Here is a 57,671-nt window from a genome sequence, read left to right on the forward strand (position 1 = left end):
TCCTTCATGGGATTTGATACGATCGACGATGATATGTGACGTGAAGGCCAAAACGACCTTCGTATCCGGATGAGCCGCCTGAATAGCGGCAACAGTCCGGTCAATATTCGCGGCGCGGCTGTCCTTATACGTCGTACCGAAACTGAGGACTAAAATGGCATCTTTGTTTTCGGCATTCTTCATCGCTTCATTGGTATACGTGCGCACGCCGATCGCAGCAGCTTCCTTCAGTGCCGGCGTAGCGTCCTTTACTTCCGTATTCAGCGAATATCCGGCATAAGCCGGCACGCCCGTAAAAGCGCCGAACGAGGTAATTGCCAGGGAAAGCAGGAAAAGTCTTTTCATATTTTTTTTGAACATACTGATCACTCCTTAAAAAACACTTGTTATTTTTGTCGGGATGACGGCAGCAATGCCGTTTGACCCGTTCTTGAACGATATTCTTCCAGCGTTACTGCAAAAACGGTTTCCAATCGTTCCTGCGTCAGAACGGCCGCAGCAGTACCGGCCGCCCGGATTTGTCCTTCAGCCATGACGACGACGTTTTCGGCAAAGGCCATGGCCTGATTCAGATCATGAAGGACGACGACGACGGTAAGTCCCAATTGCCGATGCAATGAACGCAGCAGTTTCATTACGTCCAGCTGGTGGCGGATATCCAGATACGTGGTCGGCTCGTCAAGGAGCAATATTCTCGGTTCTTGCGCCAGCGTCATCGCCAACCAGGCGCGCTGTTGTTCTCCGCCCGAAAGGGTTGTCACCATTCGGTCGGCCAAGACGGCCACGCCGGTTCGTTGCAAAGCCGCCTCGACGGCACGCTCGTCGGCGGCGGCACTGCGCAGAAACGACGTGCGCGCAAAGCGTCCCAGACGCACCAGCGAACGCGTCGTGCAGCCTTGCGGCGCTTGATGGTACTGCGTCAGGACGGCTACCATGCGACCGATCTCCCGGCGCCGATACGTATGGATATTCTTGCCGTAAAGAAATACGGAACCGCCTGTATAGCGAAGATTCCGATACAACGCTTTTAAAAGCGTGCTCTTACCGCAGCCGTTGGGACCGATAATGGCGGTGAAAGAGCCGTCTTCAATAGTTAGCGAAATGTTGTCGAGAATTTTTTTACCGGCAATCGTATATGTCAGATTTTCCGCTCTGACAGCTGCCGCCTTGTTCATAATTCACGCCTCAGAAGAAACAAAAAAAACGGTGCGCCCAGACAAGCCATGATGATACCGACAGGCAGTTCGACGGGCGCGACAATGACGCGGGCCGCCGTATCGCTGAGCATCACGACGGCAGCGCCCAAGACGGCCGCTGCCGGCAAAAGCAGACGATAGTCATTGCCGATAAGGAGACGGGCCATATGAGGTACAATAAGGCCGACAAAGCCGAGAAGGCCGGCAACACTGACGGCGGCTGCCGCCAGCAGTGCGGCGACGGCGGTCAGATATAGCCGCACGGATTCGACGGAAAGGCCGACGGCCTTGGCCATATCATCTCCCAATTGCAAGACATTCAGACAACGGGCGCCCAGGAGAGCCAGCACCAGACCGGCGGCCGTGTACGGTGTGACGATCAGGACATCGTTCCAACCGACGGCAGCCAATCCGCCGACCATCCAGACCAAAGCGCCGTGAACGCGGTCGCTGAAAAAGATGAGGATACCGGCAATGACGGCGCCTAAAAGTGCCGATACGGCAACGCCTGCCAGAATCATACGCAGCGGCTGTATGCCGTGACGCCAAGCAAGGATATAGACGACAACCGCCGCCGTCATGGCGCCGCAAAAAGCGACGGGAGTCAATAAGGCCGTCATGGCGGGATATAGAATGATAATGACAATACCGGCGGCGCCGGCACCGGAAGAAACACCGATAAGATGCGGATCGGCCAGCGGATTGCGCATGATTGCCTGTAAAATGGCCCCGGACAAAGCCAGATCGACACCGACCAGCGCGCCCGTAATGGCCCGGGGCAGGCGAATATTCCAAATAATCTGATCGACCGTGCCGTTCGTATGGTGCAGCAGTGACCAAAAAATCTGATCAGCGGGAATCTTCGCCGCTCCCTGTGTAACCGACAGCAACAAACCTGACGCCGCCAAACAGGAAAAGACGAAAAGCACCGTAACGGCCCGCAACTTCACAGAACCACCTCAGGCCAGACGGCATGAGCCATAAAAGCCAGGGCTTGCGGATAATCCAAGCCGGGATTAATGAGGAAGAGGTTCTCCGGCAATACATATACGCGGCCCTTTCGTACGGCAGAAAGACTCTGCCAGGCGTCCGTATCGTTGATATACTGCTGCAGCCTTGCGTCCACATTATTTCCTTTTCCCATCGTCGTGATAAAAATCACATCCGGATCCGCTTCAACCAACGTCTCCATGCTATAGGGAACACGGTCTCCATCGGTCGTTTGCGCGGCTGCGGCGGCAATATTCTCGAATCCCAGCAACTCGGCCGTACTGCCGGCTATCGTACGAGGCAACTCAAGAGTAACATTTTTGGCCGTCGCATGCAGAATAGCCGCCTTTTTGCCGTGGCCGTCCACCTTGCCGCAGATAGCGTCGATCTTCGCCGCCATAGCCGCCAACTGTTCCTGTCCTTCCTTCTCCTTACCGTAAATGCGGGCAATACAGGTCATATTCCGCTTTACGTCATCATAGCTTTTTGTCGATAAAAGCAATACGGGAATACCGTTGGCTCTGAATACCCCGGCAATCTTGTCATGTTGGCCTTTAACGGCAATGATCAGATCCGGCTGCAAAGCGACCGTCTTCTCCGTGCTGACCTGATAGACGGGACCGACTTCGGCTGCCGCTTTATACTTTTCCGGAATAAGCGTATCATCGGAATTGAGAGAAACCCTGCCGACAACGTCGCCGTCAACGGCAGCCGCAAAATGGAGCAGCGATCCCGACAGAACGACGACACGCTGCGGTTTCTCCTGCAGCACGACGGTCTGTCCGGCATCATCGGTAATTGCAGCGTACGCGTTTCCGGTCCCCTTTTCGGCCGATTGCCCCGTCTGACCGCAACCGGCGCTAAACAAAAGAACGGTCAGACAGACGGAAATACAGAGGATTTTTTTTAAATGCCCCATCTTATTTTTCCTCCTAGAACGTATATTTTACACCTGCCAGCCAATACCGCCCTGCCGCCGGATAATGCGGATACAGATCATACCCTGCATTGCCGATATTATGAACATTCATATAAATGGTCTTATTCTTGCCGGCTTCATAACTGACATGGCCGTCCCACCGCAAATAAGAACCTGCCGCATAGTACGTATCGTCTCGACCGCTTCCCGCCGTCAACGTCACCCCGGCGCGCCATTTGTCACGATGATAGGAGAGACTGCCGTGATAGCCGTTCGGACTGCTGTTGGCCGGATCAATAACCATTCCTTTGCCGTCGTTATTATCAATCTTTGTCTTGATAAAGGAATAACCCAATTCATATTCCCAGTCTTCGTTGATCTTTTTTTGCAAGGTAATTTCCAGTCCCCGTTTATCTTCTTCGTTCAGATTTCGAACCATGGCAAACGCATCCGTACGATCCCAACGAATGGCATTATCCAAATGGCTGTGAAAAAGGCTGAAACGGAAGAGTGATTTCCGATCATAGGCATAGTCAAATCCGACCGTTTGCAAATAACCTGTTTCCGGCAACAAGTTTTCATTGCCAAGGGATGTCTTTTTATCCGTTTTCAAGTAGTAATACAGGTCATTTAGACGGGGCGCCGTATAAACGCGGCTCCAGTCAGCATAAATATTGAGATTATCGTTCGGCCTGTATTGGAGAGAAGCTTTAGGCGTCTGGTGGAAACCGAAGGTGCTGTTTTCATCAAAACGAATTCCCGGCGTAAAGAAAAGCTTGCCGAAGACCATGTCGTCTTCCAGATAAACGGCCCGATTCGTTCGCTTGCGATCATAATAATTGGCATTTTCATTCGTTCCGGCGTCTTCCGTCCATTCCAACCCTGCCGTCACATAATGATGCTCGTTCATCCAGGCCGTTTCTGCCTGCACCCCCTGCGTCCGCGTATGGAAAGAACCGCTCCAGAAGGTTTTCATATAATCATTGAAATAGCGTATAAACCCCGGTGTATCACTGTTTTCATGAAAACGGTAGGTCACACTGTAATCATTCATCAGCCGTTGCAGCGGTTTTTCTTCCTTAACGGCAAAGCCGGTATCATTACCGAAAAAAGATACAGCGTGGCCGTCATACGTCTTATGGAGAACCGTAACGGTCAGGGAATCGCCTTTTCCCAACTGCTGATCGATACGGCCTGTAAAAGAATCGCTGGAATAATCGCCTCTCCCCTTGCCTGCCCCTATCGCATCGGGAAAACGATAGTAGCTGCGATGATCAAGCGCTCCGGTCAGATACCAGCTCGTCTTGCCGACGCTGCCTTCATTGACGAGACCGTAATGGTGCATGCCCCAGGAGCCGCTGTTCACGTCGACAGTTGTGCGGTTCTTTTTCCCTTTCTTCGTGATGATGTTAATCGTCCCGCCGACAGCGCCGCTGCCATACCGCAATGAACCGCTTTTTACCACTTCGATCCGCTCGATCATGTCCGGTCCCGGCAAGGTTGCCAGATCCACCGAACCGCGTCCGTACGGCGATCCCTGAGCATTACCGATATTCTGCCCGTCGACCAGAACGGCGACGCGGTCGCTGCCATGAAGACGGATGTACCCTGACGTTCCCGGTACCATTTCATTCATGGTAACGCCATTTACCTGTTCCAAAATGTCGGCAACGGTATGATACTGATTGGCGTCAAATTCCTTTTCCGTCACAACGGTCTTGGCGGCCTCCGGCAGCTTCGCGCCGCCGTAGGCGCTGCCGCCGGTTCCGTAAGCCCTGACCAGAACCGGCGCCGTCGACACATGTACAATATGATCGTCACCTTCGTCAGCAGCAACGGAACAAAAAGAAATGCCGAAGGTACAACAAAGCATCGTTCCAACCAATGTACAGACTTTCAAAAACGGTCCCCTCCTAAAACAGCTGTTTGAAAAAAGCATAAAAAAAGCCGTGAGTAAAAAACCTCACGGCAACACTTATATTGCATCGTAAATCCAATCTCCTTCCCATCGCTCGCAGGTCTGTCGGTGATTATCCGTCAGGCAGTTCTTCTGGCTCGGATTCATCGCCTAACTGCGCCTTCCCATACGAACGTCGTACAGTGGCACCCATGCAGCCGGCTCTTCCTTACAGCGGCGGGACCGCGCCGGTTTTACACCGGACTTATCTATTGAGTCTTGCGACACCTGATTTGCTGTATGTATTTGTTTTTTTACTATACACTGTCCGTTATTCTTTGTCAACGACGCCGTCTTCCGCCGTGTATTGCAAAAACCGCCCCAGCAGCGTACTGCGTCCCTGCTGTTTCAAGGCCGAGTAAGCGATCGGTCTGGCGGCGGCCGGGAAAAGACGTTCCAGCGCCGACAGGTTTTTGTTTCTGTCCGACTGATTCAGCTTATCCGCCTTCGTCCCGACGATCTGCAGTACAACACCGCCGGCATGCAACCATTCATAGGCATCCCGGTCAATCTGCAGACCGGGATGGCGCAAGTCGACAAGCAGGCAGAGAAGCTTCAGTTTTTTCGATTCCCGAATATACTCGCCGATAAACCGACTCCAACGTTCCCTGTCGGAACCGCTTGTCCTGGCAAAACCGTAGCCGGGCAAATCGACGAGATAAAAAGGATAGCGCCATGATTCTTCGCCTTCTTTGCAGCGCAGGACGGCACTGAAAAAATTAACGGTCCGCGTTTTGCCGGGAGCGCCGCTGACCTTGGCCAGACCGCGCTGATTACAAAGAGCGTTGATCAGACTCGATTTGCCTACATTGGACCGGCCCAAAAAGGCGATTTCCGGCAACTGCTCGACGGGATACTGCTCTTTGCGGACTGCCGAAACGACATACCGGGGATTGATGATCGCCAGATCAAGTTTGTCGTTCATGATCGCACCAACGCTTCGTGCAGAACTTCATCCATGTGCCGGACAAAGACGAAATCGACGTCATCTTTCACGGACTGTGGCACGTGAATCATATCCCGCTTGTTTTCTTCCGGCAGCAGGATCCTTTTAATCCCCGCCCGATGGGCGGCAATAACCTTTTCCTTAATCCCGCCGACAGGCAGCACCGTGCCGCGCAGCGTAATCTCACCGGTCATCGCCAGATCATGGCGCACCGCTTTTCCGGTCAACGCGGACGCAATAGCCGTCGCCATCGTGATTCCCGCCGAAGGGCCGTCCTTGGGAATCGCCCCTTCCGGCAGATGGATGTGGATATCCGTGTTCGCGTAAAAGTCCTCATCCAAACCGAGTTCACCGGCACGACGGCGAATATACGTCATGCCAGCCGCCGCCGATTCTTTCATGACGTCACCGAGCTGACCGGTCAGTTTCAACGACCCCTTCCCCTTGATTGCAACGGCTTCCGTTTCCAGTATCTCACCGCCTACCTGCGTCCAGGCCATACCGGTCACGATGCCGACTTCATCACGTCTGCCGATTTTCGTTTCCGTATACTTGGCAGGGCCGAGCAATTTCTCCAGATTTCGTACGGTAACGGTCAATTTCTTTTCTTCATCAAGCAAGACCGATTTGCCTATTTTGCGACAAACGGAACCTATCGTCTTTTCCAGCAAACGAACACCTGATTCCCGCGTATAGTCGCGAATAAGGCGCTGCAAAACGGCATCGGAAAATTTCGCCTGAGCGGCGGTAACGCCGTTCTCCTTTTGCTGCTTCGGTACCAGATAGCGTTTGGCTATCTGCAATTTCTCATCCTCCGTATAGCTGGAAAATTGGATAACTTCCATGCGGTCCAGCAACGGACGCGGAATCGTCGACAGACTGTTGGCCGTCGTGATCCAGAAAACCTTGGAAAGATCAAAGGGAATTTCGATGAAATGATCGCTAAAAGTATTGTTCTGCTCCGGATCAAGAACCTCCAAAAGAGCCGCTGACGGATCGCCGCGCAGATCCGATGTCATCTTGTCGATTTCGTCGAGAAGGAAGACAGGATTCTTCGTTCCCGCCTGCTTCATGCCGTTAATGATCCGTCCCGGCAAAGCGCCGATATAGGTTCGGCGATGGCCGCGAATTTCAGCCTCGTCACGGACGCCGCCAAGGGAAATCCGGACATACCGGCGATTCATGGAACGGGCAATCGATTTGGCAATACTGGTTTTTCCCGTCCCCGGCGGCCCGACGAAACAGAGAATGGGGCCTTTCAGGCTCTTTGTCAGTTGTTTGACGGCCAAGTATTCGATAATGCGATCCTTAACCTCTTCCAACCCGTAATGATCTTCGTCCAAGACGATCTGCGCTTCTTTCAGATCAAGACGATCCTTCGTCTCCTTCTTCCACGGCAACGCCAGAGCCCAATCGAGATAGGTCTTGATAATCGCCGACTCGGCCATCATGGGCGGCATTGATTCGAGCCGATCTACTTCTTTCAGCAGCGCTTCTTCAACGGCTTTCGCCAGTTTCATTTTGCGTATTTTTTCCCGCAATTCCTCAGCTTCCGTATCCTTGTCGACTTTATCGCCCAATTCTTTATGAATGACCTTGATCTTTTCACGAAGATAGTATTCCTTCTGCTGCTTTTCCATCGATCCTCTGACTTCGGCGTTAAGGCGTCCTTCCAGTTCGGAGATATCTATTTCCGTTTCCAGAATCGTCGCCGTCCGGCGCAGTCGTTCCGTAAGCGAAACTGTCTCCAAGATCTGCTGCTTGATGAGCAGCCGTACCGGCAGCTGCGATACGATAAAATCGGCCCGTTCTCCAGGCGCTTCGATAGATCTGACTTTTTCCGCCAGCTCATCCCGTTCCTTCGTATTTTCAGCCCATTCTCCGAAACGCTTCATCATAATGCGTTCCATCGCTTCATCTTCCAACGATGACGTACTGTATTCTTCCAATTCTTCACCGGCAGCTTCCAGGTATTTCTTCTTTTCGGAAAAACCGTTGATCGCCACACGACTGATCCCCTCAACCAGGAGGCGTACCATACCGCCGGGAAGACGCAGCATCTGTTGTATTTTGACTAATGTGCCGACGTGATAAATATCATCATAACCGGGATTTTCCGTTTCACTGTCGAGTTGGGCCGCCATCAACAAAAGCCGGTCATGCTCCATGGCATACTCTACGGCTGCCAATGATTTATCACGGCCGATATCGACATGACTGAGGAGTTTCGGATAAACAACCAGGCCGCGCAAAGAAACCAACGGCAAGGCTAGTACTGTTTCTCCATTCATTTCATTCACCTTCTTTTATACGATATAAAATAAAACTCATTTCCTGCAGTGAGAAAATGAGCCTTATCAGAGTTTATCATTGATCCTTCAACACGAGCTGAGGACTTTTGTGTTCTGTTACGCTTTCTTTTGTAACGATACATTCCTTGACATCTTTGCGCGAAGGCGCATCATACATAACGTCGAGCATGACTCGTTCAATAATGGAGCGCAGGCCCCGAGCACCCGTATTACGACATAAGGCCTCTTTGGCAATAGCCTGTAACGCCTCCGCCGTAAAGGTCAGCTGTACATCATCCATGCCGAGCATCTTCTGATATTGTTTTACCAATGCATTTTTCGGCTCCGTCAGAATATGCACCATGGCCTCTTCGTCCAAAGGCTCCAGCGTAACCAAGACCGGAAGACGGCCGACAAGCTCCGGAATCAGGCCGAACTTCTGCAAATCCGTAGGAATAATATCTTGCAGCACCTTTTCCAGTGAATCATCATTTTTGGAATGAATATCGGCGCCGAACCCCAAATTTTTATCAGATGTTCTGTTTAAAATCGTCTTGTCGATGCCGGCAAAGGCGCCGCCGCAGATAAAGAGGATATTAGTCGTATCAATTTGAATCATTTCCTGGTTCGGATGCTTCCGTCCTCCTTGAGGCGGAACACTGGCAACAGTGCCTTCAAGAATTTTCAGCAAAGCCTGCTGCACGCCTTCGCCGGAAACGTCGCGTGTAATTGACGGATTTTCCGATTTACGGGAAATTTTATCGATTTCGTCGATGTAAATGATTCCCCGTTCCGCTTTGGCAATGTCAAAGTCCGCCGCTTGGATCAGCTTCAGCAGACAGTTTTCGACATCTTCACCGACGTAGCCGGCTTCCGTCAGGCTCGTCGCATCGGCAATGGCGAAAGGAACATCCAAAAGACTGGCCAAGGTTTGTGCCAGCAGTGTTTTGCCGCTTCCCGTAGGACCGACCATAACGATATTCGATTTTTGCAATTCCACGTCGTCATCGGAAACGGTATTGCTTTGGAGCCGTTTGTAATGATTATAAACGGCAACGGACAGCGTCTTTTTTGCCGCTTCCTGCCCGATGACGTAGTCATCGAGCGTTGCTTTTATTTCATGCGGCGTCGGCAGTTCTTTCAGTTCGAAATCTTCGACCTGTTCTTCGGCCTCTTCTTCTTCCAAAATATGCTGCGCGACATGGATGCACTCATCGCAAATATAAATTCCGGGGCCGGCTATCAAACGTTTGACTTCGCTCTGAGGCCGACCGCAGAAACTGCAGCGCGGTTCATCTATTTTCTCTTTTGCCAATTCTGCAAGTCCTCCTGTAGTGATTAATCGTCAGTTTCAGCTTCACGAGGACGGGTGAGAATTTCATCGACTAAGCCGTAGGCTTTCGCATCTTCACTGGTCATGAAGTTATCCCGTTCCGTGTCTTTTTCGATCACGTCCAGGGGCTGGCCCGTGTGATGCGACAAGAGTCCGTTCAATTCCTTGCGCATGCGGAGAATTTCCCGCGCGTGGATTTCAATTTCCGTTGCCTGTCCCTGTACACCGCCCAAAGGCTGATGAATCATGATCTGCGAATGAGGCAGCGCAAAACGCTTTCCCTTCGTTCCCGCCGTCAGCAGGACAGAAGCCATGCTGGCGGCAGACCCGACGCAGATCGTCGACACATCGGGCTTGATGTACTGCATCGTATCATAAATAGCCATACCGGCAGTAACGACACCGCCGGGGCTGTTAATATATAAATGGATATCCTTATCGGGATTGTCAGCTTCCAGGAAAAGAAGCTGTGCAATAACGACATTGGCCACCGTATCGTCGATGGGACCGCCGAGAAAGATAATGCGATCTTTCAAAAGGCGGGAGTAAATATCATAACTCCGTTCGCCCTGTGACGACTGTTCGACAACAATGGGAACGTACTGCATTTTCATCATCAGACACCTCTGCTTTTACGCTTCCGGTTTATCTTCGCTCTGTTCCGTTTCTTCTTTCGGCGCATTCGTATCGACGGCATTGCTCAAAATGAAGCTGGCAGCCTTCTTGCGACCGACAGACTGAACGAGCATGGGAACGCGTTTTTCTTTTAAAATAATTTTGTAAACTTCCTTCGGATCGGCACCGAAATTCTGTGCCATCGTGAAGATCTCAGCCTGCAGATCTATGTCATTGACTTCGATTTTTTCCTTCTTGGCAATTGCTTCCAATACCAAATCCATCCTGACATTGTCTTTTGCAGCATCTTTATACTGATTGCGCAGGCCTTCCATATCCTGTTTTGTATAGTTGAGATAATCGTCGAGATTCATCTTCTGTGTTTCCAATTTCAAGGAGAATTCTTCGATCATCTGATTGATCTTGGTTTCGATCATAGCTTCCGGAATCTCAACGGTAGCACCGTCAATAGCCTTTTTCAGCACTTCCGAATTGAAGGCTTCCAGATTTTTGAACGTCAACTGCCGTTCAAGGCGTTTGCGCAGATCGTCTTTCAGTTGATCGACAGATTCAAATTTACCGGCTTCTTTCGCAAATTCATCGTTAATAACGGGGAGTTCGCTCCGTTTTACGTCGTGGATCATCACGGCAAAAACAGCGTCTTTACCGGCGAGGTCCTGTTCAAAATAATCATCGGGGAAGGTGACCTTGACGTCTTTACTTTCTCCCGCCTTGCAGCCGATAAGCTGCTCTTCAAAACCGGGGATAAAGCTGTTGGAACCGATCTGAAGCGGATATGCCTTGCCTTCGCCGCCTTCAAAGGCTTCACCGTCAACGGTACCCTTGAAGTCGATAACGGCGAAATCATCTTTCGCTATCGCCGTCCCTTCCGGAGCCACGACGAGCTTGGAATGCTGTTTCTGGAGATTGGCCAATTCTCTGGCAACGTCTTCATCAGATACGACAACCGGTTCTTTAGCCGCTTCAAGACCTTTATATTCGCCTAATTCGACTGCCGGTTTCTTCGTGAATGTAGCTTCAAAGACGACATCTTTGGTGCTGTCATCGCTGATGACCTTGATATCGGGATCGGTTACGGGAACCAAGTCCTTCTCACGAAGTGCATCACTATACGCTTTGGACGCGATAACTTCAAAAATTTCGTCTTTCACGGCATCTTTGCCGAGGAAGTTTTCCAAGACCTTGCGCGGCGCCTTACCTTTACGGAAGCCGGGAATATTGACGCGATTGGCTAAATTGCTGCATGCCGATTTGGCGCCTTTGGCAGCATCTGCTGCCGGCACTTCAATGTGCAGGGTCACTACGTGCTGGTCTACTTCGTTTACAGTTACATTCATGCTGAATATGTCCTCCTTATGGATGTAAAATCCCTATATATTCTCTGCAAAACATTATACTACGCCCTACATAATATCATAAAAAAACACATTGACAAGAAAACAAGCTGCACCGGCGCCATACAGGAGCGCTCAGGTGATGTGCCCCGTTCCGCAAAAGACAAAGACAGACACCAAACGGTGTTTTCCCTTTCTCCGTTTCCGTTTATTTCTCTTGCCAAGGCAGGCGGAAAAAGCTATACTAAATCTATACAAAAACTGTATAAAAAGGAGTGTCGCCATGAAAAAATATGATCTCATCGTTATCGGTACAGGTGCGGCCAATATCGTTACCGACGCCGCTCTGCGCCAAGGCTTGTCCATTGCAATTATTGAACGGGGCCGTTTTGGCGGCACCTGTCTGAACCGCGGCTGTATTCCGACTAAGATTCTCGTCACGGCAGCCAACTATATCCGTGAAATACGCGAAGCCCGCAGACTGGGCGTCATGACAGATAACGTCCGTTTCGATTGGGCTGCCGTTACCGCCCGTCTCCGAACGAAAATCGACAGAGAAAGTCGTCTTGTCAAAGAATATTACGGCTCCATGGATGCCGTCGACCTCTATGAAGGCACCGCCGTTTTTACGGGAATGAGGACACTGCGCATCGATCTGAATGACGGCGGTCAGGAGGTCATTTCCGCCGACAAGATGGTAATCGGCACCGGCGCCAAAACGAACGTGCCCGACCTGCCCGGACTGGAAGAAGCCGGTTACATCACCTCGGAATCGCTGTTCGGCAGCGGCTATCCGCAGCAGCCGTACCAAAGTCTGATTATTGTCGGCGGCGGTCCCATTGGCTGTGAATTCGCCCACGTCTTCGATGCCGCCGGCACCAAGGTCACGCTGATCCAGCACAATGTCCGCCTTTTACCGAAGGAAGACGAAGCCGTCTCGGCGCACTTGTTGAAGCAATTTATGGATTATGGCATTACTGTCCGCCTGAATCAGAACACGCTCTCTGTGCGTAAAGAAAAAGAACGGAAGGTCCTCACGTTCCGCAACCGCACGACCGGTGAAGAAGGGGAGGTCGCGGCGGAAGAAATACTGATCGCCCCCGGCATCATGCCGACCATTGATCTGTTGCAGCCGGCCATTTCCGGTATTGCCGTTGACAAACGCGGCTATATTTTGACCAATGAATTTCTCGAAACGTCGGCCGACCGCATTTGGGCGCTTGGCGATATCAACGGCCTCGCGCCGTTTCGCCATAAAGCCAATCATGAAGCTGAGGTAATAGCGCACAACATCTTCTCCGACACGCCGCCCGAAGCGTGGCGCTGGGCCCGCTATGACGTCGTCCCTGCCGTTACCTACACCTATCCTGAAGCGGCCCACATCGGCCTCACGGAGGTCCAGGCCGAAAAAGCAGGGCTGCCGGTGACAACGGCGATGAACCACTATTCCGCTTCGGCAAAAGGATATGCGTTAGGCTATACGCCGGACGAAGCTGACGACGGCTTCGTCAAACTCGTCATCAATAAGGAAACGTCTGAAATCCTGGGCGTTCATATCATCGGACACGAGGCGTCCCTCCTGATCCAGCCGTTCATCAATCTCCTGAGCTGCGGCCATCAGACGTTAACAGTCGTGCATGAAGAAATCGCGTCTCCGACTGCCGCAATGCTTCGCGCCCGGGGCTTGACCCGTGAGTTGGACCCGAAATCCGTTTTAACTGTCGGCGAAACGATAACGCCGCATCCGTCGCTTTCTGAAGTAACGATGTGGACTCGCTATTATTACGAAGGAAAATAACCTGTTTTTCATCAAAAAAAAGACCGGACACGGTGTGTCCGGTCTTTTCCCTTTTCTGCTCATTTACTGATTACGGCAAGAATATCACCGGTCTTCACGCTGTCACCGACTTGGACGCGCAATTCATGAACAGTGCCGCCGTCAACGGCGGTAATATCATTCTGCATCTTCATGGCTTCCAAGACGACGAGAACGTCGCCGCGTTGAACGGTACCGCCGGCCTCCGTCCTGATCGCCGATATTTTGCCCGGCATCGGCGCTTTTATCAATACGGCGCCTGCCGGCATTTCTTTCGGCAACTGCGGCGCAGCAGGCTGTACCTGAGGAGCGGGAGCCGGAGCTGCCGGCCGAACCGGCGGAACCGAAGACTGCTGAACCGGTTGAATCGTTTCACGCGGCGCCGCGCCCATTTCTTCTACTTCGACTTCATACGCTTGACCGTTGACGGTAACTTTAAATTTTTTCATTTCCATCCTCCTGGAGTAGTTTCGAATTGAATTTATCTGACACCGGCCAATCGCCCGGCCATAACCCAATGTTCGTTGGCAATAGTTGTTTTCTTTCTGATGCCGCGAACGGCTGCCGGCGAATACCCGCAGGCTGTAACGGCGGCCATAATCGCCGCAATGATTTCCGGCTCAAGCGCCGCTTCGTCATGCTGACACGAAGCGATCTGAGGCGACAAAGCCGTACTGCCCTCATCGCGATGGACAGCGGCCTGGCCGGTACGGTCAGCGTCACTTGCTGCCGGAAGGGAAACCTCCGCCGCCGATTCGACCGCCGCCGCATCAGCCGACGGCACCTCGTCCGCCGCCGGAAGCCTTGCCGCCTGTGCTTCCAAAAGCACGACACGCCGCTGCAACGTCCGGATTTGCTCCGACATGCGACGGGCATAATGGCCGAAAGCCAATGCCATTGCGATCAACAGGATGATGAGGACAGTATCTATCGATATATCAGCCATTTCTTCTCCTCCTCTTACAACGGAATATTACCGTGTTTTTTCGCCGGTCGTTCTTCCCGTTTACTGAAGAGCATTGCCAAAGCATCGATCACGCGTCGCCGCGTTTCTTTCGGCTCAATGACGCAATCGACATAACCGTGCTCGGCAGCCTTGTACGGCGTGGAAAACTCTTCAACATATTCCTGCTTCTTTTTATCCTTTTCCGGATCCCGTTTAAAAATGATATTTGCCGCGCCGTCAGGCCCCATGACGGCGATTTCCGCCGTCGGCCATGCATAGACCATATCGGCGCCCAGCTGACGGCAACACATGGCGATATACGCGCCGCCGTAGGCTTTACGGACAACGACCGTAACCTTCGGAACCGTCGCTTCACAATAAGCATACAGCATTTTTGCGCCGTGACGGATAATACCGCCGAATTCCTGCGTCGTCCCCGGAAGAAAGCCGGGAACGTCGACAAACGTAACCAGCGGAATATTAAAGCTGTCACAGCAACGGATAAAACGAGCTGCTTTCGCAGACGCATTGATATCGAGACAACCGGCCAGGAATTTCGGCTGATTGGCAATGATACCTACCGTCTGCCCGTCAAAACGGGCGAAACAGGTAATGATATTCTGCGCATACCCTTCCATAACCTGATATACGGTACCGTCATCGACACAGGAACGAATGATTTCAAGCATATCGTAAGGCATATTGTCATTGTCGGGAATGATCGAGTTCAGGGCCTCGTCCTCACGAGCCGGATCATCGTTCGTTTCGACCAACGGCACTTCTTCCATATTATTGCTCGGCAAATAACTCAACAACACTTTGATCTTGTCGATACAATCAACTTCATCTTCACAGGCAAAATGCGCCACACCGGAAACGGTATGATGCGTCATGGCGCCGCCGAGCGTTTCCGCCGTAACCTCTTCGGCCGTAACCGACTTGATAACAGCAGGGCCTGTGATGAACATATTGCTCGTATTTTTTACCATAAAGATGAAATCCGTCAACGCCGGACTGTACACGGCGCCGCCGGCACAAGGTCCCATAATGACGGAAATCTGCGGTATAACCCCGGAAGCAGCCGTATTATTCATAAAAATACGACCGAACCCGGAAAGAGCATCGACGCCTTCTTGGATACGAGCGCCGCCGGAATCGTTGATACCGATAACGGGGGCCCCCATCTTCAAAGCCATTTCCTGTACCTGACAAATTTTGTGGGCGTGCATTTCTCCTAAAGAACCGCCTTCGACAGTAAAATCCTCGGCATACGCAAAAACCAAGCGGCCGTCTACGGTACCGTATCCGGTCACGACTCCGTCGCCGGGAAGCTCTTTTTCCTGCATATCGAAGTTTGTACAGCGATGACGGATAAACTGACTGATTTCCGTGAAGCTGTCAACATCAAACAATCGCTGCAACCGCTCCCGCGCCGTCATCTTTCCCTTTTCATGCTGCTTGTCGATCTTGTCCTGGCCGCCGCCCATTTCAACAGTCTTCAATTTGCGGCGAAGTAATTCTATTTTTTCTTGAACCGTAGCCATCTTGCACCTCCATAATCGGTTACATACGTTCATACAGTATACACACATATCGTATTTTATTATTATAATACATTTTTGTCTATCGAAAAAGGCCGCCTCCGTTGAAGAACGACAGTCTCCGGCCCGACTACCTTGCTCTTGTTACGGATCATACTTGATTGTCAAATGCAATAGGCAGTATTTACGTTCGGACAACTGACGGGTAAATGAGCATCTGTTAATGTAAAATGAGAGTCCCCAACGATACCTGCACCCTCTTTTTATCAGCTCCCCAACCACTTAAAAAGACAATTTTTTATACTTGTCTGTTTAATGCTCTTCATATGATGCTTAGCAATACGCCATAATAAGCAGTTTGACTCTCCGCTTTCAGATCAGGAGGAATCATCGCATAAAGGGCTTCTGCGCCTTGTAAGGTCCTGCCTGAAAATCGTTCATCATCCAAAGATCCAACAGCCGGTATGGCTCCGAATGCCAGGATCTGTTCTTTTCGTTTTTCCCTGGAACTGATAACGACGACCTCACGATCGTGCGTACCGGTAGTTTAACTAAGGGCAAACTCATGTTTCCTAAAGAACCGGTAACAACAATTCGCATTAATATAGGTATCTTTCTCTTTTATTACACACTGAGCAAGTCCCGTTTTTACGCTATTTATTGTCGCGGCAGTTATACGTAAAAACGGTCTCAGTCATTGATTTGAAATGACTTAAGACCGTTGTTTTACTACTCTTCATCCCAATCGTCAGGAATCTCCCCATTATGATAGACGTCCTGAACATCATCAAGATCTTCGAGAGCATCTATCAGATTTTCCAATTTACGTCCCCCTTCTTCATCAAGGGCGATCGTATTATCGGGAACCATGGTAATCTGGGCATGTTCGGTTTCAATATGATTATCAGCCAACGCTTTTTCTACGGCATCGAAAACTTCGGGAGCGGTCTGAATTTCAAAGGAATCTTCTTCAGCCTTCACATCGTCAGCGCCGGCTTCGAGCGCAATTTCCATCAACCGGTCTTCATCGGCCTGATCACCGGCAACGATGAAAACACCCTGGTTTTTGAACATCCAGGCGACACAACCCGTTTCGCCAAGGTTGCCGCCATGCTTTGAAAAAAGATGGCGCACTTCGGCGGCGGCGCGGTTGCGGTTGTCTGTCAACACATTGACCGTAACGGCAACACCGGCGGGACCATACCCTTCATAAATAATTTCTTCGTAGCTCTGTCCTTCCGAAGCGCCGGCGCCTTTTTGAATGGCCCGCTTGATGTTTTCCTTCGGAATATTGTTTTCTTTCGCCTTTTGCAACGCCAGCTTTAGGCGCATATTCCCCGTAGGATCCGCGCCGCCCATGCGAACGGCAATCGTAATTTCACGGCCGATCTTCGTCGTAATCTTACCGCGAATCGCATCGTTTTTGCCCTTCTTACGTTTGATATTTGCCCACTTTGAATGTCCGGACATAAATTCTGCCTCCCTTTTTATTGCCACCATTCTTCGCCGGCCAGCCGATCCAAGATGATCGCCGCTGCCGAGCGGACTGAAAGGTGATTGTAATCGCCTGCACCGTAAATCGGTTCCAGAATAAAATCAAATTTTTCCATCATTTCTTTCGTCATGCCGTAGCCGGTACCGAATAACAGCAAAATCGGTTTGTCTTCTTTTTCACGGCGCCAGCGCAATTCCCGATACGAAATCGTATTGGCATACGTGCGCGCATCTGTCGTAACAACGTAAGGACGCTGCCCTTCCGCTGCGGTGACGGCGGCGACGGCTGCCGCCACGTCGGGCTGAACGGAGACGATATCGAAGGCTGCGGTGCGATAAGAATTATATTTCTTACCGACAGGGCCGCGCCAAAAATCGAGTATCTTGTGAACCATATCGAGTTGTCCCGCCACATGGTGAATAATGAAATACTGCTTTACACCGTACGTCCTGGACGAACGGGCAAGATCGTGAAGATCATAATTCGTTATGGCCGTAGCAACGACACGAAAGTTCTTATCATATATGGGATAATGTACCAACCCTACGTATAGCGGTGCTTTCATCGTTTCTTTCCCTCGCCTTGCTGCAGAAATTCCAGATATTGCCTGTCGCTGTCAGACAGACAGGCCTGCGCCAAGAGATCCGGACGTTCCCGAAGAGTCCTTTCCAGCATCTGCTCGCGCCGCCATTTTTCTATTCTGGCATGATCGCCGCTGCGCACCACATCCGGTACCGCCATCTCACGAAAAACGGCGGGTTTCGTATACTGCGGCTGTTCCAACAGCGATGCGGCGAAAGAATCGGCAGCGGCGCTGCCGGCAGCACCGAGCACGCCGGGAATCATGCGGGCAACGGCATCGACAACGGCCATCGCAGGAATTTCCCCGCCAGTCAGGATGAAATCGCCGAGAGAAACGGTTTCGTCAACGAGTCCTTTTTCGGCGCGATAATCAATTCCCTCATAGTGGCCGCACAGAATGATCAGCTGATCGTAAGCTGCAAATTCCCGGGCTGTCTGCTGGTCAAAGCGTCTGCCCGCAGGCCCCATGAAAATGATATGGCGCTTCGGCACCTGCCGTCGCACAACTTCCACGGCGGCATAAAGCGGTGCCGCCTTCATCAACATGCCGCAGCCGCCGCCGTAAAGCGTGTCGTCAACCATATGATGCCGGTCAAACGTAAAATGACGGGGATTCGTCACATCCAGATCCAGAAGTCCTGCCGCTCTGGCCCTGCCGATAATGCTGTGTTCATAAAAAGCTTCAATGAACTCGGGAAAGAGAGAAATTATATCTATTCTCATTCGTCTATCCACTCCGGTGGGTCAACTGTCATTTTCTTTTCTTTAGTATCGATGTTTTTTACGACGTCAGGGATTGCTGCCAAAAGAATCTCTTCGCCGTCTGCGGCGGTAACGACGTAGACATCGTTGCTGCCTGTTTTCAAGATATCCGTAACCGTACCCAGTCGCGTGCCGCCCAGATCATAGACGGCCATGCCGATAATCTCAAAGACATAGTGCTGCCCCTTTTTTAACGGCATCAGTTCTTCGCGTGTAACCTGCAATTCCTTGCGGAGCAACCTTTCTGCGCCGTTACGATCGTCAACGCCGGCAAACTTCATAAGCACGACATGTTTATGAAAACGGGCATGACTGATATCGTATCTCCGGCCGTCAATGTAGACGGACTTCATCTTCAAAAAACGTTCGGGAAAATCGGTATCGGGATAAATACGAACATCACCCCGCACACCGTGCGGGGCAACAATCTGACCAATCGTAAAAAATTCCTTTTCAGCCATCATATATTATTGGCGAAAGGCGATGATCTTATCGTCTTCCAATAAGATTTCCATGCCCATCAATTTGCCCAGGTCATCGCCGACCTTGACTTCCACGGTCTGCTCCAGCTGTCCCTGCCTGATTTCGGAACCGATTTCCAGGCCTTGCGCCTGGTCCCGTTCAAATTCGGCCTTTGCCTTAGCCGCAGCAATACGTTGTTTTTGCTCTTCCACCTTTGCCCGCAGAGAAATCAATCCCTGAGCATCGATTTTAGCCTGTTCGGTCATCATCCGTTTGGCTTGGAATTCCAAATTCTGCGATTCCTTTTCGATATTGGCCAATACCTGCTCAGAATCTCTCAGAATCTTGTCTTTCAGCGCCTGCGTCACTTTTGATTTTACAGTAACAGGCACGCGCAACGTAATCTGATCCATGGTTCCTCCTATACAATATCCACTGATACTTTCTTGTCTGCCTTCACTGCCGCAGCCTTGACGACAAGGCGCAACGCTTTCGCGATTTTGCCTTGTTTGCCAATGACTTTCCCCATATCTTCCGGTGCGACATGAAGCTGATACACTTCGAGGCCTCTTTTTTGAATTTTTGTAACCGTAACTGCCTCCGGCTGTTTCACCAACGCTTTGGCAATACATGCAATCAATTCTTCCATCGTATCCAGCCTCACTTACTTTTTGGATGCTTCAAACTGAGCCATAATGCCGGCTTTTTTGAAAAGAGAACGAATCGTATCGGTAGGCTGTGCGCCTTTACCAAGCCAGGCCAGGGCTGCTTCCGCATCAACGGTCAATGCGTCTGCCGCTTTAGCCGGATCATACATGCCCAGCGTTGCAACGGGGCGGCCGTTCTTGCGGGCATCGCGAGCGTCGGCGACGACAACGCGGTAAACCGGTTTTTTCTTAGCCCCTAAACGAGCTAAACGGATTTTGATCATGAGTTTTCACCTCCTTCAAAGGATACTCCCCATTCCGGGGCTTCTATTAAAAGGGAAGACGAGGCATGAAGCCGCGCCCTTTGTTTTTTGCTTTTTTCGCCTGCTTCATCATTTTCTGCATTTCTGAAAACTGCTTCAGCAAACGGTTCACATCCTGCACGCGCGTGCCGCTGCCGCGGGCGATTCTGCGCTTGCGGCTGTCCTTGATGAGCATTTTCGGATTGGAACTGCTTCGCTCCTTTTCCGTCATGGAACGGATAATAGCTTCAATGTGCTTCATTTCCTTGCCGTCCATATCAACTTTATCCAATTCTTTCTTATACTTTCCTATTCCCGGTATCAGGCTCATAATACCGCCGAGATTACCCATTTTTTTGATCATCTGCAGCTGCTTCAGAAAATCGTTAAACGTAAAAGCGCCGCTCTTCATGGTCTCTTTCATCTCGGCCATCGATTCTTCGTCGAAAGCGGCCTGCGCCTTTTCGATGATCGTCTCAACGTCACCCAGATCAAGGATGCGGGATGCATAACGGTTGGGATGAAATTCTTCCAATCCGTCCGCCTTTTCGCTGACGCCGATAAATTTGATCGGCTTTCCCGTAACGGCTTTAATCGACAGCGCCGCACCGCCGCGGGCATCACCATCAAGCTTAGTCATGACCAGTCCGTCAACGCCCAGGGCCTGATCAAAAGCTGACGCTGCCGTAACCGCATCCTGACCGGTCATGGCGTCGACAACCAGGAGAATTTCGTGGGGATGGACACTGCCTTTGATGCGAATCAGCTCTGCCATCAATTCTTCATTGACGTGCAGGCGGCCTGCCGTATCGATGATAATGACATCGCGGAGATGCCCCAGCGCATAAGGGACGGCCCGTTCGGCGATGCCGACCGGATCCTTGCAATCCTCTTCCGTATAGACCGGAATGTCAAGGTCCTGTCCCAGCACCTGAAGCTGCGTAACAGCAGCCGGACGATACACGTCGCAAGCCACCAGGAGCGGCTGTTTCCCTTGCCCTTTCAACTTCTTCGCCAGCTTTGCCGCCGTCGTCGTCTTCCCGGCGCCTTGCAGACCTGCCAACATGATGATCGTCGGCGGCCGTGAAGAGATCGCAATGCGGCTTTGCGTTCCGCCGAGAAGTTCCGTCAATTCGTCGCGAACGATTTTAATGACCGTCTGCGACGCATTCAGACTGCTGAATACTTCTTCTCCGACAGCCTTTTCCCTAACCTTTTTGATGAAATCCTTCGTGACCGCAAAGTTGACGTCTGCCTCCAAAAGGGCGCGGCGTATCTCTTTCAGCGCTTCATTAACGTCATCTTCCGAGAGTTTGCCTTTGCCGCGAAGCTTTTTAAAAGCCGACTGAAAGCGTTCGGAAAGACTTTCAAATGGCATGAGGACCTCCTTCTTTACAGTTCGATGCGATGTAAAATTCGTTTTGCTTCTTCTATTTCCGCCGTACTGCCGCCTTCCAGAAGGCGGGCGGCCATTTCCACTTCCCGTTGCAGAACCTGCGCCCGTTCCAACAGGTGCAGCTTCGCTTCGTAATGTTCCAATGACTGCGAGGCGCGATGCAGCAAATCATGAACGCCTTGCCGGGATATTTCCAAATTTACGCCGATTTCGGCGAGAGAAAGATCCTGATTGAAATACATGTCCATACATCGTTCCTGCCGTTCCGTCAGTAACGGCCCGTATATGTCCAACAGCCGCCCTTTGCGAAGCACATCTTCCAACATGATTTCACCGCCTCTGTCATTCGTACGTTGCAAGTATACAGGAAAGGGAAAGGGGTGTCAAGTATTTTTACTTGTCACCTCTTTCGGTCTGCCATCCTTTAATGATGGAATAAACGGAGTCCTGTCATCGCCATGGCCATATTATATTTATCGCACGTTTCAATGACATTGTCGTCGCGAATGGAGCCGCCTGCCTGTGCAATATATTCGACGCCGCTGCGATGGGCGCGTTCAATATTGTCACCAAAGGGGAAAAAGGCATCGCTGCCGAGAGCCACGCCGCGAAGTTGTGCGACCCACTCTTTCTTTTCCCGCCCGGTCAAAGGCTCCGGCTTTTTTGTAAAGAACTGCTGCCACACACCGTCGGCAAGGACGTCTTCCCAATCATCGGAGATATAAACGTCTATCGTATTGTCACGATCAGGGCGACGGATATCATCCCTGAAAGGTAACGCCAACACCTTCGGGTTCTGCCGGAGCCACCAGACATCGGCCTTATTCCCTGCCAGGCGCGTACAGTGGACGCGCGACTGCTGTCCGGCACCGACGCCGATCGTCATGCCGTCTTTAACATAGCAAACCGAATTTGACTGCGTATATTTCAAGGTAATCAGCGCCACGAGCAAATCACGCTGCGCGCTTTCGGGAATCTCTTTGTTGCGCGTCGGCCGAACGGCAAAAAGATCCTTTGTAATGACCGCGTTATTGCGGTCCTGCTCAAAGGTAACGCCGAAGACCTCTTTATGCTCCGGCACTGCAGGCACATAAGCGGCGTCGATCTTCAATACGCAATACGAGCCTTGCCGTTTTTCCTTCAAAATTTTCAACGCTTCTTCCGTATATCCCGGTGCGATAACGCCGTCTGAAACTTCCCGTTTCAGCAGCGTCGCCGTCGCGGCGTCGCACGTATCGGAAAGGGCGACGAAATCGCCGTACGAACTCATGCGATCAGCGCCACGGGCACAGGCATAGGCTCCGGCCAACGGCGACAGTTCCAAATCGTCAACGTAATATATCTTTTTCAAGGTATCGCTCATTTCAACAGCCACGGCAGCGCCTGCCGGACTGACATGCTTGAACGAGGCCGCAGCCGGCAGTCCTGTCGCTGCTTTCAGTTCTTTAACTAATTGGTAGCTGTTCAGCGCATCGAGCAAATTGATATAGCCGGGACGGCCGTTCATAACTTCAAGCGGCAAGTCGCCGCCGTTTTTCATATACACTCTCGTCGCCTTCTGATTGGGATTGCATCCGTATTTCAATTGCAGTTCTTTCATCGTCATTTCCTCCTGGGAATAAAAAAAACACCGACACTCCCGGACTCATTTGCCCAGACGGTCGGCTTTTTATCGATCATGCTCCCTGTGGTCAGCCCACTTCCGTCAGTCACATGATTCCTTTTTCATTATACAAACTGGCTCGCAGCCTTGTCAACAGACGGATTTTACTCGACGACATCACGAACGGTAATCTTCAGAATGTCGACGGACATGCCTGTCGTATACTCGATGTCGTCCTGCAGCGAACAGCGGATCCGCTGCATCAGCGTCTTAATATGGACGCCGTACCGGACGGTAACGCCCAAAACGACGGCCAGTCCGTTGCTGCCCGGCACATAATTCTTCGCCACCTTGACGCGGTTTACCTTGACGATACCGTCGATCCCGGCCAAACAATGACGGATCAGAGCGAAAAAGACGTCATCAGAAAAGATGAGCTTACCGTAATAACTGAAGATCGGTCTGACAACGGACTGTTCGAAATCAGGTCCTTTTTTGCCGCTCCGGTTGTGGAGAAACGAACGGATCGGATCGAGGAGATAGCCGTGAAAATGGGATTTCAATTCCATTGTCGGCACGGGAATGATATGTTTTCCCTCCGCTTTGCGGATGGCTCTGGCTTTGGCGATCTCGGCGGCGCAGGAAACCTCTTCAATCCGGATATACGCATCGACAGGCGGCAAATACAAGGCTTCGCGGATGCGCTGCACCATGTGCTTCGATGTCCCCAGGATCAACAGTTTTTCCGGCTTTACCCGGCTCAGCGCCTCGCGGACGGCTGCGGCGTGAGACGGCTCAAGAAAGATGGCGCAGCGAACGGCGCGCATGCGATTGGTCTCATCTTTTGCGGAACAGCCGGCAATAATGCGGTTCTGATAGATGAGAAGACCGTCGTCAATGATGCTGTCAATATGATTGTCATAAGCGACAACCAGCGCATGGTGGCTTTTGCCGGTGCCGCTGGGGCCGATAAATCCGATAATTTTCATTTTCTCATCCTTTATAAGAAAGGAGCGGCTGCAACGGCGCCGCATCAAAGGAAAAAACGCCGAGACCGTCAGGGTAGCGGCCGATCGTGCCGTGGTAATCGGAACCGCCGCTGACCAGCCAATCCTTTTCCCGCGCAATGCCGAGAAATTCGTCATACCGGCCCCGATTCTTCGGATGATATACCTCTATGCCGTCGAAGGGATGCTGCAAGACCTGCGGCAAGGCCGCTTTAAGCAGCGACGGGTGCGCTAAAAAGGACAGGCCGCCGGCACGGTGAATGAGTTCAATGCAGGCGTCGATATCGTAACGATCATAGGGAACGTAAGCCGGGCCGTTACGGGAAAGGATCCTTTCAAAGACCGCAGAAACTGATGAAAAATAGCCTTTTTCCACCAACATAGCCGCAATATGCGGTCTGCCGACAGTACCGCCGCGCCGCAGTATATCATTGACAACGGTGAGATCAAGCGCATAGCCGAGAGCCGTGCATTTCTCAACGATCTTTCTTGCCCGTACTGCGCGCCGCTCCTTGAAATCGCGGCAATAGTCCTGCAACTCTTCGTTCGCCGGATCCAGATGATAGCCGAGAATATGGACATCTTCATCGGCGCAGTCACTGCTCATTTCAATGGCGCTGATAATCTTTACACCATCATGCAGCCTGTGCGTACCGTCATATGCCGCCATCGTATCGTGGTCGGAAATAGCGATGACGTCAAGCTTTGCCGCCGCAGCCATTGCCGTCAGTTCCGCCGGCGTGTGGAGACCGTCGGAACAAGTTGTGTGCATGTGCAGATCCGCCTTCATCATCGTCCGCCTCGCAAAAATTCCAGAATCGTCTTGACCCCTACGCCGGTAGCGCCGCTGAAACCGCTTTCATCCTTTTTTTCACTAAAAGCGGTTCCGGCAATGTCGAGATGAATCCAGGCCGTTTCAGGCTTCACGAATTGCTTGATGAATTGCGCCGCCACGATAGCACCGGCGCCGGATCCGGTCGAACCGACATTTTTCAAGTCGGCAACAGTGCTTTTCAACTCCTCTTCGTATTCCCTGTCCAACGGCAGCTGCCAGACCTTTTCATGAGCCCTGCCGGCGGCAGCAAAGAATCGGTTCATCCACTCCTGATCATTGCCGAACATGCCGGAACGAATCGTCCCCAAGGCGGTAACACAAGCTCCTGTCAGCGTCGCCAAGTCGATGATCCTTGTCGCGCCCTTCTCCTGCGCATACGTAACGGCATCGGCGAGGATAAGGCGGCCTTCGGCATCGGTATTCTTAATTTCCACCGTATGACCGTCATACATCGTAATCACATCGTCAACGCGGTAAGACATGCTGGACGGAACGTTTTCCGCCAAAGGCATGACAGCAACGACATTGATCGGATATTTCAGCAACATCAGCGCCCGCATAACTCCCAGCGCGGCGGCGGCGCCGGCCATGTCGTCTTTCATGAATTCCAGCGCGGCGTGACTTTTTAAGGACAAGCCGCCGCTGTCATAAATAATCCCTTTGCCGACAACGGCTACCGTCTCTCTGCTGTCCGGATCGCCTTTGTAAGACAGCGTCAACAGCTGCGGCGGGTTCATGCTGCCTTTACCGACGGCAACAATTCCTCCCATATTCCGCTTTTCCAGATTCCATTTATTCATGACCTCGACTTCCATGTTGTCGCCTTTGCAAATAGTTGCCGCCAAGTCGCAGAACCGGCGCGGCGTCAAGTCGTTGGAAGGCGTGTTCACCAGATCACGGGCCAGATACACGCCTTCATAGATGGAAGAATATACATAGCAAAGCGTATTGAAATCCTTTATTTTCAGGCTGGACGTAATCAGGTTGATATTTTTTATCGACTCTTCCTCCGCCTCTCGTTTATAGCGATTGAACGCATAATTACGATACAGCAGTCCGTCGATCAAAGATACCATATCCATTTCCAAGGTATCGATGAATACGGCCAACTCCGTAACGCCTTCCGACATGGCAGCGGCAGTGATGCGTTTGGCAGCCAAAAAATCTTCGTGCATGCTGTAACGGAGCGGCTTATTTTCCAGTCCGACGAGAAAATACGTACGCACCCTGTCTTCATACAGACAGTGAAAGGTATGTATCGACCGATAATGCAGCAATTCCGGCCTGTTGTTCACATAGGCTCGAAGAAGCTCCCCTTCTTCTTTTGACAAATGGGATAACGCGCGCAAACGCTTATCAATGCCGAGAGCAATCGCATCCGGATTGCCGCTGCCGTTACATGTAATCATGATACTGCTTCCTCCGTGAGATAAATTCAGATATTCTTTTTAAATTATACTGTTATCGACGCTCATAAATCAAGAACCTGAGCCTTTTCCGAAGCCAGAAGCGATTCTGCGGCGGCAATATTGTCTCTGACGACGCGACAGCAGCGCCGAAATTCTTTTTCTTCTTCCGCCGTCAGCGCATAGTCCATTACCTTCTCCACGCCGGCGGCACCGATGACGGCGGGACAACCGCAATAAATGCCGTATTGGCCGTAAGGCCCGTCCAAAAAAGCGCTGACCGCCATGATCTCTTTCGTATCGTGAAAAACGGCGTCAATGATCTTCATCGCCGTCGAACAGATGCCGTATTCCGTTGCCCGCTTACCGCTGTACACGGCCCAACCGGCATCGATGGTCTGTTGCCTGAGGCGGTCTCTGTCGAAGTCGAACGGCGCCTGTGCCGCCACTTCGGTCAAAGGACGGCCGCCGAAACGCACGAGCGACCACGGTACCATTTGTGCAAATCCGTGTTCCCCCATCATATACGCCGTAATCGAGCCGTGTGATAGCCCCGTGCTTTGTGCCAGAAAATTGATGAGCCGTGCCGTGTCGAGTCCCGTGCCGGTACCGAAAACACGTCGTGCCGGCAACCCGCAACGGGCAGCCAAAACAGCGGTAACGACATCACAGGGATTCGTAATATTGAGGAGAATGCCGTCGAAGCCGCAACGCTTGATTTCCTCACCGCAAAGGGCGGCCGCTTTTACGGTATAGTCCATTTCATCATTCCTGTCTTCCGTCACATATCGTTCTGTCGGCCCCAAGGCATTGACGAGAAGATCACAGTCTCTCAGGTCAGCCCATGTCGCGGCACCGTACGAAATACGATGAGGCATGTATTTGACGGCGTCCATCAGATCCTGACACTGACTGGTCAACAAATTTTCGTTTATATCCAAGATCCGCACCTCATCGGCACTTCCCTTCAGACCGACGGCATAAGCAACATGAGCGCCGACATGACCGGCACCGATAATTCCCAGAATTCGCTTTTTCATGATCTTAATCCCTCACGTTTCTTTTCTTTCCGATATAGCTTAAATTTCCTGTGTTTTTACCATTTTATCACACGTCGCCTGACTCACTGAAAAAAAATTTGAAAACACTGTTTTCTTTACGACAGTTGATTTACAATAGAAATATAGCTTACCGTATCCGATAGGAGGTTTTCTATGAAATCACTGATTATATATTATTCACAAACGGGCCGCACCAAAGCATTGGCCGAAAAGATCGAAAGCCGCTTTCACTGCGATGTCATCGCCTTGACGCCGCAGAAAAAATACGGTAATTATCTCCTTGCCGTTCTCCAAGCCGGCTGGGAAAAAATAACGCGCCGCATCCCCGGCGTAACAGCGTCCATACCGAATACGTCCCAGTATGACGCGATCTTTATCGGCTACCCCGTTTGGTACTACGACGTCCCCGCCTTCATGACACAATTTTTGAAGAAATGCGATTTTGAAAACAAAACGGTTATCCCCTTTGCTACATCCGGCTCAACGGACATCATCGCTACGCTGCAAACGCTGGAAACCGCTTGCGCCGGTGCCGTCGTCAGGCATCCGTTCATCTGCCGGCGTCGTGACGGTGACACCAGTAAGGCCTGGCTTGATGCCATTGAAAAGGACCTGTCTGAATTCATATAACCCTGCTTGATATCGTGAAACCCGCCCTCCGTCACCAGACTGCATCTGGTGACGGAGGGCGGGTTTCATCCGTATACGCTCATGCTGCACAGCGACGACACTCTGCGCTGCCATAACGGCTTCACACAGTTCCGGCTCAACAGCCCCTGTCCCGGAAAACACCATTGTTTTCCTCCTTACCGGCACGATTGCACACACTTCCGCGCCGCGACACGGGCGTCTACGGATGACCGCCCCGCCTTTTCGTGCAGTGAAAAAGATCAACCCGATCAATCGGCGCCGTACACCTCTTTGGCCAAGGTAAAAGCCGCCCATGCTTTCGGCCAGCCGGCATAAAATCCGAGCTGTGTAATGATCTCCGCCATTTCCTCCTTGGTTACGCCGTTCACCTTAGCCGTCAGCAGATGGTATTTAAGGGAACTGTCCGTAATCCCCTGTGAAATGAGTGACGAAACCGTAATAATGCTTCGTTCCTTCAACGACAGCTTATCGTTGCGTGACCACACTTCACCGAAAAGGATATCGTCATTGTAACGGGCGAAATCGGGAGCAAAACGTCCCAACTGGTCCCGCCCCGCCGTCTGCACTATTTTCTGCGCCTTACGCCGTATCTCCCTGTCATCTTGATTAGTCATCGCTGCTTCCTCCAAACTAAAAATAAATTGCAGTCATCAACCGGCGCCGACAGAACAATCCGCCGCCGCTGCCTTCATTGTAAGAGGAATGACCGGTTCTGTCTAATGCCTGTCGGAAAACCACATACATACCTTTTACCTATGCCTCATCAACCAGTAATCTTGCACTCAAAAAATTTCTCTTCCTCATCAATAACGCCTTCAAGCTTTGTCGAAGCCGTGCCGGCAAAGCGGAAACCGCAAGCCGTATACAAAGCCGCAGCGGCGGTATTGTAAAACCAAGTATCGATGCGCACGGCTTTGTAACCGTGAGCCGCTGCATATTCGAGAGCATAGAGGACCATCTTCTTCCCGTATCCGCGCCGCTGCTGTGAAGGCGGGATGCACAAGGTGTGAAGCACCATAATTTCCTTTGCATCATGCACGTAGCGCCAAGGAATCAAACGGTATTCCTTTCCCTGTTTTTCGTTTAAAATCATGGACGCGCAGAGTTTACCGCCTTCAGTCAGCACAAACATCGACCCTTCCCCGACGGCCAGTTCCGCCGTCCGGCGCACCGGATAAAGACCGAGAACCCAGTTCGACGCGGTACCGTGTGCCGCTTCATAGGTCAATAATTCCGTATACGTCGCTTCCACTGCGTCGATATCGGCTGTCGTCGCCTGTCTGATTTCCATGTTATCAGCTCCTGTAAAGAAAATGTATATTCACAGTATACCATTGTGCTTTTATCACCTGCAAGGCGAGACGAAAAAAAGTGCCTGCTTCGAAGAAGAGGCACTTTTTCAATATTAGCCATGTAATTCGCGATCCAATTTTTCCAACCGTTCAATTCGTTCTGCCGTCGGCGGATGTGTACTGAAAAGGCTGGCCAGTCCGCTGCCGATACCGGAGAACGGATTGATAATGCACATATGCGCCGTCGCCTTCGTCGCTCCGGGAAGAATCCGGCGATGAGCGTAATTATCGATCTTCGCCAGCGCTCTGGCCAAGGCCAGCGGATCATCGCTCATCCGGCCGCCTTCTTCGTCCGCCATGTACTCCCGTGTGCGGGAAATACCGAATTGAATCAGCGACGCCGCCAACGGCGCGATGATAATCGTCGCCAACAGTCCGATAATACCGCCGCCGTTATCGTCATCATCGCCGCGGCCGCCGCCGAAAATGGCCGCCCACTGCGCCATATTGGCAATCATGGAAATAGCGCTGGCAAAACAGGCAACTATGGTACTGATCAAAATATCGCGATGCAGGACATGAGACAGCTCATGGGCCAAAACGCCGCGGATCTCTTCGTCATCAAGCATGTCCAAAATACCAGCCGTCGCCGCGACCGCCGCATGGGAAGGGCTGCGTCCCGTGGCAAACGCATTGGGCACGTCCGTCGGAATAATATATACTCGCGGCATCGGCAACTCGGCGCGCTGCGCCAACTCCGCTACGATCCGGTACAAGCGGTGCGACTCGCCGACCTCTTCGGCGCGGTACATTTTGAGCACCATCGAATCACTGAACCAGTATGAGAAAAAATTCATGGCAATGGCGACAACGAACATGATCATCATACCCTGACGACCGCCGAAAATATTGCCGATAAGTATCAGAATGCAGGCTAAAAGGGTCATGAGAAAAACCGTCTTGATACTGTTCATTTATATCACCTCAAGTAAGTCGTAAAAGTCAAAAGGTAAAATTGGTATTTTCATTATAGCGAAGAGTCCGTTCCCTGTCAACCGCTATGCCTTGAGAACGCTGTTATTATACCGCCGTATGCGGACGATATATTGGCCGTCATCCGCTTTTTTGCCGTCAAAGGACACGACAATGGTAACATCTTTTTGAACCCACGTCATCTGATTTCCCGATTGTGATTCCGGAAAATCTTCTACGCCTGCATATATCGTCGCAATAATACGACTGTAAATAGCTTGCGCCACCTTCTTCTTATCTGTCTTAAAATAGTTTTCAAAGGCCAATACACGGGCCTTGGCGGCAGTCGTTTCCGTATAAACCGATACGCCTTCGGTAACCTTCACGTCATTGGCAACAGTACTGCGTTCGGCCCATTCTGTCAGAGCCTCGGGACGGCTGTAAAAGGTCCAGTCGGAAAGCACGGAAAAGTTGGCGGAAAAATCACTGCGCGGCATACCGAGGTAAAGCGTATGATATGCCGTCAACGGATCAATCGCCGCTTCATCAACGGACTGGTTGTAATCGAAGGCCGCAAAAGACTGCATGCCGGAAAAAATCGTCAGAAAAACTGCCGGAAGAAAAAGTCGCTTCATATGCCGTACCTCCTTACAGGAATAGGGAAAAAAATATGCCAAACACTCCCAACACAAGACGTTGCAAGGGAATCAATATATACGAAAAAACAGGTGTCATAACGAAAACGATCAGAATCAGGAACGAATACCTCTCCAACGCCGCCAACCGGTACGACCATCGTGACGGCAACAGAACGGTGAGCAAACGGGAACCGTCCAGCGGCGGTATGGGGATCAGGTTGAAAATAGCAAAGTTGACATTATAGAGAACGATCAAGTCGAGAACCAGATTCAGTCCATGCGAAAACAGAAGCCCCGTTTTAAATAAGCAGACCTTGACGAACATAGCCAGAAAGGCCAACAGCAAATTCGCCGCCGGACCGGCAAGCGAAACGCAAACTTCCCCTTTTCGCCAATTTTTGAAATGGTTGGGATTGATCATGACCGGCTTGGCCCAGCCGAACCGGGCGACAAAAAGCATGATCAGACCGATAGGGTCAATATGCACCACAGGATTCAAAGTCAGACGGCCGGTCATACGCGGCGTCGGATCCCCCATCCTGTCGGCAACAAAGGCATGGGCGAATTCATGAAAAACCATCGCCATAAGCAAACCGGGAATACCGGCGATAATACTTGCAAAATCAAATCCGAACATCATGTCCTCCTAACAGACAGTATCTGGCAGTGCATCCCCTCTTTGTCTTCGACGTAAAAGGTGATAAATTCAGTATATCATAAACAACGCGTTTTTCCTATGGAAAGCAAGGGGAATCACCTGTGCGAATACGAAAAAGACGCTCTTTCCCAGGAAAGAACGTCTTGATAACGATTACCTTCTCTTTTTCATAATTTCATGCCGCATCTGTTCCATGTTAGCCGCAAACGCATCGGGGTCGGCCATAGCCATACGCGTATAGAGGACATCGCCGATCGCCATGTGGATCAATCGCGAAGCGCCGGCTTCGGATGAATAGTTCACTTCCCGGCCCATGCCGTGCAGGCAATAGTCCGACAGCTTGGCCAACGGCGACTGCAGATGGCTGGTAATGGAAATAATTGATGCCCCTCTATTTCTGGCCGCCTCAACCGACTGGAGCAGTTCGTAAGAAGCGCCGCTGTGAGAAACGGCAATTACCGCATCGGCTGCCGTCAGCAGCGCAGCCGAAGTCACCTGCATGTGCGGATCCGCATACGCCTGAACGGTCAATCCGAGCCGCACGTAGCGCGCCGCCAGATCCTTGCAGACCGTGGCCGAATTGCCAAAACCGTAAATGGCGACTCGCCGCGCCCGGCGCAGGACGGCCGCCGCCGCGTCTACCGTCTCGTAGTCCAATAAACGCAGCGTATCCTGCAAGCCTTCCGAAAGGTTCTGAAATACCTTTTCCGCAACGACGCGACACGAATCACTTGCCTCGATATCATGGTATTCTTTCATTTCATTGGCAGTGAGATAGGCCGTCAAAGCCCGTTTCAACTCTTGCAACCCGTGAAATCCCAGCTTTTTGCAAAAACGGGATACGGTAATTTCCGAACTGCCCGTCGCCGCGGCAATACCGGGAATCGTCTCTTTCATGATCCGCCGCGGCCGCTGCGCAATATAGGCGGCGATCTGTCGTTCCGATTTCGTCAACCCTTCATACGCGCCGCGCAAAAAAGGTATCCGTTCGATTTCTTCCCGAGACATGATCAATCCCCCGCTCAGGCAATAAACAGGTTTAAGACCATGACGCCGATGAGCCCCATAAGCGAGATAATCGTTTCCAAAGCGCACCAGGTGCGCGCCGTTTCTTTAACGGTCAGCCCGAAAAACTCTTTAAAGAGCCAAAAGCCGGGATCATTGGGCGGGCTGAAGATAAGCGAACCGGCGCCGGTGGCCAAGACCATCAGTTCCGGATTGGCACCGGTAGCAGCGCAAATGGGAGCGGCAATCCCACCGGCCGTCAACGCGGCGACAGTCGCCGAACCGCAGGCCGTTCGAATGACGGCAGCGACGAGCCAGGCCAACAAAAGAGGCGACAAATCGGCACCGGCAACAACATTGCCAATATAAGCGCCGACACCACTGTCGATCAGAATCTGCTTCAGCGCGCCGCCGCCGCCGACGATGAGCAGGATCATGGCAATGGCCAGAACGGCATCCTTTACGGTTTCCATAATCTCTTTCATCGCCTTACCGCGGCCGATGCCGAAAGTATAAACGGCAATAGCCACGGAAATCGTCAACGCCATGTCGGGTTGGCCGAGGAATTCAAGCGTTACAGCCAACGGTGAAGCCTGATCCAGAACAAGTTTGGCAATGGCCGAAGCCGCCATCAGGACAACGGGAACAAGAGCGGTAAATACGGAAATGCCGAAGCCGGGCATTTCTTCTTCGCTGAAAATTTTCGGATTATATAAGCCCTGCGGAATGGCCGGATTGATATCCTTCGTAAAATTATAGTACACAGGTCCGGCAACGATGGCTGTCGGGATCGCTAAAATCGCGCCGTAAACCAACGTCGTCCCGATATCGGCGTTATAGATAACGGAAATGGCCGTCGGCCCCGGATGGGGCGGTAAAAAACCGTGGGTAACGGATAAAGCCGCAGCCATGGGGATCCCCACTTCAAGCAAGGGTATCTTGGCTTCCGCCGCGATCGTAAAGACCAAAGGAATAAGCAGGACGAAGCCGATTTCATAGAATAAGGCAATACCGACAATGAATCCGGTCAGGCATACGGCCCATTTGACATTCTCCCTGCCGAAAACGCGGATCAGCGTCGTTGCGATTCGCTGCGCACCGCCGCTTTCGGCCATCAGCTTACCGAGCATGGCGCCGAAAGATACGACGATCGCCAAGCCGCCCAAAGTTCCGCCCAACCCTTTTTCAATGGTCGGAATCAATTTGGTCAAGGGCAATCCTTCGGCAATGCCGACGAGACCGGCTACAAGCAGCAGGGCCAGAAAACTGTTCAGCTTGACCTTGACAATGAGGAAAAACAGGATGAGTATACCAATGGCTAAAATAACTAATGGCATAACGCACACCTCCTAAAAATAAAATAAATGCATGCCGCAGGAAAAACGGCAAAAAAATCAGTCATGCAGCCCCCATTCATAGTGAAAGGCACCGTCACGATCAAGACGGCGATACGTGTGCGCGCCGAAATAATCCCGTAAGCCTTGGATCACATTGGCGCCGACCTGCGGGCTGGCGTAAGCGTCCAAATACTCGACGGCGTTGGCATAAGCCGGAATGGGAACACCGGCACAAACAGCCGTCGAAACAATCTGCCGCAGACTGTCCGCACCTTCATTGACACGCTTCAGAAAAAACGGCGCGAACAGAAGATTATCTAAAGCCGGGTCCGTTTCATAAGCAGCAGTGATCTTATTCAGAAATTCGGCACGAATGATACAGCCGGCCCGAAAAATGGCGGCGATTCTGCCATAATCAAGATCCCATCCATACGCTTCCGAGGCTTTTTTATAAAGGGAAAAACCTTGCGCATAAGCGACGATCTTCGCCGTATACAGGCTTTTCCGTATCGTCTCAACCAGATTCGCTCCGCCCTTGCCGCCTGTAGGTCGCACCAGCGATTTCTGTCCCTTTGCACGACCTGACGCATTTGACATGACGCGGGCGTTACAGGCCGCCGTAATCAGGGATATATCGACGCCAAGGCGCATCGCTTCGATGCTGGTCCAGCGCCCGGTCCCTTTTTGCCCCGCACAGTCGGCAATCTTGTCGATCAGCTGGCCTGTGCCGAGATCGTCATCTGCGGCAAAAACCTCGACAGCCGTCGCAATCAGAAAGCTTTTCAGCTCGCCCTGGTTCCACAAGCGGAACACATCGGCTATCTCCCGATTCGTAAAATGACCGACATGTTTCAACAGCAAGTAAGCCTCGGCAATAAGTTGCATATCGGCATATTCAATACCGTTGTGAACCATCTTCACAAAATGGCCGGCGCCGCCGGCGCCGATATAAGCGCAGCAAGGTTTTCCATCTTCCGCTTTGGCGGCGATCGCCTCATAAAAGCCTTTGATTTCGCCATATCCTTCTTTGCTGCCGCCAGGCATGATAGCCGGGCCGAATCTCGCTCCCGCGGCGCCGCCGGAAATACCCACGCCGCAAAAATGAATGCCTTCTGCCTGACAACGCTCAAAACGGCGCTGTGTATCGCCATAATAAGAGTTCCCTCCGTCAATGACGACATCACCGACTGCCAAAAACGGCAGCAACTGTTCCAACATCATGTCGACGGGAGCCCCGGCCATGATCATGAGCATGATCTTGCGCGGCCTCTTCAAAGAAGAAACAAAGGCTTCCAATTCATAATAGGCGGTAATTTTCTCATGTTTTTCTTCGGCAATAAATTTTTCCGTCAAATCCGGCGTATAGTTATAAACGGCGACAGCCGCTCCGTGATCCGCCATATTCAGCGCCAGATTACTGCCCATTACGGCCATGCCGACAACGCCGATGTCATTTTCCATCTTGTTTCCGCCTTTCTTCAGCATCTTTTCTTCTGATAGTCCGTAATCGCCGCAAACTCCGGCAGCAAATGGTCGTAAATACGCTCAAAAATACCGTACAGTTCTTCATATGCCGCCACATGATCGGCTTGCGGAGTATATATCTTTTTGGCATGAACGAGATTGGCTGTATCCGCAATGGTCTGCAATTGTCCGTTCGAAATGAAGCCCAAAACGGCGGCGCCGAAAGCGGCGCCTTCACTGTTATCCGGCAAGGTAATCGCTTCGCCCAAAATATCAGCCAATATTTGCAGCCATAATTCCGATTTCGTGAAGCTGCCGCTGACGCGGATATCCGCAACAGCGCCGAATTCTTTCAAGGCCAGCATAACGCTGTTTAGACTATAGCAAATGCCTTCCATGACGGCGCGAATCATATGAGAACGGCTGTGATTCAGAGAAAATCCGAAAAACATGCCGCGCAGTTCCGAATTCCAATACGGCGCCCGTTCTCCCGTGAAGTACGGCAGGCAGATCAATCCGTCAGCGCCGGGCTCAATATGCGCGGCTTTCATCGTCATCAAATCGTACGGATCAATATCGAGACTTTCCAAGGCGCTGCCGCCGTAATGGCAGATCTTGTCGCGAACCCAACGCAGGATCATGCCGCCGTTATTGATGGCACCGCCGGCAACCCACATGTCATCGGTCAGATTATAGCACCATGTCCTCATCTTCCTGTCCGTCTTCGGCGTCTTCGTCAGCATGCGCAATGCGCCGCTCGTACCGATCGTGCCGCTCAGCTGACCGGAATTGACGGCGCCGATGCCGACGTTGACGAGAACGCCGTCGGTAGCGCCGATAACGACAGGCAAACCTGCCGGCAGACCGACGGCCGCCGCCGCCTGGCCCGTCAGACTGCCGCTGTACGTGGTGGAGACGACAGGGGGCATGCAGGATTCGGCGATCCCGGCATAAGCCATAATTTCTCTGTCCCAGCACAGAACCCGTTCATTATACAGTCCGCTGGTACTGGCTGACGATCTGTCCAGAACCCATTCACCGGTTAAATGATAGAAAATATAATCCTTCAGCGAACCGACGAACTTCATCTTCGCAAACAGCTCCGGCTGGTTGCGGCGCAGCCAAATGATCTTTGCCAGCGGATAGCAGGCATGGATCGGGCAGCCCGTCCGTTCATAAAACGAACGGCACAGCGCTTCATCCCGTTTCATTTCCCTGACGACTCCGGCGCTGCGGCTGTCGGCCCAAGTCTGCATGTCCATCAACGGTTCTTTCCGTTCATCAAGTCCGGCAAAACTGTGCATGGCCGTACTCAAAGCAATTCCTGACAGCTCCTTGTTTTTATAACGCAACTGCGTCGCCGTTTCGGCGATCACGGATACTACGGCTTCATAAATCTGCAGCGGACTTTCCTCCGCCCAATCCGGACGCGGCGTCAAAAGCGGATAAAAGGCTTCAGAAGAACAGACGTTGACGCCTTCCGCCGTGTAAGCGATCGCCCGTACCCCCGTCGTTCCCACATCCACGCCGATCCATACAGCCTGATTTGCCGAATTCATCGTCATTCCTATCCCAACCCTTCTTACCGACAATTACACTGTTTATAGCGTGATTATATCGTCTCATTTTTAAATATGCAATGTTCTTATCAAATTTATATTCGTTTTATTGATATTAATTTATCATCGCAAAACATAATGACAACCCTTTCATTCATTCCTATCAAAAAGGACTCCTTACTCATGTAAGGAGTCCTTCGCTTAATCTTATTTTCCGGCCATGCCGACAATATCACGGATATTTGCGATTCCCTCGTCTTGACAATACTGCGCCAGTCCTGCGGCAATATCGGCAACTGCCCGGTGGTTGACAAAATTGCAGGCGCCTACGGCGACGGCAGATGCACCGGCAAGCATAAATTCCACGGCATCCTGCCACGTAGCGATACCGCCCAGGCCGAGAACGGGAACAGAAACGGCCCGAGCCGTCTGCCAAACCATGCGGAGCGCCACGGGCTTAATCGCCGGTCCGGAGAGGCCGCCGGTAATATTGCCCAGCAGCGGCCGACGGCTGTAAATGTCGATAGCCATACCGGTGATCGTATTAATCAGGGAAATGCCGTCGGCTCCGGCCGCTTCGACGGCCTTGGCCATAACGACGATATCGGTCACATTCGGCGACAACTTCAAAATGACAGGTTTTTTCGTATGCCTTTTCACTGCTGCCGTAACGGCCGCCGCCGCCTTCGGATCCGTACCGAAAACAATACCGCCTTCTTTGACATTGGGACAGGAAATGTTGACTTCAATACCGGCAACGCCGGCAACATCGAGCTTTTCCGCTAAAAGCCCGTACTCTTCCGCCGAGCCTGCCGAAATATTTACAAGCAGCGGCGTCGGAAGCGCCGCCGCTTTCCCCAGAATATCCCGTAAAAAAACGTCGACTCCGGGATTTTCCAAACCGATGCAGTTAAGCATCCCCGCCGCCGTCTCGGCAATGCGAATACCAGGATTACCGGCCCGCGGTAAGGGCGTAATTCCCTTGGAAATAACGGCCCCGACCTCTCCCAGTTCCATGAAATCGGCATACTCCGTACCGAAGCCGAAGGTTCCCGACGCGCCCATGACAGGATTTTTCATGGCAATACCGCAGAAATTCACGGCCAAACAGTTCCGATTCATCAGAAAACCTCCTTTGCCGCGAAAACAGGGCCGTCCGTACAGACCTTGTAACGCCGGCCGCTGGCTTTGCCTGCAAACGTACATCCCAGACAGGCACCGATGCCGCAAGCCATCCGTTTTTCCATGGAAACCTCACAAGGAATGTTCGCAGCAGCAGCTGCCGCCGCTATCGTTCGCATCATCGCCGTCGGACCGCAGACAGCGATTCTGTCAATAGCATGTTCCTCGAAAATCTGCGGCAGCGCCGCCGCCGCGACGCCTTTGATGCCGGCCGTCCCGTCGTCTGTCGTCACGTAGATCTCGGCGGCAGCATGTTCAAAAAACCTCACCCAGAAGGTCTCCGCCTCGTTCTTACTGCCGATCAAAACGACGGGATCCGGCAGGACATCGGCTAAAAAGATAAGCGGCGCCAGCCCGACACCGCCGCCGACGAGCAGCGTTTTACCCGGTGCCGTGGAAAAAACGCCGTCTCCTAAAGGACCGGCAACGCTGAGCAGATCGCCGGCCCGCATTGCAGTCAGCTCTTCCGTCCCGATCCCGACAACACGATAAATGATCGTCACGGCGCCGTCTTTAGCAGCAACGATGCCGAAGGGGCGGCGCAGAAAAACAAGACTCTTATCCTTCCGCACATTGACAAACTGACCGGGCCGGGCCTCTGCCGCTATTTCCGGCGCATAAAAGATCATTTTCCAAACGCCGGAAATGATCTCTTCATTAGCAATGACTTCCTGTATTCCTAAAAACTTTTTCACCCTTCCCCCACCCTTCAGACTGATAAATTTTATTTTACCATATTCGCCAAAGACAAAAAAGGACCCCGGCAGGGTCCTTTTCTCTTGGTTATAAATTATTTGACACCATGCTGAACTTTCGCCAGAACGTCGTTCGCCATACGCGCGCGCGCTTTGATCACATTATTGCCGTTAGCTATCGATTCGGGATAAAAGGTGCTCTTGTATTTGCTTTTTTTCGTCTTTGAAATGAGTTCCTTCAACTGGATCGTCTGATCGTCAACGTTATACACATAGGTACAGTAATCCGTCGAATCCCCGGCAGACTCAACCGTTTCAAAGGTCAGAATGGTCATCCCCTTATCGTAGGAAACCTTTGCGGAGTCCATGTCAATTGCCGTGAACTGATTATACTGCCACATATGGTCTTTCGCTGCAAAAGCAGACGCGGAAACAGCTAATGTCACCCCTAAGGCCACTAAGATTTTTTTCGCTTTCACTGGAAAACACCGCCTTTTTGAATATCAATGTTATATGGAGATTATACCATACACGCGGCAATACTTCCAGTCAGACGACAACAACAAAACAGGCGGCGCCATAAAGGCCCCGCCTGTTCACGTTTCCCGGAAATATGCAATTTACGAAAATCTTACCAAATCACCTTGCCGAGAACATGGTCGATCGGAACGGGCCCGATAAAACGACTGTCACTGCTGTGATTGCGATTATCGCCCATACAGAAAACATACCCGTCGGGAATCGTAATCTCACCGCCGCGGCTATATTCCATCACTTCATTCGTATAGGGCTCATCCAAGGCTTCGCCGTTGCGCCATACTTTACCGTCATGGAACGCCAGCGTATCGCCGCCTTTGCCGATAACGCGTTTGACCCAAACATTGCGAGTCTGCAGAGCCGAATTGAAAAAGGCGATGTAATTGTGCATCGGTTCGGCAATATCATCCAGCCAGGTACGCGTATACCGGACACGGCTGTCAATGATGACGATGTCTCCATAATCCGGTTCCGAGTGCAAAACATGGCTCCACTTGGCAACGATGAGATATTCCCCGTTGTGCAGCGTCGGCACCATAGATTCACCGGAAACCCGCGTCGGCTGAAAAAGAAAAACATGGATCACCATGGCAATGGCCAGAGCGATTACGATGGAATATATCCATTCAAAGACTTCACGTATGACTGTATTCACTAGTCTTACCTCCCTGCGTACCAATCCATTGTATCAAAGCGAGGCTACGATGTAAATACATGCGAGGAAAGCAAATCCATGATCTCAGCTGCCCGGCTCTCACCGTATACGGGAATGCCCGCTTGTTTTAATCGTTCCGCAGTTACGCCGTCGCCGGCGCGCAGGGTACGTGTAAACGTACCGTCATAGATTGCTCCGCTGCCGCAAGACGGACTCTTTTCTTTCAACAATGCCGCGACACAGCGGAAGCGTATCGCCAGCTTCAAAGCCTCCGCAGCGCCGCGTTGATAAGCGGCCGTAACATCAACAGCAGCTGCGGTCACGACACGCTCGCCACGCCGTTCCGCCGCGGGCCGCGGCGTAGACAGTCCGCCGCCTTGTTCGGGACAAAACGGAATAACGTGGATCTCTTCATGGGCCAAAAGCGCTTCGACGGCAGCATACGTCTTAACGACGCCGTCATAGCGGCATTGCTGTCCCAACAGACACGAACTGATAAGAATATTCATTCAATGATCTCACCTTTCAATTTTACCTGATTTTTTCTTTTTTTATCTGCCTTTACATAATACTATAATGCAAAGCGGAAATATGCGGAAGTATTTATACCTTGCAGAAATAATTTTTTTCTTCACAAAACATATTATGTATATATTTACACTATTTATAATTAAAAATCTCTAAAAAACGACCTTCGTCAATAATCACCTGCTTACGGACATCGTTTTTCATATTATGAAATTGCAATTATCCATTTCACATACTATAATCGGTTGCAGATACAGATAGATTCGTAAAAAAGGAGCCCACTGATGACGACAACAAAAAAACAGAAAAACACGGCAGACTTATTGGTTGAATGTTTGGAAGAAGAAGGCGTTCATTACATTTTCGGCATACCCGGTGAAGAGAACCTGGCCATCATGAACGCTCTGGAAAATTCCAAAATTGAATTTATCACCGTACGTCATGAACAAGGCGCCGCGTTCATGGCCGACATTTACGGCCGCCTGACCGGAAAAGCCGGCGTCTGCATGGCGACGTTGGGGCCAGGCGCCACCAACTTGATCACAGGCGTTGCCGACGCCGATTCCGACGGCGCTCCGCTGGTCGCCATTACGGGACAGGTCAGTACCGATAAGATGCACATTACGGCGCACCAATACCTCGATTTGCGTTCCATGTTCGAACCGATTACACGCCGTTCGTATAATGTAGTCCGTCCTGATACGATCCCGGAAATCACGCGGCTCGCCTTCAAATATGCAGAACGGGAAAAACCGGGCGCAACGTTCATCGATATTCCCGTCAACATCAGCAAAATGCCTGTTGACGAAGATGCCAAGCCGCTTGCGCACCGTTCCATCAATATCGAGACGGCGCTGGAAAAGGAAATCGAGGAAGCTGCAAAGATGATTTCTTACGCCAAAAATCCCGTCATTCTTGCCGGCAGCGGCGTCATCCGCAGTCATGCCGCCAAAGCGCTGACCGTATTCGCAGAAAAACTGAAGCTGCCCGTAATCAATACGATGATGGCCAAAGGCGCCATCCCCTTTGACAATCCCTATTCACTTTGGACCGTCGGCATTCCCATGGCCGATTACCAGACGAAGGTATTAGAAAAGGCCAGTCTCGTTATCTGCGTCGGCTACGACATCATTGAATACGCCCCGTCCAACTGGCACCAGGCTAATACGGACGTCATCCATATCGATACCATGCCCGCCGATATCAACAAGCGTTACCAGCCGCAAGTGGAAGTAATCGGCGACATCCCCGATTCACTTTGCCGCATTATGAAAAAAGCAGCTCGTCTTGCAGAACCTACTTTTGCCATGGAGATCCGCCGCCGCATGGTTGCGGAGCACGAAAGCTATGCCAACGATATGTCTTTCCCGGTGAAGCCGCAAAAAGCGCTGATCGACGCCCGCAGCGTACTCGGTAAAGATGACATCGTCATCTCCGACGTAGGCGCCAACAAGGTCTGGATCGCCAGACATTACAATTGCTATGAGCCGAATACCTGCCTCATTTCCAACGGATTCGCCACCATGGGCATCGCCGTCCCCGGCGCCGTCGCCGCCAACATCATCCATCCCGAGCGCCGCATCCTCGCCATCACAGGCGACGCCGGCTTTATGATGAACTGCCAGGAATTTGAAACCGCGCACCGTCTCGGTTGCCATTTTGTTACTTTGATCTTCAATGACAGCAGCTACGGACTGATCAAGTGGAAGGAGCAAATGCAATACAAACACAGCATGTACGTCGATTTCACCAATCCTGACTTTGTCAAATTCGCAGAAAGCGTCGGCGCCATCGGATACCGTATTACGAAAACAGAGGATCTTTTACCGACGCTGAAAAAGGCCTTCGCCCAAACGAAGCCCGTTATCATCGACTGCCCCGTCGATTACGGCGAAAACATGAAACTGACGGCTCACTTACAACAGCTTATGGATACACTATAAAATTTATTTAGCAAAAAAGCAATCAGCCCCTTGCAGTCAGTTACTGCAAGGGGCTGATTGCCCTTTTACAACGCCAGCGGGATGCTTTCGTTTCCCGATCAGAAGGCGTTATGCGAGTATTCATAATACAGATCGGCAAGCTTATCCATCTTGTCACTCATAACGATCATCAATGCCGACGCCGTATCATAGTCTTTAGCGACCAGCGCTTTCTTGATGCGCGAGAAGATAGAAAGGTCCTTTTCCGTATCGCGTCCCAATTCCGTACGCAGCTGATTAATCGTAACCCAGCGAGCTTCTTCAAGGGGATTGGTATTATTTTCCATATGAAGCGACTGATAGCTGATGACCGTTTCCAGGTTATCAGGAATGATACGATGCTGCAGTTCCAACGCCCAACGGATCAGGGACGCTTCTTTAAACGATTCCATAACCCGTCTTTCAAAAGCGTCGCACACCAGATCATTCAATTTTTCCGGATAAGACTGCAACGCCTTGAAATTTTCCCAGACCGTTGCCGGCGCTTTCCCGAACATCGTGTTCCGTTCTTCTTCCGTAAAGTTTTCGAAAACGTCAACTTCCGAACGGTAAGCCCTGTCTTTTTCGAGATAATCGGCATCATCACCGACCTTCTTCGACAATTCAGCAAGCAATGCAGCCGGCGTTTTCCCTTGGGTCAGCGCATAGCGAATGCCGTCCAAAGCAGCCAAATAGAAGAGCGCAATCGCCGTATAGGTATTGGTAAAAGGATTCGGCGAGCGCATTTCAAACCGCGTCGCCTTCGGCGTTACGGCATTGCGGATCAGCCCTGCCAGAACGGAGCGATTTCGCGTCGGCACATCAGGCGTTTCCCCGCCCAGTGCGGTAACAATGCATACGGGAGCTTCAAAGCCCGGTTTCAATCGATTGAGCGAATCGGTCGTCGAAGAAACAAAGGGATTGATAACTTCGTAATGTTTCAAAATACCCATAATGGCACCGTAACCGAGGGAAGACAAAAATTCGGTTTTCATATCGTCAGGATTGAAGAGATTGATAAATTTGCCGTCTTTCATGATGGCCCCCATACCGACGTGCGTATGTTCACCGCTGCCGGCAACACCGTGAATCGGTTTGGCCTGGAAAGTAACTTCCAAACCGTTTTCGCGGAATACTTCACGAACAATGATACGGGCCTGAATTTCGTTGTCTGCCGTCTGGACGGGATCATTGGCGAATTTCCAGTCCACTTCCAGCTGTTCCAGTACAAAGATCAGTTTGCCTGAATCATCGATCTGCGCCTTAATACCGCCGACCTCTTTGTGCCCCATTTCCGGTTCCAACCCATACTGCTGCAACCGTTCCACCGTCTGTTCCAACGCCGTCCGAACGACGCCGTGCGTACGCTGCCAATACTGCTCCTGCAGCTTCTGCGATGTCGAGAGGAGACGGCTGGCAACATCCTGACTGGGTGATTTGACCCAGAATTCCAATTCCGTTGCCGTCGTAAAAACCAGGCGTTCAATATCATCAGGATTGACGGTAAGCCCTTTGACGCCATATTTTCGGATCAGCTTCAACACTTCATCAGCTACGTAATCGACGCTGTGCCGCAAGATGGAACGGGAATCAATATATCCCGTCGCATGGCGCAAAAAGCTCGGAATACGCAACGTACCGATCGGCTTGCCCGAAATAGGATCCACATTGCCGTCATTATAATCGACAAACCAGTTGACATTGGCATCAGCCTTGATGTCGACACGCGCATTGGACAAGGTGGCGATTCCCGGCAAAACGACAGAAGAGCCGTCTGTCTGCACAGCCGTACCGTTGAAGAAATTGTCGTAATCTTCAAAGAAAACGGAAATGGGAATCTTTTCATCCGTATCATTGCCGGCCAAATCGACGCCGACAAGTGAAACGAACTTGATTTCCGGATGCTGTTCCAGTAATGCCAACACCCCTTCTTTACCATACTGTCCTGCAGGAATTACATACACCAGATTATCCATGTTCATTTGCGTTCCTCCTCGGTAAATAAAAAAGACTTCTCCCCTAAAAACGGCTTGAAGTCTTCTTTGACTGAATCGTATTTTTTTGTCTGCCCTGGGGCATGTTTAAATATTACAAGCAATTTATCTCGTTGTCAATAGATTTTCTCAAATTAACGATCAATTGTTTTGTAAGATTTCTTTTACTGTCTTTGAAACGATTTTACCGTCTGCCCGGCCCTGAATAAGGGGCATGACCATCTTCATGACATCGCCCATCTTCAGTGAAGCCGAATCGGCGCCGGCAATGGCCTGTCGTACGACATGGGCTACTTCCTCAGCGCTGAGCTGCTGCGGCATATACTTTTCCAACACGGCAATCTCCGCCTTTGTCCGATCCGTCAGATCGGTACGACCGGCCTTTTCGAACTCGGCAAGCGATTCCTTCCGCTGCTTCATTTCTTTGACGATGACAGCACCGACACCGACGTCGTCAAGCTCGCATTTTCCGTCAATCTCCGCGTTGCGAATCGCCGCGCGAACCATGCGGATAACGGAAAGCGCCGTCTTGCCGGCTTCTTTCGCCTTCATCGCGTCTTTCATGTCCCGTGTCAGATCTTCCTTTAGAGACATGGTATCACCTTCTCACCCGACATTCGCTCATGCTCTGAATTTACGCTTCCGTGCTGCTTCGGATTTTTTCTTTCTCCGCACGCTCGGTTTTTCGTAATGTTCGCGTTTGCGAACTTCGGAAAGAACTCCTGCCTTTTGGCAAGAACGCTTAAAACGGCGCAAAGCGCTGTCTAACGTTTCATTTTTACCAACTCTGATTTCTGCCATATCTATCCCTCCCTCCAACCTTTGTTCGGGAGTGCTGTTACTGCACACATAAAAATTATACTCAAAAACTGTATTTTTGTCAATTCGGCAAATGCCGTGTACGGCGTGTTGAAGCCTCTCTTCATTCTGATTGCAGAAATTTGCCGAATACATAATTTCCGTATGCCAGACCTGTCGAACTGAGCCGACAGCCCCGTTCCGTTCCCGTAATCAGGCCCTGTTTTTCCAGGCTTGCCAGAACGCGTCCAAAGGGTTCCGTTATGGCACAACCGAACTGAGCGGCGAATTTCACATAATCGATGCCGTCTTTCATGCGCAGTGCCAAAAAGCAGTAATCTTCCATCGCCCGCTGTCGCGTGATCACCGTTTCTTCAGCGGCGACGGTTTCCCGGCCGGCGCGCTCGCAATATGTCGGAATATTGGCAATATTGCTCCAACGCCGGTTCCCGACAAAGGAATGCGCCGAGACGCCGAACCCGATATACGGCAAACACTGCCAGTATTTGCTGTTATGCCGGCTGCGCCGGCCTTTTACGGCATAACTGGAAATTTCATAATGCTCGAAACCGCCGGCCGCCAACTGGCGCCGCACGATTGCTCCCATCGCTTCTACCGCCGCGGCGCCGGGCAAGGTGACCTTGCCGCCGGCAACAAGACGTTGCAACGGCGTGCCGTCTTCGACAATCAGGCTGTACACGGAAGCGTGTACGACCGGCAGTTGCAGCAGCCGTCTTACGCTGGCCGCCACATCGTCCGTCGTCTGACCGGGCAACCCGTACATTAAATCGACAGAAATGTTTTTAATGCCGCCTGCGACAGCCGCCGTCACGGCTTCACGCGCCATCGCCGCCGTATGGGCACGCCCCAGCGAACGCAGGAGCCGATCGTCGAAAGTCTGAACGCCGAAACTGAGGCGATTAACACCTGCCGCGGCCAGGTCTGCCGCATAGGCGCCGTTCAAACTCTCCGGATTGCCTTCAAAGGTAACCTCCGCTTCCGGCACGACAGTAAAGGTCTTCCGCACGGCGGTCATAATCCTCACTGCTTCCGCCGTCGACAAAAGAGATGGCGTGCCGCCGCCAAAATAAACGGTATCGACGACGGCCCCGCCATACGGAGAAGCGCCGATCTCACGGCACAACGCATCGACATAGGCCTCTTTATAGCGCAAAATCCCGCCATATGACGGGAAATCGCAATAAAGGCACTTCTGCTTACAAAAAGGGATATGGATGTACACGCCGATCATGTGTCATCCACTTGGAGGACAGCCATAAAGGCTTCCTGCGGAATTTCGACGCTGCCGACCTGCTTCATCCGCTTCTTTCCTTCTTTTTGTTTTTCCAACAGCTTTCGTTTCCGTGAAATGTCGCCGCCATAGCATTTTGCCAAAACATCTTTACGTAAAGCCGCGACATTCTCGCGGGCAACGATCTTATTGCCGATGGCCGCCTGAATCGGAATCTGGAAAAGCTGCCGCGGAATCAGGCCGCGCAGCTTCTCGACGAGCGCTCTGCCGCGGCGATTGGCAAAATCGCGGTGAACAATGACACTCAACGCATCGACGATATCGCCGTTGATGAGGATATCCATTTTCACCATCGGCGACTGCTGATAACCGTTCAGTTCATAATCGAGCGAAGCATAGCCCCGTGTCGCCGATTTCAGCACGTCGAAATAATCATACAATATTTCACAAAGAGGCAGATTGTAGATCAAGGACACCCGCGTCTCATCAAGATAATCCATCGTCAAATACTGCCCGCGCCGATTCTGGGAAATCTCCATAACCGTGCCGACCATATCCTTCGGAATAATGATCGTCGTTTTCACGAACGGTTCTTCAACATGATCGACCTTCGTCATATCCGGCAAAAGAGACGGGTTGTCAACGGTCACCATGCTTCCGTCCGTCAGATAGACATGATAAATGACGGACGGCGCCGTCGTGATCAGGCTGAGACCATATTCCCGTTCCAACCGTTCTTTGACAACATCCATATGGAGAAGACCCAAAAACCCGCAGCGAAATCCGAAGCCCAATGCCGATGACGTTTCCGGTTCGTACAGCAGCGCCGCATCGTTGAGATGGAGTTTTTCCAAAGCATCACGGAGATTATCATAATCATTCGTTTCTACCGGATAGAGCCCGCAATACACCATAGGCGCCGCCGGACGATAACCGGGAAGAGGTTCCGTCGCACCGTCGGCAGCATTGGTTACCGTATCGCCGACGCGGCAGTCCCGCACGTTTTTCATGCTCGCCGCAAAGTAACCGACACTGCCGCACTCCAGTTCTCTGACAGCATGCATTTGCGGTAAAAAGACGCCAAGTTCCGTAACTTCAAAGGCTTTTCCCGTAGCCATCATACGAATCTCATCACCGGTCTTCAACCCGCCTTCCATGATGCGGATATTGGCGATCGCACCTTTATAGGAGTCGAAGTGAGAATCAAAAATCAGCGCCCGCAACGGCTTGTCCGTATTGTCCTTCGGCTCAGGCACGCGCCGGACAATGGCTTCCAGAACCGCCTCGATCCCGATGCCCGTCTTGGCGCTGACCATAATCGCATCAGACGCGTCAAGACCGATGACATCTTCAATCTCCTTGCAGACCCGTTCCGGATCGGCGCTGGGCAAATCGATTTTATTGATAATCGGAATGATCTCCAAATCATGCTCCAATGCCAAATAGACATTGGCCAGCGTCTGCGCTTCCACGCCCTGCGTCGCATCGACGACCAGCAGCGCCCCTTCGCAAGCGGCCAGACTGCGCGAAACCTCATAGTTGAAATCGACATGCCCCGGCGTATCGATCAGATTTAACGTGTATTGATGACCGTCGGCTGCATCATATAACAGACGGGCCGACTGGGCCTTGATCGTAATCCCCCGTTCCCGTTCCAGTTCCATCGTATCCAGTAGCTGTTCTTCCATTTCCCTTTTCGTCACGGTCCCCGTTTTTTCCAGCAACCGATCGGCCAATGTGGATTTACCATGGTCAATATGCGCAATAATTGAAAAATTTCGGATATATTTCGTTGCCACTGTCGTAACTCCTTCTTTAAATAATCACTCCGCCGCCGAGAACGCGCTGCCCGTCGTACAACACGAGAGCCTGTCCCGCCGTCACCGCTCGCTGCGGCGTTTCAAAAACGGCAGTCAACTGATCGCCGTCGGGATAAACCGTACACGGCGCTTCTTTCGCCGCATAACGAATCTTACCGTATGCCTTGAAAGCGCTTTTCGGCGTCCCTTCGACCCAGGTCGCGGCGGTCGCCTTGACTTCAGCGGAAAACAGGTCTTTTTCCGCGCCGACGACGACGCGGTTTCGTTCCGTATCCAGCCGCGTCACATAATAAGGTCCGCCGGGGCCGCCCAACTGCAAGCCGCGGCGCTGTCCCACCGTGTACCCCGGCAGCCCCTGGTGCTCGCCGACGGTACGACCGGTCCTATCGACCATCTTCCCTCTGCGGAAGATCTGCGGCGCCTCTCTGCGCAGAAAACCTTTGTAATCATTGTCAGGAATAAAACAAATATCCTGACTTTCAGGCTTATTGAAAACCGGCAATCCCCACTTTCTGGCAAGCGCTCTCGTTTCCGTCTTTTCCAACGTCGCCATGGGAAACAGGAGATGCGGCAACATATCCTGCGTCAGCTGATACAGGACATACGACTGATCTTTCCGGGCATCGGCGCCGCGCAGGAGTGAATAAATCCGCCTTTTTTCATCATAGGCGACTTGCGCGTAATGACCGGTCGCCAAAAAATCGGCGCCGAATTGTTTCGCCTTATCCCAAAGTAAGCCGAATTTGATAAATTTATTGCAGGCAATACAAGGGTTCGGCGTTCTGCCGGCAGCGTATTCGGCGACAAAATAATCAATAACATCGCGACGAAAAACGTCACGAAAATCAAGCGTATAATGCGGAATCCCCAAAACGGTCGCAACGGCCTTGGCATCATCGACAGAGGATAGGGAACAACAGGCGTGAACGTTATCTGCAAGCAGACAGGCGGAATCGTCTTCCCACAAACGCAGCGTCACGCCGATAACATCATAGCCTTCTTCCCGCAACAGCCCTGCCGTAACCGAGCTGTCGACGCCGCCGCTCATGGCAACGGCTATACATTTTTTCATGATTTTCCTTCCGCCTCTGCAGCAATCATTTCTATAGCCGCGACCGTTTTCTTCAGCTCCGCCGCTGTCGTTTCTTTGCCCCAAGAAATACGAATACTGCCGTCGATCCAGTCATCGCCGACAGCCATGGCCCGAAGCACATGCGACCCCGTCAGCGCTCCCGATTCACAAGCTGAGCCGGCAGATACGGCTATTCCCTGACGATCCAGTCGTATCAACGTCACGGCATGATCTGTACCGCGGATACTGATATCAATAATATTCGGCAGAGAATTACACAACGTTCCGTTAATGCAGATCCGTTCCGGTTGCCGCTGCAGCCGATCATAAATATACCGCTTCAAGGTCAGCGCCGCCGTATACCGCTCCGTCCGTTCCGCCGCAAGAAGACGGCAAGCCTCGCCGAAGCCGACAATTGCTGGAACATTTTCCGTACCGGCACGCAGCCGGTGCTCTTGAGGACCGCCATAGGTATCGGCAGCCAACTGCAAACCGCGCCGGATATAGAGAGCGCCGATCCCCTTCGGCCCGTACAGCTTATGACCGCAAACCGTGAGCAGATCAATATGCGATCGTATCGGCTCTATCGGAATATAGCCAAAAGCCTGCACGGCATCGACGTGAAAGGCGATGCCCCGTTCCGCAGCAACGGCACCGATTTCATCAACAGGTTGAATCATGCCGGTTTCATTGTTGGCATACATGACGGAAATCAGCCGAGTATCATCACGCACGGCCTGTTGCACAACCTGCGGAGAAACTCTGCCGTCATGCTCGACAGGCAAGAAAGTGACCTCATAGCCGTGCGCCGCCAAATATTCAAAAGTGCGCAACACGGCATGATGTTCGACAGCAGTTGTAATCAGATGCCCGCCGCTGCGGCAATTGGCTCGCAAAAAACCGAGAATTGCCAAATTATCCGCTTCCGTACCGCCGCCGGTAAAAACGACATCGCCACTGTTTACACCGAGAGCCGCCGCCGTCAGGCGGCGGGCCGTCTGCACGGCAGCGCGCGCTTCCTGCCCCCACACATGCAGACTTGACGGATTACCGTATACTTTTGTCAAATATGGCATCATCGCCTGCAATACTCTGCCATCAAGCGGAGTTGCTGCGGCATAATCCAAATAAATCCGTTCCATACTTACTCCTTATAGTTAAAAAGCTTATTGTTTATCATACCATATTCCTTGTCAATCAGCCAGACAAAGTGAACCGTCAACAAGAAAACGTCCATTTGTTCTTTATAAAAACGCATTTGTTCTTTAACAACACACGATTATTCAAGTTGAAAAAAAGATAATATATTTTATATATTATCTGTTGTATATCTTGAAAAGTCCCTTTATAATTTTATCATCTTAATAAAAAAGGAGTTATCTGACGTGAAAAAAATCGATTTAAGTGTTAAAATACTGATCGGGTTAGTACTGGGAATTTCAATCGGTTACCTGTTTCCCGACTTCGGTATCAAGTTGAAGCCCTTGGGCGATGCATTCCTGCGCATGATTAAAATGATTGTTGTACCGCTGATTTTCAGTACCCTCGTCATGGGAATCGCCGGTACCGGCGATTTTAAAAAACTGGGACGCCTTGGCGGCAAAGCCATTATCTGGTTTGAATTTGCAACAACGATTGCCCTGGCCATCGGTCTTATCATCATGAATTTAGCGGAACCCGGTGTCGGCGTCACCGTTTCAACAGCTTCCGGCGGCGCTGCCGCTGCTGCGCAAAAAGCCAGCCAGCACAGCATTGACCTTGTCCAGTATGCCGTCAACATTGTACCGACAAATATCATTGACGCCGCCGCACGGCAAGATATGCTGGAAATTATTTTCTTCGCCTGCTTCTTCGGCGTAGCCGTCGCGCACATCGGCGAAAAAGGAAAAGGTATCGTGACGGCCTGCCAAAGTGTAGCTGAAGCGATGTTCAAAGTCACTCACTATGTCATGTACTTTGCTCCTATCGGCATTTTTGCCATGATTTCATATACCGTAGCCAGCTATGGTATCGCCATGCTGATCCCGCTGGGCAAACTGATCATTTCCGTTGCTTTCGCCACAGCTCTTTTTATCGCTCTTATCGCCACCATTGCCAGTATCTTCACAAAGATTAACTTCTTTACGCTCATCCTAGCCATAAAGGATATCCTCTTCCTCGCCTTTTCGACGGCCAGCAGCGAAGCCGCTCTGCCGATCGCTATGGAACGCCTGGAAAAACTCGGCGTCCCCCGATCAACAGTCACCTTTGTCATGCCGACAGGTTATTCCTTCAACCTCGACGGTTCGACGCTGTACAGTTCTGCCGGCATTCTCTTCATCGCTCAGTTTTACGGCATTGATATGCCTATTGCACAACAACTGCTGGTCATGGTAACATTGATGCTTTCCACAAAAGGGATTGCCGGCGTCCCCGGCGCGGGCATCATCGTCGTAGCAGCCACGGCTGCCGCTTTTAACTTGCCGACAGAAGGCGTTGCCATTTTGCTCGGCATTGATCGTGTTCTCGATATGATCCGCACCGTTTGCAACGTCTGCGGCAACTGCATGGCCACCGTTCTCGTTTCCTGCTGGGAAAAGGAATTGGACAAAGCGCGATTTACAACCCTGTATAAAGCTTTCATGGAAAACCGCTGAAGCCGAAACAGCATATTACGAAAATTCACAAAACATCTCCGACCATTTCCTGATGCGAACAGTCGGAGATGTTTTTCTGCATTGCCCAGGACATATCCCGTACTGCTTCTCATCTTCGCAGGTAACCTTACTCGCCGCGATTGCAGCCGACGTCAAGCTCACGGCAGGTAAAAAAACAACGCATTGCAGCCGCTTTTCCTGTCACACCTTCCCGTCCCCCGGCAGCCAGAAAACAAAAGCGTTTTCCAACGCTCCGGTACAAAAAAAGAATCCCTTACGGATTCTTTTTGCACCGAATAAACGTTATCAAGCCCTATCAAAGCCCCAAAAAAGCGATGACAACAGTAAGTGAGAAAAGAAAGAAAACGGTCGTTACTGTCACGGCAGCCGTGGCAAAAGGCGTATCACCATGAAATTCATTGGAAAGAATCGGCAAAACCGCCATGACCGGCAAAGCAGACATAATCATGTACGTATTGAACTGCATTCTTCCTAAAGAACCGATAAGGGATTCGCCAAAAAATAGAACAAAATACATGATCAAGGGAGCCGCCACAAGACGACCGATAACGGCTGCTGCCAAATCACCGTCAAATCTGATACTCTTCAGCCCGGACTCCGCCAAAATAATGCCGATGTACAATAAGGACAACGGTGTCACCATGGCCGCCAGAAGGCTCAACGTCTTCTCACAGAGCGGCGGCAACGCAATGCCGGCGGCAATCCATATACTGCCGCAAATAAGTCCCAACAACGGCGGGGAAAGAAAGTTTTTGACGCGCAGCCGCCGTTTGTTCGCGTAACGGTCCTGTTCCATCTGATCTTGCAATAAAAAGCACTCACCCAAAATCCAAGTGGATATATTATTCCAGATAAAAAAAACGAGAAAATACAACACGGACTGATCGCCAAGCAATGCTGTACAGACCGGCATGCCGACAAAAACGACGTTCGGATTGGCGAAAATATTAAGCAGAACACCTCGCCGCCCTCTGCGTACGGACGCAAGACGGCACCAGAGGTACGCCGCCGCAAACCAAATAGTGATCGCCAGCGCCACGAGAATAAAACCGGTAAATAGCCCTTGAAAAATATCAAATCTCAAATATCGGTAAATAGCCAAAAACACGGCTGCAGGCAAAGCAACCTGCATAAGCAGTTTAGAAATGCCGCTGCCTACGCCGTCTCCAACAATGTCTTGCCGTCGCAAGACAAAGCCGATCACAATAAGAATAAGAAGCGGCATAATGTTTTCAACCGAAATCAACACTCCCATAAAAAAGGTTCCCCCTTGCCATCTGGCTCCACTTCCGGTTGGCGTAATAAAAACTGCAGTCGATCAATACTTTACGCTCCGAGCCAATAAACCGGTTTCTTGCCGATTTTAATTTATAAAAGGACTGACTTCCCTCCTCGGGAAATCAGTCCTTAAAATAGTGCGCCTAGCAGGATTCGAACCTGCGCACCCGGTTCCGGAGTTTTAAATCATGGTTTTTGTTGCTTTTTCTAAGTTTACTAATTTACCACAAAGAGCCATAAATAAGCGTTTTGTCTGAATTTCTGCTTTGATAAACTTGGCCTATTATTGCTAAATTTATAGAGTTAATAAAGTTATTGGGCTCAAAATTGGGCTCAATAACTTTTTTCTTTATCAGCCATCTTATAGATACCATTTTTGATAAATTTTTCCTATTTGTCTATTCAACAAGAAACTTAAAAAAGGACCAGATTTGTAAATCTGGTCTTTTTTATCAATACTTACTATGACGCCTTCTTCCCGGCCTTTAGCATCGCTACTTTTGTGTGTGGCTTTGACGATGAGGTCTGTTTGTTGCCCGAGCAGTGTGCGTCCCTGTATGTTTATATGTTTCCTCTTAATTATTGTTTTAACAATTCAATAATTTCATCCTGGGCCTGTCTGCCCTCCCTAAAAAATCTCGCCAAGGGATAGCAGTGGCACATTCCTTTGCCTACAATGATTTCGTACGGTGCTTTGTATTTTTCCATTGCTTTTTTAAATTCCTCCGCAAAGGCATAGAGGCATTCATTTTCGCCGTAATAAAAATATGTTTTCGGAAAGTCGGTAAAATCTCCCACAGTTCCGTCAAGCATATATTCAGGCAGATCTTTATCGCCTTTTGTAATTTCCCTTGCCGTTTTAAAATATGTAGGTTCAATTATTATGTCTTTGTGATTAAGTGCATTTACTCTTTCCCAAATCTCTTTATTTTCTTTTAGATTTACATCGGGTATGCCGCCCGGTGATACTGAAATTATTTTGCCGGGCATTTTAACAGGTCTTCCAATTGCATTGTTGTGCAAAAATATTCCAAGAGCCAGGGCAGCTCCTGATGAAAATCCCAGGACACTTATGTTTTCCGCCTTATAACTTTCTGTCATCAGCCTATAGGTTTCAAATGAAACTTCGTATGTCTTATCTATCTTTACATCTTCCGAGCAAAGTGGATAGAATAAAAACCAAACATCTTTGCCGGTTTGTTCCATTATTCTTTCCGACAAAGCAAAATCCAATTTGTCCGGTTGTGTAATCATTCCTCCACCGAAGAGATATAGCACCGCTCCGTCTGTAGGGCCCTCATTCTTTTGATAGGATATAAGCCTGTATCCCATAACGTCTCTTACAATGAGATAGTAATTTTTTCTCTCGGCTCTTTTCCTCGCCTTATCTAAATCAAATACCGCCTTTGAGTTTTTTCCCTTTGCATACTCAAGCATCTCTTCTTTGTTCTTTAAAAACACTTTTTTGACACCGGCAAGTCTTACTATTGTCGATGCAATTTTATATGCAACGCTCATTTCACACCTCCGATTGATACTCAATTAATCACAATCCCAAAATTAAAATCTATACGTGATCCTTATAACTTTGGTTCATTCTCTATCGCCTGAAATAAAATAAAGAATGCTACGGATCATTTTCTGGATGGCCTCCGCCAGTATTTTTTCTTACTTACTATATATGGAGCAAGAAAGGTAAGGGAGAACATCTCATTGTATGCCATCGGGTTATCATTGCTTATATCATCTGCTTCTTCTATTAATTTTCTAGAGTTTTTTACGGTAACTATATAGATTTTTATTTTCTCCCAATGAGCAAAGTTGAACCTGCAAGGCATAAAAACATAGCTTCTCTATGTCCGACAAACATTCCATTGGTCGTGTCAATTAGTTTTATATCTTCGTATCCTTCAACTTTCAATTTTTCGATAAATTTTTCTATGTTTCCATAATTTGATTTCTTTATCAAGTCATGTATAACGAAAGTGCCTCCTTTTTTAAGAACGCGAAAAGTTTCTAATAGAAGCTTCTGCTTATTATGTCCAATTATATTGTGATAAACATAGTTGCTAGTCACTACATCGAAGCTCTCATCTTCAAATGGAAGCTTGACCGCATTGCCATTTTCAAAGCTCACATTTGTTACTCCCTCAGCCCTCGCATTGTCCTGGCAGAGCTTCTTTGAAAATTCACCCTTGTATCCCCCGCTCCATATGTCACAACCCACCATGGTCGCTTTTGGATTTCTTTTTGCACAAGCTATGGTAAGTGCACCGCTGCCACATCCTACATCAAGTCCAACTCCACCATCCGGTATCTCAACATACTCTGCGACACCTTCTATAATAGTTTTGGCGAGTTTTCTCTTACCCTTGTAATCAAAAGTTCGATACATGTGAGAAAGCATGATTGAAAAGAATAAAAGTATCAAGACTGCAAGTCCCAAAATAATTCCCCAGATAGTCCTTTGCCTTCCTTGAAGAATGAGGTCACTTGCACCAAATAAGATGAATAAAATAAGACATACAATACTTTCAGCAATCTTAGCCTTCAACAATCTTTTAGGAACCCAGTTTTTGTAGTCAGCTTTTGTCTTGTTATCAATAAAATTTGATTGTTTCATAAAAATTTCTCCTGTAAATAATAATTTTAATCTTTTGCCTTATAAGCTTATAAATTCACATTAGTATAGTTTATCAATAAAGATAAGTAGTAAATAACATATATTAAGTTAAACCAGCCTCCACGAATTATCATATGCAGGCCCTTTGGCAACCTATCAGCAAGAGGAGTGAGAATTAAAAGAAATATAGGTGTAAATAGGGCTTGCCATCTTGGAAATACTGTAAATCCAAATAAAATTACCAAAGTTAATGCAATGTTTGCTAAAGCCGCAATTCCAAAAACTATTTTTGCTTGAAATTTTAAAAATTTAAAAAATTCATCAAAAGCTCCTTTGTTTTCGTGCCTTGATAAAAGACCTAAGTAGGCACATTGAATATGATAAGAACCTCCCAGTATCATGCCAAAAATATTTATTAAAAATATAAACCATCCAAGATTTAAATACTTTTCGTCTATGCTCAAAACAATATGAAAAAAACCAATACTATATATAAAGGCACATATTGGACCTAAGAGACCACCAAGATATAATCTTTTTATGCTAAGATTTTTCATTATGCCAGTAATATTGTTTATAGTATCCTTGCGATCATAATCATTAGGATCATAATATAAAATCATGTCTCCCAAAAACATCAAGAAAGATCCAAAAAGACCTATCAATATAGTCTTGTATAAAGTCATAAGTGAACACCTTCTTTCATCGCGTGATATCAGTTATCAATTTCATTATAGTATATAGCGTTGATTCCTTTCAATTATATGATTTACTGCGTTAAACTAAATAAAAAATAAAGGCAGTCCAAAGACTGCCAATTTTTATCATATTGGAATAATCTATACCACTTTCAGGTTCTTCGAAATAGACAAATGGAGAGTCCCTATACATAACAGATGCTATTGCAAGTCTTTGCTTCTGTCCTCCTAATAAATAAATTCTTCTGCCATTTTTGTCTTTACTATTAAATTCTTGTAAACCTTTGATTTTTGTAAAAGCTCTTCATGGTTACCTTGGCTTTCTACTCTTCCGTTTTCAAGAACTACTATCTTATCCGCATTTTCTATGGACTTCATTCTGTGTGAAATAATGACAACTGTCTTATCTTTAATTAAATTACTTAATGACTCTTGAATTTTTTTCTCGTTGTCAACATCAAGGCTTGCTGCTATCTCATCTAAGATCAATATCGGTGCATCTTTTAAGAAGGCTCTGGCTATAGATAACCTTTGTCTTTCTCCGCCTGATAGCTCAGCACCGTTTTCACCGATAACTGTATCAAAACCTTTATCCATTTTTTCTATAAAATCTGTGCAATTGGCAAGCTCTGCTGCTTTTATAACTTCTTCGTCACTTGCATCTTGCTTTCCAATCCTAATATTTTCCATGACGCTTTGATTAAAAAGAACCACATCTTGGAAAACTATTGAGACCTTATCAAAAAGAGATTCTGTTGATATTTCTTTTATATCTTTGCCATCAATTAAGATTTGTCCATCGTCATAATCATAAAGTCTTGATATGAGTTTCAAGATAGTTGTTTTACCGCATCCACTTGCTCCCACTAAAGCAGTTACCTC

Annotated in this window: 57 protein-coding genes and 2 riboswitches (2 of these 59 cut by a window edge); of the genes, 4 read left to right on the forward strand and 53 right to left on the reverse strand. The window is 50.2% G+C overall.

Annotation, left to right across the window (positions count from 1 at the left end; translation table 11 throughout):
- From HMPREF1250_RS02185 to tig, 10 genes are all read right to left on the reverse strand, one after another.
- Positions 1 to 360, reverse strand: partial view of a sirohydrochlorin cobaltochelatase gene (locus HMPREF1250_RS02185; protein WP_023052943.1) — the 5' end (the start) only. 642 nt of this gene lie to the left of the window's left edge; the window shows 360 of its 1,002 coding nt (coding positions 1-360); it begins with the start codon at positions 358 to 360; its stop codon lies beyond the left edge, outside the window.
- A gap of 26 nt (positions 361 to 386) precedes the next feature.
- Positions 387 to 1,175 carry an ABC transporter ATP-binding protein gene (locus HMPREF1250_RS02190; protein WP_023053030.1) on the reverse strand — a complete coding sequence of 263 codons (789 nt, stop codon included), beginning with the start codon at positions 1,173 to 1,175 and terminating at the stop codon, positions 387 to 389.
- Complete coding sequence (locus HMPREF1250_RS02195; protein WP_023053070.1) at positions 1,172 to 2,146, reverse strand: FecCD family ABC transporter permease; 975 nt, start codon at positions 2,144 to 2,146, stop codon at positions 1,172 to 1,174. Before HMPREF1250_RS02195 ends, HMPREF1250_RS02190 begins: the two co-directional genes overlap by 4 nt.
- The gene (locus HMPREF1250_RS02200; RefSeq protein ID WP_023053008.1) at positions 2,143 to 3,105 is read right to left on the reverse strand and encodes an ABC transporter substrate-binding protein; all 963 of its coding nucleotides are present in this window, start codon (positions 3,103 to 3,105) and stop codon (positions 2,143 to 2,145) included. Before HMPREF1250_RS02200 ends, HMPREF1250_RS02195 begins: the two co-directional genes overlap by 4 nt.
- A 13-nt stretch (positions 3,106 to 3,118) precedes the next feature.
- A complete protein-coding gene (locus tag HMPREF1250_RS02205; protein WP_023052948.1) occupies positions 3,119 to 5,005 on the reverse strand; it encodes a TonB-dependent receptor plug domain-containing protein in 1,887 nt (628 codons plus the stop codon).
- A 122-nt stretch (positions 5,006 to 5,127) separates the two neighbouring features.
- Positions 5,128 to 5,309, reverse strand: a riboswitch (cobalamin riboswitch).
- A 24-nt stretch (positions 5,310 to 5,333) separates the two neighbouring features.
- On the reverse strand, positions 5,334 to 5,987 hold the full coding sequence (gene yihA, locus HMPREF1250_RS02210; RefSeq protein WP_023053023.1) for a ribosome biogenesis GTP-binding protein YihA/YsxC: 654 nt from the start codon (positions 5,985 to 5,987) through the stop codon (positions 5,334 to 5,336).
- Complete coding sequence (gene lon, locus HMPREF1250_RS02215; protein ID WP_023052976.1) at positions 5,984 to 8,299, reverse strand: endopeptidase La; 2,316 nt, start codon at positions 8,297 to 8,299, stop codon at positions 5,984 to 5,986. The genes yihA and lon overlap by 4 nt, the downstream gene beginning before the upstream one ends.
- A gap of 76 nt (positions 8,300 to 8,375) precedes the next feature.
- Positions 8,376 to 9,614 carry an ATP-dependent Clp protease ATP-binding subunit ClpX gene (clpX, locus tag HMPREF1250_RS02220; RefSeq protein ID WP_023052994.1) on the reverse strand — a complete coding sequence of 413 codons (1,239 nt, stop codon included), beginning with the start codon at positions 9,612 to 9,614 and terminating at the stop codon, positions 8,376 to 8,378.
- Positions 9,615 to 9,637: 23 nt separating this feature from the next.
- A complete protein-coding gene (clpP, locus tag HMPREF1250_RS02225) occupies positions 9,638 to 10,246 on the reverse strand; it encodes an ATP-dependent Clp endopeptidase proteolytic subunit ClpP (protein WP_036242371.1) in 609 nt (202 codons plus the stop codon).
- An 18-nt stretch (positions 10,247 to 10,264) separates the two neighbouring features.
- Positions 10,265 to 11,605 (reverse strand): trigger factor, encoded by a 1,341-nt coding sequence (gene tig / locus HMPREF1250_RS02230; RefSeq protein ID WP_023053038.1) that lies wholly within the window; start codon positions 11,603 to 11,605, stop codon positions 10,265 to 10,267.
- 280 nt (positions 11,606 to 11,885) lie between these two features.
- Between tig and HMPREF1250_RS02235 the strand changes: the two genes are divergently transcribed.
- Positions 11,886 to 13,400, forward strand: a complete 1,515-nt coding sequence (locus tag HMPREF1250_RS02235; protein WP_036242372.1) for a dihydrolipoyl dehydrogenase family protein — start codon at positions 11,886 to 11,888, stop codon at positions 13,398 to 13,400.
- Positions 13,401 to 13,459: 59 nt separating this feature from the next.
- Here the strand turns inward: HMPREF1250_RS02235 and HMPREF1250_RS02240 are convergent, their stop codons facing one another.
- From HMPREF1250_RS02240 to HMPREF1250_RS02320, 17 genes are all read right to left on the reverse strand, one after another.
- Positions 13,460 to 13,867, reverse strand: a complete 408-nt coding sequence (locus HMPREF1250_RS02240) for a biotin/lipoyl-containing protein (RefSeq protein WP_023053036.1) — start codon at positions 13,865 to 13,867, stop codon at positions 13,460 to 13,462.
- 32 nt (positions 13,868 to 13,899) lie between these two features.
- Complete coding sequence (locus tag HMPREF1250_RS02245) at positions 13,900 to 14,364, reverse strand: hypothetical protein (RefSeq protein ID WP_023053045.1); 465 nt, start codon at positions 14,362 to 14,364, stop codon at positions 13,900 to 13,902.
- Positions 14,365 to 14,378: 14 nt separating this feature from the next.
- Positions 14,379 to 15,908 carry a methylmalonyl-CoA decarboxylase subunit alpha gene (mmdA, locus tag HMPREF1250_RS02250; protein WP_023053035.1) on the reverse strand — a complete coding sequence of 510 codons (1,530 nt, stop codon included), beginning with the start codon at positions 15,906 to 15,908 and terminating at the stop codon, positions 14,379 to 14,381.
- A gap of 726 nt (positions 15,909 to 16,634) precedes the next feature.
- Positions 16,635 to 17,375: a YebC/PmpR family DNA-binding transcriptional regulator gene (locus tag HMPREF1250_RS02255; protein WP_023052999.1), complete on the reverse strand. Its 741-nt coding sequence runs from the start codon at positions 17,373 to 17,375 to the stop codon at positions 16,635 to 16,637.
- 17 nt (positions 17,376 to 17,392) lie between these two features.
- A complete protein-coding gene (locus HMPREF1250_RS02260) occupies positions 17,393 to 17,965 on the reverse strand; it encodes an RNA methyltransferase (RefSeq protein WP_023053109.1) in 573 nt (190 codons plus the stop codon).
- On the reverse strand, positions 17,962 to 18,705 hold the full coding sequence (trmD, locus tag HMPREF1250_RS02265) for a tRNA (guanosine(37)-N1)-methyltransferase TrmD (RefSeq protein ID WP_023052983.1): 744 nt from the start codon (positions 18,703 to 18,705) through the stop codon (positions 17,962 to 17,964). Before trmD ends, HMPREF1250_RS02260 begins: the two co-directional genes overlap by 4 nt.
- Entirely contained in the window at positions 18,702 to 19,205 is a 504-nt protein-coding gene (gene rimM / locus HMPREF1250_RS02270) for a ribosome maturation factor RimM (RefSeq protein ID WP_036242422.1), read from the reverse strand. Before rimM ends, trmD begins: the two co-directional genes overlap by 4 nt.
- A gap of 6 nt (positions 19,206 to 19,211) precedes the next feature.
- Positions 19,212 to 19,619 (reverse strand): YlqD family protein, encoded by a 408-nt coding sequence (locus tag HMPREF1250_RS02275; protein ID WP_023052977.1) that lies wholly within the window; start codon positions 19,617 to 19,619, stop codon positions 19,212 to 19,214.
- A gap of 8 nt (positions 19,620 to 19,627) precedes the next feature.
- Positions 19,628 to 19,855, reverse strand: a complete 228-nt coding sequence (locus HMPREF1250_RS02280) for a KH domain-containing protein (protein WP_023053087.1) — start codon at positions 19,853 to 19,855, stop codon at positions 19,628 to 19,630.
- Positions 19,856 to 19,870: 15 nt separating this feature from the next.
- A complete protein-coding gene (gene rpsP, locus HMPREF1250_RS02285) occupies positions 19,871 to 20,137 on the reverse strand; it encodes a 30S ribosomal protein S16 (protein WP_023053113.1) in 267 nt (88 codons plus the stop codon).
- 46 nt (positions 20,138 to 20,183) lie between these two features.
- The gene (ffh, locus tag HMPREF1250_RS02290; RefSeq protein ID WP_023052932.1) at positions 20,184 to 21,533 is read right to left on the reverse strand and encodes a signal recognition particle protein; all 1,350 of its coding nucleotides are present in this window, start codon (positions 21,531 to 21,533) and stop codon (positions 20,184 to 20,186) included.
- A gap of 14 nt (positions 21,534 to 21,547) precedes the next feature.
- A complete protein-coding gene (ylxM, locus tag HMPREF1250_RS02295) occupies positions 21,548 to 21,877 on the reverse strand; it encodes a YlxM family DNA-binding protein (protein WP_023052979.1) in 330 nt (109 codons plus the stop codon).
- A 98-nt stretch (positions 21,878 to 21,975) separates the two neighbouring features.
- Complete coding sequence (locus HMPREF1250_RS02300; protein ID WP_036242374.1) at positions 21,976 to 23,151, reverse strand: phosphoribosylaminoimidazolecarboxamide formyltransferase; 1,176 nt, start codon at positions 23,149 to 23,151, stop codon at positions 21,976 to 21,978.
- Between the two features lie 44 nt (positions 23,152 to 23,195).
- A riboswitch (ZMP/ZTP riboswitch) is annotated at positions 23,196 to 23,274 on the reverse strand.
- Positions 23,275 to 23,318: 44 nt separating this feature from the next.
- Complete coding sequence (locus tag HMPREF1250_RS02305; protein ID WP_023053063.1) at positions 23,319 to 24,143, reverse strand: Asp23/Gls24 family envelope stress response protein; 825 nt, start codon at positions 24,141 to 24,143, stop codon at positions 23,319 to 23,321.
- Between the two features lie 4 nt (positions 24,144 to 24,147).
- The gene (locus tag HMPREF1250_RS02310; protein ID WP_231391267.1) at positions 24,148 to 24,954 is read right to left on the reverse strand and encodes a PHP domain-containing protein; all 807 of its coding nucleotides are present in this window, start codon (positions 24,952 to 24,954) and stop codon (positions 24,148 to 24,150) included.
- Complete coding sequence (locus HMPREF1250_RS02315) at positions 24,951 to 26,405, reverse strand: leucyl aminopeptidase family protein (RefSeq protein ID WP_023053096.1); 1,455 nt, start codon at positions 26,403 to 26,405, stop codon at positions 24,951 to 24,953. The genes HMPREF1250_RS02310 and HMPREF1250_RS02315 overlap by 4 nt, the downstream gene beginning before the upstream one ends.
- Before the next feature lie 62 nt (positions 26,406 to 26,467).
- Positions 26,468 to 27,442 (reverse strand): lactate/malate family dehydrogenase, encoded by a 975-nt coding sequence (locus HMPREF1250_RS02320; protein ID WP_023052986.1) that lies wholly within the window; start codon positions 27,440 to 27,442, stop codon positions 26,468 to 26,470.
- A 174-nt stretch (positions 27,443 to 27,616) separates the two neighbouring features.
- On the opposite strand from HMPREF1250_RS02320, the gene HMPREF1250_RS02325 reads away from it, so the two are divergent.
- Complete coding sequence (locus HMPREF1250_RS02325) at positions 27,617 to 28,093, forward strand: flavodoxin (protein WP_023053076.1); 477 nt, start codon at positions 27,617 to 27,619, stop codon at positions 28,091 to 28,093.
- 269 nt (positions 28,094 to 28,362) lie between these two features.
- On the opposite strand, the gene HMPREF1250_RS02330 is transcribed toward HMPREF1250_RS02325, so the two are convergent.
- From HMPREF1250_RS02330 to HMPREF1250_RS02395, 14 genes are all read right to left on the reverse strand, one after another.
- Positions 28,363 to 28,728, reverse strand: coding sequence for a carboxymuconolactone decarboxylase family protein (locus tag HMPREF1250_RS02330; protein WP_023052980.1), 366 nt, complete (start codon positions 28,726 to 28,728; stop codon positions 28,363 to 28,365).
- A 149-nt stretch (positions 28,729 to 28,877) separates the two neighbouring features.
- A complete protein-coding gene (locus tag HMPREF1250_RS02335) occupies positions 28,878 to 29,405 on the reverse strand; it encodes a GNAT family N-acetyltransferase (protein ID WP_023052991.1) in 528 nt (175 codons plus the stop codon).
- A 114-nt stretch (positions 29,406 to 29,519) separates the two neighbouring features.
- A complete protein-coding gene (htpX, locus tag HMPREF1250_RS02340) occupies positions 29,520 to 30,380 on the reverse strand; it encodes a zinc metalloprotease HtpX (protein WP_023052998.1) in 861 nt (286 codons plus the stop codon).
- An 84-nt stretch (positions 30,381 to 30,464) separates the two neighbouring features.
- On the reverse strand, positions 30,465 to 31,013 hold the full coding sequence (locus tag HMPREF1250_RS02345; protein WP_023053059.1) for a hypothetical protein: 549 nt from the start codon (positions 31,011 to 31,013) through the stop codon (positions 30,465 to 30,467).
- A 13-nt stretch (positions 31,014 to 31,026) separates the two neighbouring features.
- Positions 31,027 to 31,656 (reverse strand): site-2 protease family protein, encoded by a 630-nt coding sequence (locus HMPREF1250_RS02350; RefSeq protein WP_306306233.1) that lies wholly within the window; start codon positions 31,654 to 31,656, stop codon positions 31,027 to 31,029.
- 171 nt (positions 31,657 to 31,827) lie between these two features.
- Complete coding sequence (locus HMPREF1250_RS02355; protein ID WP_023052934.1) at positions 31,828 to 32,682, reverse strand: MurR/RpiR family transcriptional regulator; 855 nt, start codon at positions 32,680 to 32,682, stop codon at positions 31,828 to 31,830.
- 14 nt (positions 32,683 to 32,696) lie between these two features.
- Positions 32,697 to 34,016 carry a gluconate:H+ symporter gene (locus tag HMPREF1250_RS02360; protein WP_023052962.1) on the reverse strand — a complete coding sequence of 440 codons (1,320 nt, stop codon included), beginning with the start codon at positions 34,014 to 34,016 and terminating at the stop codon, positions 32,697 to 32,699.
- A gap of 57 nt (positions 34,017 to 34,073) precedes the next feature.
- Positions 34,074 to 35,501, reverse strand: a complete 1,428-nt coding sequence (gene gnd / locus HMPREF1250_RS02365) for a decarboxylating NADP(+)-dependent phosphogluconate dehydrogenase (RefSeq protein ID WP_023053072.1) — start codon at positions 35,499 to 35,501, stop codon at positions 34,074 to 34,076.
- Positions 35,495 to 37,039 carry a gluconokinase gene (locus HMPREF1250_RS02370; protein ID WP_196806840.1) on the reverse strand — a complete coding sequence of 515 codons (1,545 nt, stop codon included), beginning with the start codon at positions 37,037 to 37,039 and terminating at the stop codon, positions 35,495 to 35,497. Before HMPREF1250_RS02370 ends, gnd begins: the two co-directional genes overlap by 7 nt.
- A gap of 207 nt (positions 37,040 to 37,246) precedes the next feature.
- Complete coding sequence (locus tag HMPREF1250_RS02375; RefSeq protein ID WP_023053099.1) at positions 37,247 to 38,161, reverse strand: dihydroorotate dehydrogenase; 915 nt, start codon at positions 38,159 to 38,161, stop codon at positions 37,247 to 37,249.
- A complete protein-coding gene (locus HMPREF1250_RS02380) occupies positions 38,161 to 38,916 on the reverse strand; it encodes a dihydroorotate dehydrogenase electron transfer subunit (protein WP_023053001.1) in 756 nt (251 codons plus the stop codon). Before HMPREF1250_RS02380 ends, HMPREF1250_RS02375 begins: the two co-directional genes overlap by 1 nt.
- Before the next feature lie 95 nt (positions 38,917 to 39,011).
- Positions 39,012 to 39,395 (reverse strand): hypothetical protein, encoded by a 384-nt coding sequence (locus tag HMPREF1250_RS02385; protein ID WP_023052993.1) that lies wholly within the window; start codon positions 39,393 to 39,395, stop codon positions 39,012 to 39,014.
- A gap of 152 nt (positions 39,396 to 39,547) precedes the next feature.
- On the reverse strand, positions 39,548 to 40,108 hold the full coding sequence (gene lepB, locus HMPREF1250_RS02390; RefSeq protein ID WP_023053094.1) for a signal peptidase I: 561 nt from the start codon (positions 40,106 to 40,108) through the stop codon (positions 39,548 to 39,550).
- Between the two features lie 44 nt (positions 40,109 to 40,152).
- On the reverse strand, positions 40,153 to 40,617 hold the full coding sequence (locus HMPREF1250_RS02395; RefSeq protein WP_023052996.1) for a DUF523 domain-containing protein: 465 nt from the start codon (positions 40,615 to 40,617) through the stop codon (positions 40,153 to 40,155).
- A gap of 303 nt (positions 40,618 to 40,920) precedes the next feature.
- On the opposite strand from HMPREF1250_RS02395, the gene HMPREF1250_RS02400 reads away from it, so the two are divergent.
- A complete protein-coding gene (locus HMPREF1250_RS02400; RefSeq protein ID WP_023053092.1) occupies positions 40,921 to 42,579 on the forward strand; it encodes an acetolactate synthase large subunit in 1,659 nt (552 codons plus the stop codon).
- 98 nt (positions 42,580 to 42,677) lie between these two features.
- On the opposite strand, the gene HMPREF1250_RS02405 is transcribed toward HMPREF1250_RS02400, so the two are convergent.
- The 7 genes from HMPREF1250_RS02405 to HMPREF1250_RS02435 form a co-directional block, all read right to left on the reverse strand.
- Entirely contained in the window at positions 42,678 to 44,579 is a 1,902-nt protein-coding gene (locus HMPREF1250_RS02405; protein WP_023053003.1) for a glutamine synthetase catalytic domain protein, read from the reverse strand.
- A 153-nt stretch (positions 44,580 to 44,732) separates the two neighbouring features.
- The gene (locus tag HMPREF1250_RS02410; protein WP_023053089.1) at positions 44,733 to 45,185 is read right to left on the reverse strand and encodes a GatB/YqeY domain-containing protein; all 453 of its coding nucleotides are present in this window, start codon (positions 45,183 to 45,185) and stop codon (positions 44,733 to 44,735) included.
- A 27-nt stretch (positions 45,186 to 45,212) separates the two neighbouring features.
- A complete protein-coding gene (rpsU, locus tag HMPREF1250_RS02415) occupies positions 45,213 to 45,392 on the reverse strand; it encodes a 30S ribosomal protein S21 (RefSeq protein WP_023053041.1) in 180 nt (59 codons plus the stop codon).
- A 121-nt stretch (positions 45,393 to 45,513) separates the two neighbouring features.
- Positions 45,514 to 46,641: a radical SAM family heme chaperone HemW gene (hemW, locus tag HMPREF1250_RS02420; RefSeq protein ID WP_023053104.1), complete on the reverse strand. Its 1,128-nt coding sequence runs from the start codon at positions 46,639 to 46,641 to the stop codon at positions 45,514 to 45,516.
- On the reverse strand, positions 46,638 to 48,440 hold the full coding sequence (lepA, locus tag HMPREF1250_RS02425) for a translation elongation factor 4 (RefSeq protein ID WP_023053027.1): 1,803 nt from the start codon (positions 48,438 to 48,440) through the stop codon (positions 46,638 to 46,640). Before lepA ends, hemW begins: the two co-directional genes overlap by 4 nt.
- 16 nt (positions 48,441 to 48,456) lie before the next feature.
- Positions 48,457 to 49,533, reverse strand: a complete 1,077-nt coding sequence (gene mnmA / locus HMPREF1250_RS02430; RefSeq protein WP_023052929.1) for a tRNA 2-thiouridine(34) synthase MnmA — start codon at positions 49,531 to 49,533, stop codon at positions 48,457 to 48,459.
- Complete coding sequence (locus tag HMPREF1250_RS02435; RefSeq protein ID WP_023053020.1) at positions 49,530 to 50,675, reverse strand: cysteine desulfurase family protein; 1,146 nt, start codon at positions 50,673 to 50,675, stop codon at positions 49,530 to 49,532. The genes mnmA and HMPREF1250_RS02435 overlap by 4 nt, the downstream gene beginning before the upstream one ends.
- A gap of 243 nt (positions 50,676 to 50,918) precedes the next feature.
- Between HMPREF1250_RS02435 and HMPREF1250_RS02440 the strand changes: the two genes are divergently transcribed.
- The gene (locus HMPREF1250_RS02440) at positions 50,919 to 52,169 is read left to right on the forward strand and encodes a dicarboxylate/amino acid:cation symporter (RefSeq protein WP_023052997.1); all 1,251 of its coding nucleotides are present in this window, start codon (positions 50,919 to 50,921) and stop codon (positions 52,167 to 52,169) included.
- A gap of 316 nt (positions 52,170 to 52,485) precedes the next feature.
- Here the strand turns inward: HMPREF1250_RS02440 and HMPREF1250_RS02445 are convergent, their stop codons facing one another.
- The 5 genes from HMPREF1250_RS02445 to HMPREF1250_RS02465 all read right to left on the reverse strand — a co-directional run.
- Entirely contained in the window at positions 52,486 to 53,445 is a 960-nt protein-coding gene (locus tag HMPREF1250_RS02445; protein WP_023052990.1) for an AEC family transporter, read from the reverse strand.
- 602 nt (positions 53,446 to 54,047) lie between these two features.
- Entirely contained in the window at positions 54,048 to 54,986 is a 939-nt protein-coding gene (locus tag HMPREF1250_RS02450) for an alpha/beta hydrolase (RefSeq protein WP_023053118.1), read from the reverse strand.
- Between the two features lie 280 nt (positions 54,987 to 55,266).
- Positions 55,267 to 56,091 (reverse strand): class I SAM-dependent methyltransferase, encoded by an 825-nt coding sequence (locus tag HMPREF1250_RS02455; RefSeq protein WP_023053044.1) that lies wholly within the window; start codon positions 56,089 to 56,091, stop codon positions 55,267 to 55,269.
- Positions 56,092 to 56,138: 47 nt separating this feature from the next.
- Positions 56,139 to 56,777 carry a DUF6796 family protein gene (locus tag HMPREF1250_RS02460; protein ID WP_036242378.1) on the reverse strand — a complete coding sequence of 213 codons (639 nt, stop codon included), beginning with the start codon at positions 56,775 to 56,777 and terminating at the stop codon, positions 56,139 to 56,141.
- 240 nt (positions 56,778 to 57,017) lie between these two features.
- Positions 57,018 to 57,671: the 3' end of an ABC transporter ATP-binding protein gene (locus HMPREF1250_RS02465; protein WP_023053058.1), read on the reverse strand. Its footprint extends 1,068 nt past the window's final position; 654 of the gene's 1,722 nt are visible here — the last part of the coding sequence; the start codon falls outside the window, past its right edge — the gene reads right to left on this strand; its stop codon occupies positions 57,018 to 57,020.

It is taken from the genome of Megasphaera vaginalis (ex Srinivasan et al. 2021) (genome assembly GCF_000478965.1).
GTDB lineage: Bacteria > Bacillota > Negativicutes > Veillonellales > Megasphaeraceae > Megasphaera > Megasphaera vaginalis.

Bases quoted from the DNA above. Each gene is read 5' to 3' on its own strand.
- gnd (WP_023053072.1), bottom strand. From the start codon at position 35,501: ATGCTGAAGAAAGGCGGAAACAAGATGGAAAATGACATCGGCGTTGTC.
- tig (WP_023053038.1), bottom strand. From the start codon at position 11,605: ATGAATGTAACTGTAAACGAAGTAGACCAGCACGTAGTGACCCTGCAC.
- yihA (WP_023053023.1), bottom strand. From the start codon at position 5,987: ATGAACGACAAACTTGATCTGGCGATCATCAATCCCCGGTATGTCGTT.
- HMPREF1250_RS02455 (WP_023053044.1), bottom strand. From the start codon at position 56,091: ATGAAACAATCAAATTTTATTGATAACAAGACAAAAGCTGACTACAAA.
- HMPREF1250_RS02190 (WP_023053030.1), bottom strand. From the start codon at position 1,175: ATGAACAAGGCGGCAGCTGTCAGAGCGGAAAATCTGACATATACGATT.
- HMPREF1250_RS02280 (WP_023053087.1), bottom strand. From the start codon at position 19,855: ATGGAAGAATTGATTGCATGTATTGCCAAAGCGTTGGTGAAACAGCCG.
- ylxM (WP_023052979.1), bottom strand. From the start codon at position 21,877: ATGTTGGAAGATGTGCTTCGCAAAGGGCGGCTGTTGGACATATACGGG.
- ffh (WP_023052932.1), bottom strand. From the start codon at position 21,533: ATGCCATTTGAAAGTCTTTCCGAACGCTTTCAGTCGGCTTTTAAAAAG.
- HMPREF1250_RS02305 (WP_023053063.1), bottom strand. From the start codon at position 24,143: ATGAAAATTATCGGATTTATCGGCCCCAGCGGCACCGGCAAAAGCCAC.
- HMPREF1250_RS02355 (WP_023052934.1), bottom strand. From the start codon at position 32,682: ATGTCTCGGGAAGAAATCGAACGGATACCTTTTTTGCGCGGCGCGTAT.
- HMPREF1250_RS02360 (WP_023052962.1), bottom strand. From the start codon at position 34,016: ATGCCATTAGTTATTTTAGCCATTGGTATACTCATCCTGTTTTTCCTC.
- HMPREF1250_RS02435 (WP_023053020.1), bottom strand. From the start codon at position 50,675: ATGGAACGGATTTATTTGGATTATGCCGCAGCAACTCCGCTTGATGGC.
- HMPREF1250_RS02370 (WP_196806840.1), bottom strand. From the start codon at position 37,039: ATGAATTCGGCAAATCAGGCTGTATGGATCGGCGTGGATGTGGGAACG.
- HMPREF1250_RS02350 (WP_306306233.1), bottom strand. From the start codon at position 31,656: ATGATGTTCGGATTTGATTTTGCAAGTATTATCGCCGGTATTCCCGGT.
- HMPREF1250_RS02255 (WP_023052999.1), bottom strand. From the start codon at position 17,375: ATGTCCGGACATTCAAAGTGGGCAAATATCAAACGTAAGAAGGGCAAA.
- HMPREF1250_RS02460 (WP_036242378.1), bottom strand. From the start codon at position 56,777: ATGACTTTATACAAGACTATATTGATAGGTCTTTTTGGATCTTTCTTG.
- rimM (WP_036242422.1), bottom strand. From the start codon at position 19,205: ATGGCTGAAAAGGAATTTTTTACGATTGGTCAGATTGTTGCCCCGCAC.
- HMPREF1250_RS02330 (WP_023052980.1), bottom strand. From the start codon at position 28,728: ATGACTAATCAAGATGACAGGGAGATACGGCGTAAGGCGCAGAAAATA.
- mnmA (WP_023052929.1), bottom strand. From the start codon at position 49,533: ATGAAAAAATGTATAGCCGTTGCCATGAGCGGCGGCGTCGACAGCTCG.
- htpX (WP_023052998.1), bottom strand. From the start codon at position 30,380: ATGAACAGTATCAAGACGGTTTTTCTCATGACCCTTTTAGCCTGCATT.
- HMPREF1250_RS02235 (WP_036242372.1), top strand. From the start codon at position 11,886: ATGAAAAAATATGATCTCATCGTTATCGGTACAGGTGCGGCCAATATC.
- HMPREF1250_RS02240 (WP_023053036.1), bottom strand. From the start codon at position 13,867: ATGAAAAAATTTAAAGTTACCGTCAACGGTCAAGCGTATGAAGTCGAA.
- lon (WP_023052976.1), bottom strand. From the start codon at position 8,299: ATGAATGGAGAAACAGTACTAGCCTTGCCGTTGGTTTCTTTGCGCGGC.
- HMPREF1250_RS02400 (WP_023053092.1), top strand. From the start codon at position 40,921: ATGACGACAACAAAAAAACAGAAAAACACGGCAGACTTATTGGTTGAA.
- HMPREF1250_RS02325 (WP_023053076.1), top strand. From the start codon at position 27,617: ATGAAATCACTGATTATATATTATTCACAAACGGGCCGCACCAAAGCA.
- hemW (WP_023053104.1), bottom strand. From the start codon at position 46,641: ATGATCGGCGTGTACATCCATATCCCTTTTTGTAAGCAGAAGTGCCTT.
- HMPREF1250_RS02310 (WP_231391267.1), bottom strand. From the start codon at position 24,954: ATGATGAAGGCGGATCTGCACATGCACACAACTTGTTCCGACGGTCTC.
- HMPREF1250_RS02200 (WP_023053008.1), bottom strand. From the start codon at position 3,105: ATGGGGCATTTAAAAAAAATCCTCTGTATTTCCGTCTGTCTGACCGTT.
- HMPREF1250_RS02315 (WP_023053096.1), bottom strand. From the start codon at position 26,405: ATGATTACATGTAACGGCAGCGGCAATCCGGATGCGATTGCTCTCGGC.
- rpsP (WP_023053113.1), bottom strand. From the start codon at position 20,137: ATGATCAAAATCCGTTTAGCTCGTTTAGGGGCTAAGAAAAAACCGGTT.
- HMPREF1250_RS02275 (WP_023052977.1), bottom strand. From the start codon at position 19,619: ATGGATCAGATTACGTTGCGCGTGCCTGTTACTGTAAAATCAAAAGTG.
- HMPREF1250_RS02260 (WP_023053109.1), bottom strand. From the start codon at position 17,965: ATGAAAGCACCGCTATACGTAGGGTTGGTACATTATCCCATATATGAT.
- HMPREF1250_RS02320 (WP_023052986.1), bottom strand. From the start codon at position 27,442: ATGAAAAAGCGAATTCTGGGAATTATCGGTGCCGGTCATGTCGGCGCT.
- trmD (WP_023052983.1), bottom strand. From the start codon at position 18,705: ATGAGAATAGATATAATTTCTCTCTTTCCCGAGTTCATTGAAGCTTTT.
- clpP (WP_036242371.1), bottom strand. From the start codon at position 10,246: ATGAAAATGCAGTACGTTCCCATTGTTGTCGAACAGTCGTCACAGGGC.
- rpsU (WP_023053041.1), bottom strand. From the start codon at position 45,392: ATGGCAGAAATCAGAGTTGGTAAAAATGAAACGTTAGACAGCGCTTTG.
- HMPREF1250_RS02300 (WP_036242374.1), bottom strand. From the start codon at position 23,151: ATGAAAGAACTGCAATTGAAATACGGATGCAATCCCAATCAGAAGGCG.
- mmdA (WP_023053035.1), bottom strand. From the start codon at position 15,908: ATGGCTACGGTTCAAGAAAAAATAGAATTACTTCGCCGCAAATTGAAG.
- HMPREF1250_RS02445 (WP_023052990.1), bottom strand. From the start codon at position 53,445: ATGGGAGTGTTGATTTCGGTTGAAAACATTATGCCGCTTCTTATTCTT.
- HMPREF1250_RS02245 (WP_023053045.1), bottom strand. From the start codon at position 14,364: ATGGCTGATATATCGATAGATACTGTCCTCATCATCCTGTTGATCGCA.
- HMPREF1250_RS02395 (WP_023052996.1), bottom strand. From the start codon at position 40,617: ATGAATATTCTTATCAGTTCGTGTCTGTTGGGACAGCAATGCCGCTAT.
- HMPREF1250_RS02405 (WP_023053003.1), bottom strand. From the start codon at position 44,579: ATGAACATGGATAATCTGGTGTATGTAATTCCTGCAGGACAGTATGGT.
- HMPREF1250_RS02345 (WP_023053059.1), bottom strand. From the start codon at position 31,013: ATGAAGCGACTTTTTCTTCCGGCAGTTTTTCTGACGATTTTTTCCGGC.
- HMPREF1250_RS02410 (WP_023053089.1), bottom strand. From the start codon at position 45,185: ATGTCTCTAAAGGAAGATCTGACACGGGACATGAAAGACGCGATGAAG.
- HMPREF1250_RS02375 (WP_023053099.1), bottom strand. From the start codon at position 38,161: ATGAATCGGAACTGTTTGGCCGTGAATTTCTGCGGTATTGCCATGAAA.
- HMPREF1250_RS02335 (WP_023052991.1), bottom strand. From the start codon at position 29,405: ATGGAAATCAGACAGGCGACGACAGCCGATATCGACGCAGTGGAAGCG.
- HMPREF1250_RS02450 (WP_023053118.1), bottom strand. From the start codon at position 54,986: ATGAGCGTTGCATATAAAATTGCATCGACAATAGTAAGACTTGCCGGT.